Consider the following 53,583-nt stretch of genomic DNA (forward strand, 5'->3'; position numbering starts at 1 on the left):
GGTCGCGGCGCGGGCCACCTCGTCGACGTGGGCGTCGGGCAGCTCGCCGGCCACCAGCTCGAGCGCCTCGGGGCCGAGCCGGGTCGCGAACACCATCCGGTCGGGGTGGCGCTCGTGCAGGGTGCGCAGCAGCGCGACCACCTGCTCGGGGCGCTTGCCCTGGCCCAGCACCACCTCCGGGTCGCCGGTGCGGGCGGCGCGGTCGACGTCGACGCGCGCGAAGCCCAGGTCGTGGGTGCGAGGATCGGTCGGGTCCACGGCGACGAACCTACTCGTCGGGCGCCCCGTCGTGTTGATGCAGATTTCACGTACCCAGGTTTGCTTCGTGGGCCCGAGGGTAAGGACCTCGAGAGGAACGACACGAGGACATGGGGGTCCGCGACGTGGAGATCGATCTTGAGCACGAGGTGAGCCGGGTCTCGGCCAGCCTGCTCGCCTTCGACCGGCTGGCGCACACGCTGACCTTCCGGCCCCGGGGCGCGAAGCCCGTCGAGATCGGCGTCGACGAGCAGACCCTGCGCAACTGGCTGCAGGGCGCCCTGCTGGCCGCCGACCAGCCGGCCAGCCACGCCTTCCCGCACGAGCGGGCCATCGAGCTGCTGGTGCGCCGGCTCCAGGAGCTCCACGAGGGCGGGCAGGACCCCTTCACCCCGTTCCGCGACCGGCTGCGCGCCGCGCTGACGCCGTCGCTGGGCTTCTCGTCGCGTTCCCGGCCGGTCGAGCTGGTCTCCTAGCGCCGGTCCGGCTGCTGCGCCTCAGTCGGCCCGGAACGGGTCGGCGGGGTAGGTGCCGAGCACCTTCACCTCGGTGGTGAAGAACGCCAGCTCCTCCAGCGCGCGCCGCAGCGGCGGGTCGTCGGGGTGCCCGTCGACCTCGGCGAGGAACTGGGTGGCGGTGAAGTGCCCGTCGACCATGTAGCTCTCGAGCTTGGTCATGTTGACGCCGTTGGTCGCGAAGCCGCCGAGCGCCTTGTAGAGCGCGGCCGGCAGGTTGCGCACGTTGAAGACGAACGTCGTCACCAGCGGCCCCGAGCCCGCCTCGGCCGGCTGCGCGTCGCGGGAGAGGACCACGAAGCGGGTGGTGTTGTGCTCCTCGTCCTCGACGTCCTCGGCGAGCACCTGCAGCCCGTAGATCCCGGCCGCCAGCGGCGGGGAGATGGCCGCCTGGGTGGGGTCGCCGGCCTCGGCGACCTCGCGCGCCGCGCCCGCGGTGTCGCCGGAGATCTGCGGCGACAGGCCGTGCTCGCGGATGATCCGGCGGCACTGGCCCAGGGCGTGCACGTGGCTGTGCACGGTGCGGATGGTGCCCAGGTCGGCGCCGGGCACCGCCATCAGGTGGAAGCGGATGCGCAGGAAGTGCTCGCCGATGATGTGCAGCGGCGAGCCGGGCAGGAAGTGGTGGATGTCGGCGACCCGGCCGGCGATCGAGTTGTCGATCGGGATCATCGCCAGCTCGGCCTCACCACCCTCGACGGCCGCGAAGACGTCCTCGAAGGAGGCGCACGCCAGCGCCTCCCACTCGGGGTAGTGCTCCTGGCACACGATGTGGGAGTTCGCTCCGGGTTCGCCCTGGTAGGCGATGCGTCGCACGGTCGGCACGCGGTGAGTCTAGGGTCGGCCGCGTGCTCGCCCTCGCCGTCGTCTCCCTGGTGGTCGCCCTGGCCGCCCTCGCCCTCGCCGCCGCCGCGCTGCGCCGTACGCCGACCGGGGTCGCGGGCGGCCCCGACGCCCTGCCCGAGGACGTCGTCGGGCTGCGCCAGGAGGTCGCGGCCCTGCGCGCCGAGGCGGTCGACGCGCTGCGCCACCTCGCGGTGGTGCGCTACGACGCGTTCGGCGACATGGGCGGGCACCTGTCGTGGTCGGTGGCGCTGCTCGACGACGGCGGCAACGGGATCGTGCTGACCTCGATCCACGGCCGCAGCGAGGCCCGCACCTACGCCAAGTCGGTGGCCGGCTGGACCTGCGAGCAGCAGCTCTCCCCCGAGGAGGAGGAGGCGATCGGGGCGGCCCGCCCCTGAGGCAGCCAACGCAGGGAGCCGCCGGAGCGTCAACGAATCGTTGACACGGGGGCGACTGTCAACCTAGTGTTGACGCATGTTCTCTTCCGTGCGTCACCTCCGGGTCGTCTGGACCCTCGGTACCGTCGCGGCCGGGGCCCTGCTGCTGGTCCTCGGCCTGCAGGTCGACGGATTCGTCGGCGGCATGGGCCAGGGCGCGGGCGGTGCCCTCGTCGTGCTCGGCCTCGTCGTGCTGGTCCAGCGCCTGCGGCGGCCCGCGGACGACGCTGATACCTGGCTGCCCAGCCGCGATGGCTGACGCCGACGGTGGCCAGCCCACGATGTCGGACGACACGTTGGGCGACACGTTGGGCGCGGCGATCCTGGGCGACCTGGCCCCCGAGGCCGGCCAGCAGGACCACCTCGCCATCGTGCGCCGCACGGCCCAGGCCGAGCAGGAGGTCCGCTCGCTGCTGCGTCAGGCGGTCGCGTCGGCGCGCGGTGCGGGCCACAGCTGGGCCGTGCTCGGCGCCGAGCTGGGGATGAGCAGGCAGGCCGCCCAGCAGCGCTTCGGGGAGCCACGCGACCAGGACGATGCCGAGACGACGGACGGCGGGCCGGGGAACGCGGAGGAGCGCTGGCTCGGGCCGGTGACCGCCTTCGACGAGATGGGCGAGCTGGCGCTGGCCGGGAGGCTGGGCTGGCGCACCGTCGGTGCGGGCGTGCTGCGCCACCGGGTGCGGCGCACCCCCACCCAGTGGGAGCACCGGCGGGTCGTGTGGACCGGCAGCGCCGCGCGCTTCGAGCGGGACGGGTGGGTGGTCGGCGTGCGTGCCTTCCCGTGGCTCTACCTGGTGCGCGACACCGGGCTGCCGGCCGAGCAGGCCCCGAGCAGCCCCTGACCGGCCCCCGCCCAACCCTAGGTCAGCGCGGCACACGGACCAGCAGCCGGCCGTGGATGCACTCCATCCGCAGCTCGCGGCCCGGGCCGATGGAGTCGCCGTCGAGCTGGCGCGGGGTCTCGTCCTTGGTGCGCACCACCACCGAGGCGCCGGTCTTGCGGTCGACCAGCTCGTCGGTGTGCTTGCGCTTGAGCAGCACCCGCCAGGCCAGCGGGATCCAGGCCAGGAAGTTGCGCGGGTGCAGGATCACCACGTCGAGCTGGCCGTCGTCGATCGTGGCGTCGGGCAGCAGCGGCATCCCGGCCTGCAGGAAGCCGACGTTGCCGACGACCACGGTGCGGGCGCGGTGGGTGGTGAACTCGGCCCCGTCGACCGAGACCTCGACCTTCATCGCCGGGAACATCAGCGACTTCAGCCCGCTGAGCACGTAGGCCAGCCAGCCGACCCGCTTCTTGATGTCCTCGTTGACGCCCTCCATGATCGCGGCGTCGAAGCCCATCCCGGCCATCACCATGAAGTGGGTGCCCTCGATGCCGTCGCCCTCGACGGCGACCATGTCGATGGCGCGGTCCTGCCCGGTCAGCGCGACGTCGATCGCGGCGCGCAGGTAGAGCGGGATGCCGAGGTTGCGGGCCAGCAGGTTGCCGGTGCCGGCGGGCACGATCCCGACCGGGATGCCGGTGCCGGCCAGCTCGGCGCACACCTCGCGCACGGTGCCGTCGCCGCCGCAGACCAGCACCATGTCGGCGCCGGCCACGGCCGCCTCGGCGGCCATCCCGGTGCCCGGGTCCTCGATCGTGGTCAGGTGCCACGTCGGCTCCGACCAGCCGGCCTCGCGCGCCATCGTGGAGACGGTGTGGCGGAAGGCGCCCTCGTCCTCGACCTTGATCGGGTTCAGCACGACCGCCAGGCACCGCTGCGTCGGGATCGCCTCGGGCAGCGGCTCGGCCTTGACCGCGTGGCTGCGCGGCAGCGGCGAGTAGAGCGCCAGCACCAGCAGGCCCACACCCACGCCGAGGAGCACCCCGGCGACCACGTCGGTGGCGTAGTGGCGCCCCAGCAGCACCCGGTCGAGCCCGGCCACGACGACCAGCAGCGCCGCGGCGACGTACACCAGGCGGCGGGTGCCGAGGCGGCGCACCAGCATGATCGCCAGCACCACCCCGACGGTGGCGTAGGCCGCCGTCGAGGAGGCGTGGCCCGACGGGAAGGCGTTGCTGCTCAGCGAGCCGGCCTCGAGCTGCCAGTCGGGCCGGTCGCGGGCCACCAGCAGCTTGAGGCCGGTGGTTGCCAGCGCGGTCAGCGACATCACGGCCACGGCGTACGCCGCGGCGCGGCGGTGCCCGCGCACGAACATCGCGACGGCCAGCAGCACCGTCAGGACGGTCATCGCGATCGTGCCCAGCGCGGTCTCCACGACCCGCAGCGGTCCCTGCAGCCAGTCGGCGTCGACGGCGTCCGCGGCCAGCGGCTCCCCGCGGCCGTCGAGGCCCGAGAGCGGGCCCCAGCCACCGGAGACGGCGAGCGCGAGCAGGGCGAAGACCGCGAAGCAGGCAGCAGCCCAGCTCAGCAGCACGTATCGGGAGCGGTCCAGCACGCCGACCAGTATGGGCGACGCCCGGGAGGCGGCTGTCCACAACGGGGGTGAGGCGCCGCTCGGCCCGGCGATAGCCTCTCCCCATGATCGATCCCCGCATCCTGCGCGACGACCCCGACCGCGTCCGAGCCTCGCTCGCCAAGCGCGGCCTGTCCGCCGAGGTGGTCGACCGCGCCCTGGCCGCCGACACCGCGCGCCGCGCCGCCATCGCGTCGTACGAGACCAAGCGGGCCGAGCAGAAGCAGCTCGGCAAGCAGATCCCGCAGGCCCAGGGCGAGGAGAAGCAGGCGCTGCTGGCGCAGACCAAGACCCTGGCCGCCGACGTGAAGGCCGCCGAGGCCGCCCAGGTCGAGGCCGAGGCGACCTGGCAGGAGGCGCTGTCCTCGATGCCGAACCTGACCTCGGAGGAGACCCCGCCCGGCGGCGAGGACGACTTCGTGGTGCTCGAGACGGTCGGGACGCCCCGCGACTTCGCCGCCGAGGGCTTCGAGCCGCGCGACCACATCGAGCTCGGCCGGATGCTGGGCGCCATCGACATCGAGCGCGGCGCCAAGGTCTCCGGCAGCCGCTTCTACTTCCTCACCGGCGTCGGCGCCCAGCTCGAGCTGGCGCTGGTCAACCTGGCGATGGAGCAGGCCCGCGCCGAGGGCTTCACCCAGGTGGTGCCGCCCTCGCTGGTGCGCCCGCGCGCCATGGAGGGCACCGGCTTCCTGGGCCAGGCCGCCGACGACGTCTACCGCATCGAGGGCGAGGACCTCTACCTCGTCGGCACCTCCGAGGTGCCGATGGCCGCCTACCACTCCGACGAGATCCTCGACGGCGCCGACCTGCCGCTGCGCTACGCCGCGTTCAGCCCCTGCTTCCGCAAGGAGGCCGGCTCGCACGGCAAGGACACCAAGGGCATCATCCGGGTGCACTGGTTCGACAAGGTCGAGATGTTCGTCTACACCACCCTCGAGGACGCCGAGGCCGAGCACCGGCGGCTGCTGGGCTGGGAGAAGGCCTTCCTCGACAAGCTCGAGCTGGCCTACCAGGTCATCGACGTGGCCGCCGGCGACCTGGGCCTCTCGGCGATCCGCAAGTTCGACTGCGAGGCGTGGATCCCCACCCAGGGCAAGTACCGCGAGCTGACCTCCACCTCGAACTGCACCGACTTCCAGACCCGTCGCCTCGACACCCGCGGGCGCTTCGCCACCGAGTCCGGCAGCGAGATGCGCCCGGTCGCCACCCTCAACGGCACCCTGTGCGCGATGACCCGCACGATCGTGGCGATCCTCGAGACCCACCAGCAGGCCGACGGCTCGGTGCGGGTGCCCGAGGCGCTGCAGCCGCACATGGGCGGGCTGAAGGTCCTCGAGCCGGTCGCGCGATGAGCGGGGCCTGGACCCCGCGCCTGGTCGCGCTCGACATCGACGGCACCCTGCTGCGCTGGATCGACGGCACCGGCACCTCCCACGAGGAGATCACCCCCGCGGTCCACGACGCCGTACGCCGCGCGCGCGAGGCGGGCACGCACGTCGTGCTCGCCTCGGGCCGCTCGCCCGACGGGATGACCGGTGTCGCCGACCTGCTGGGCCTGGCCACCGAGGAGTCCCCGGTGTGGGTGGTGGCCTCCAACGGGGCCGTGGTCTTCCGCTACCCGCCGATGCAGGTGGTGCACGAGGAGACCTTCGACGCCCGGGCCGCGGTGGCGGCGGTGCTGGCCGAGCACCCGCGGGCGCTGGTCGCGGTCGAGGAGCGCGGGGTCGGCTACCGGGTCAACCGGCACTTCCCGATGGGCGAGCTGTCCGGCGAGATGATCCTCAGCGACGTCGACGACATGGTCGCCGAGCCGGTCAGCCGCGTGATCATCCGCGACCCCGACGCCACCGTCGACGACTTCGTCGCGCTCGCCGGGCGGCTCGGGCTGCACGGCACCGACTACGTCGTGGGCTGGACCGCCTGGCTCGACCTGGCCCCGGTGGGGGTCTCCAAGGCCTCCGGGCTGGCGGCGGTCTGCGACGACCTGGGCGTCGACGCCGCCGACGTGCTGGCCATCGGCGACGGCCGCAACGACCTCGAGATGCTCGCGTGGGCCGGGCGGGGCGTGGCGATGGGGCAGGCGATCGAGGAGGTCCGCTCCGCCGCCGACGCGGTGACCGCGACCGTCGACGAGGACGGCGCGGCCGTCGAGATGTCCCGGTACTGGCCGGCATGAGCGGCCCCGCCGCGCCCCCGCTGGAGATCCGCACCGAGCGGCTGCTGCTGCCGGTGTGGAGCCCCGGCGAGGCCGCCGACATCGCCGCGGGCCGGCGGCGTCCCGAGTGGCACGCCGACTACCCGCAGGCCGACGACCGCGACGCCGCCACCCTCTACGTGCCGCACAGCGCCTGGAGCCCGCGCCACGTCGTGCGCGGCACCACCGTGCTCGGCTCGATCGGCTGCTTCGGCCCGCCCGCGCCGGCCGCCGACGACGTGCCCGAGGTCGAGGTCGGCTTCGGGCTCGTGGCGCAGGCCCGCGGCTGGGGCTTCGCCAGCGAGGCGCTCGCCGGGCTGGTGGCCGCCCTCGACGACGTCGGCGTGCGGGTGCGCGCCGCCGTGCGGCCCGACAACCGCGCCAGTCTGCGGGTGCTGGCCCGCTGCGGCTTCACCGGGCTGCGCGGCTCCGACGAGGACGGGCGCCTGGTGATGGTGCGCCCGCTGCCGGCGCTGCCGGTGCCGCCGGTGCCGCCGGTGTTGTCCGCGGGGGACTCGTGAGCAGGCTGCCCCGGCTGCCCCGGCTGGTCGCCACCGACCTCGACGGCACGCTGGTGCGCAGCGACGGCACCGTGTCGGCGTACACCCGCGAGGTGCTGCTCGAGCTCGACCGGCGCGACGTGCCGGTCGTCTTCGTCACCGGCCGCCCGCTGCGCTGGGCCGCCGACGTCTTCGAGCACGTGGGAGCCCACGGGCTGGCGATCATCTCGAACGGCGCGCTGGTCTGGGACGTCACCGGCGACCGGGCCGTGCTCGAGCGGCCGATCCAGCCCGACCTGGGGCTCGAGGTCTGCGCGGCGCTGCGCGCGGCCGTGCCCGGCACGGCGTACGCCGTCGAGACGATGCGGGGCATCGAGCTCGAGCCGGGCTTCATGGAGCGCTACCAGGTGCCCGACGCGGCGCGCCGCGCCCCGGTCGAGGAGCTCTTCGACGCGCCGGCGCTCAAGCTGCTGGCGCGCCACGAGGAGCTGGAGCCGCAGGAGTTCTGGGACGTCGCCGAGGAGGTCACCGGCGGGCGGCTGGTGGTGACCTGGTCGTCCTCGACGACCCTGCTCGAGATCAGCGGGCCGGAGGTCACCAAGGCCTCCACCCTCGAGCTGCTGTGCGCCGAGCGCGGCATCGAGGCCGCCGACGTGATCGCCTTCGGGGACATGCCCAACGACCTGCCGATGCTGGGCTGGGCCGGCACGTCGTACGCCATGGCCGACGCGCACCACACCGTCACCGCGGTCGCCGACCACGTCGCGCCGGGCCACGACGAGGACGGCGTGGCGCGGGTCCTGGCTGGTGTGTTCGACCTGTGATCTGGTCTCATGTCACCGTGCCGAGCCTCCGCCCCGTGACCCCGCGCCCCTCCGGGCCGGTCGGCGTGCTCGCCACCCTGCTGGTCGCGGTGCTGCTGGGCTCGGCCCTGCTGCTGGGCCTCGGGGCGCTGCTGGCCCCCGCCGGGGCGACGGGCGAGAAGTGCGACAGCGACACCACGGTCAGCTCGCAGGCGCGCCAGGCCGCGGCGGTCTTCACCGGCTCGGTCGTCTCCAGCAGCGCCGAGCGCCGCTCCGGCGGGCAGCGCGGCGTCGACCTGACCCACCAGGTCGCGGTCGACCTGGTCTACAAGGGCACCAGCCGCATCACCGACATCGAGGTCGAGGTGATGACGACCCGCAGCTCGGGCGGCTGCGACCTGGGGCGGCTCCAGGACGGGACGACGTACGTCTTCTTCGTCAGCGCCGACCCCGACACCGAGGGCGTCTTCGTCGCCGCCGGCGACAGCGGCACGGCCGCCAGCGACGCGGCGCTGCTGCGCGAGGTCGAGGACATCTTCCCCAACCCCAAGCCCCCGGTGGCCGCCGAGCCGCCCTCGGCCGAGTTCGAGCGCCTCGAGCTCGACGAGCCCACCCCGCTGACCCGCGCCCTGGCCCCCGGCGCCGCGCTGGTGCTCATCGGCACCCTGGGCCTGGTCCTGGCCCGCCGCCTCGGCCGCCACTGACCACACCCCGCCGACCCGGCGCAGATCTCACCCTGACCCGGCGCATACTTCGCGCTGACCCGGCGCAGATCTCACCCTGACCCGGCGCATTCTTCGCGCTGACCCGGCGCAGATCTCCCTCTGACCCGGCGCATTCTTCGCGCTGACCCGGCGCAGATCTCCTCGCGGAACTTTGAGCCGGCTCGACGCGAGATCCAGGCCGGGTCAGTGAGAGATATGGGACGGGTCGGCGCGAGATATGCGCCGGGTCGGCGCGGTGGCCGCGACAGGTCAGAGGTACATGCCGCCGGAGTCGCCGGGCTGGACGCCGGGGTCCCCGCCCTGGCCGGGCTGACCGGGCTGACCGGGGTGGCCGTGGCCGCCGGGACCGGCGGGCAGGCTGCGGCGCATCTGCTCGAACTGCGCCTTCGCGGCCATCTGCTGGGCGTAGATCGCGGTCTGGATGCCGTGGAAGAGCCCCTCGAGCCAGCCCACCAGCTGGGCCTGGGCGATGCGCAGCTCGCCCTCGCTGGGGATGCCGTCCTCGGTGAAGGGCAGGGAGAGCCGGTCGAGCTCCTCGACGAGCTCGGGGGCCAGGCCGTCCTCGAGCTCGGCGATCGAGGCCTGGTGGATGCCCTTGAGCCGCTGGCGGCTGGCCTCGTCGAGAGGAGCGGCCTTCACCTCCTCGAGCAGCTGCTTGATCATGCTGCCGATGCGCATCACCTTGGCGGGCTGCTCGACCAGCTCGGTGATGGAGCGCTCCCCGGCCTCGTCGTCGTCATCGTCCTGCGCGGTGGCCAGGTTGAGCGCAGAGGCCGGCATGGTGGCCAGGGGCTGGCCGTCGGGCCCGACGATCACGACGTGCTGCTCCTGCTCCCCGGCGGGAGCGCCGGTGCGCTCGGTCGGGGGCTGGTCCTGGGGCTGGTCCTGGGCGTCGGGCTCCTGGGTCATGGGCCCCAGCCTAGGAGGCGGCACCCGGCGGCGGTGCGGCCCTACAGGGTGAGCAGGATCTTGCCGGTGTGCGACCCCGAGCCCATCAGCTCGTGCGCCTCCCGCACCTGCTCGAGCGGCATCGTGCCGTGCACGACCGGGCGCACCGACCCGTCGGCGACCAGCGGCCACACGTGCTCGACGACCGCGGCGCAGATCGCTGACTTGTCCTCGACCGGGCGCGAGCGCAGCGAGGTGGCGATGACCGCGCCCCGCTTGCGCAGCAGCACGCCGAGGTCGAGCTCGGCCTTGGTGCCGCCCTGCATGCCGATGACCACGAGGCGTCCCTCGAGGGCGAGGGCGTCGACGTTGCGGGCCAGGTACTTGGCCCCCATGTTGTCGAGGACCACGTCGACACCGCCGTCGGTGCTCTCGCGCACCACCTCGACGAAGTCCTGCTTGCGGTAGTCGATGGCCACGTCGGCGCCGAGCTCGCGGCAGAACGCCAGCTTCTCCGGGGTGCCGCCGGTGGTGAGGACCCGGGCGCCCATCGCGTGGGCGAGCTGGATGGCGAAGGTCCCGATGCCGCCGGCGCCGCCGTGCACCAGCAGCGACTCGTCGGGGCGCAGGCCGGCCACCATGAACACGTTGGACCACACCGTCGCCGCCACCTCGGGCAGCGCCGCGGCCGTGACCAGGTCGACGCCCGCGGGCACCGGCATCACCTGCCCGGCCGGCACCACGACGTACGACGCGTAGCCGCCGCCGGCGAGCAGGCAGCAGACCTCGTCGCCCACCGTCCAGCCCTCGACGCCGTCGCCGAGCGCTGCGACGGTGCCGGAGCACTCCATGCCGATCACCTCGGAGGCGCCGGGCGGCGGCGGGTAGAAGCCCTGGCGCTGCAGGAGGTCGGCGCGGTTGAGGCCGGCCGCGGCCACCTCCACCAGCACCTCGCCCGGCCCGGGGGTCGGGTCGGGGAGCTCGGCCACGGACAGGATCTCGGGTCCGCCGGACCCGTCGGCGACGACAGCACGCATGGCCCCACCCTAGGGGCCGCGGCTACTCCTCCTCGCCCGCTCCCGCGCCCGACCCCGTACCGGCGTCCGGCTCGGGGTCGCGGCCCAGGAGGTCGTCGAGGTCCTCGATCTCGGTCAGCGGGTCGGCCGCCCCGTCGAGCTCGTCCTCGGCGTCGTCGGTGCCGTCGGTGCCGTCGATATCGTCAGCGGCCGCGGTCGCGGGCTGGTCCCACCCGTCGGCCAGCGCGCGGACCCGCTCGGCCAGCTCCTCGACCACCGCGGGGTCACCGCCCTTGGCGCCGGCGGCCAGGCCGAGCAGGTACGCCGACAGCGGGGCCGCCGGTCGGGTCACGGCGTGGGCGACGTCGCGGGCCAGGTCGAGCAGCAGCGTCTCGTCGACCTCGGCGTCGAGGTCGAGCGCGTCGCAGAGCTCGTCGATCCAGTCGTGCAGGTTCACGCCCACAGCCTCCCGACCCGAACCGCCCGGCGCAAGACCTCCTGGGTCGTGGTCCGCGTCGTGGGTGGAGTCGTGGGTCGGGTCGTGTGGCTGAGGACGCGTCCGGGCGCGTCCAGGGGCCACGACCCGGGCCACGACCCGGGCCACGACCCGGGCCACGACCTGGGGGCGGGGCGGGGCGGTGTCAGCCGTCGGCGAGGTCGCGCAGGTCGGCCCAGGTGTCGACGTCGCGGTGCTCGCGCCCGACCGAGGCCACCTCGGCGAGGTCGAGGCGGCCCAGCAGGCGGCGCAGGGCCATGCCGTGCTGCTCCTCCAGCGAGGGTCGTACGTCGTCGAGCCGGTCGAGCTGCACCACCAGCGCCAGCGCGTGGCGGCCGTCCGGCGCGACCAGCACCGCCCCGTCGCGCCCCGTCGCGGCGTCCCGCAGCCGGTCGAAGGTCGAAGGGCCCACATGGGGCATGTCGACGGCGAGCACGCCCAGGGTGCGGGTCGGGCGCAGCAGCGCGTCGCGGCCGGTCAGCAGCGCGGCCACCGGCCCGCCGTGGCGCGGGTCCTCGCGGGTGAAGGTGACCGGGCGGTGCGTGGGCACCGGGTCCCCGACCACGACGACCTCGGCGGCGTCCAGGCACGCGTCGAGTGCATGGGTCAGCAGGGTGCGGCCGTGCAGCTCCACGGAGGCCTTGTCGGCGCCGTCGAGGCGCACCGCGGTGCCTCCCGCGAGCACGACGGCGCTGAACGCGGCGGTCTCGCTCATGCCCACCAGGATGGCAGCACCGGCCGACGGTGGCAGGCTGGGTCCATGACCACGCTGCGCGTCGCCCTGGTCCAGGAGGCCTCCGACACCGACCCCGGGGCCAACCGTGCCCGCCTCGAGCAGCTGGTGCCCGAGGGGCACGACCTGGTGGTGCTGCCCGAGGCCTTCGCCCGCGACTTCGGCCCGGCCGGCTCCGACGTCAGCGCCGACGCAGAACCTGTCGACGGGCCGTTCGGCTCCGAGGTGGCCCGGGTCGCGCGGGAGCGGCGTACGACGGTCGTGGCGGGCATGTTCGAGACCGGACCCGACCCCGAGCGGCCGTGGAACACCCTGCTGGTGCGCGGCGCGGCGCAGGCGGAGTACCGCAAGATCCACCTCTACGACTCCTTCGGCTACCGGGAGTCCGACCGGCTCAGCGCCGGCGAGCCGACCCCGGCCGTCGTCGAGGTCGGCGGGGTCAAGGTCGGGCTGATGACCTGCTACGACCTGCGCTTCCCCGAGCTCGCCCGCCTGCTGGTCGACGCGGGCGCCGAGCTGCTGGTGGTCCCGGCGGCCTGGGTGGCCGGCGAGCGCAAGGTCGAGCACTGGCGCACCCTGCTGCGCGCCCGCGCCATCGAGAACACCGTGTACGTCGCCGCCGCCGGCCAGCCCGCGCCGCGCTACAGCGGCCACTCGATGCTGGTCGACCCCCTGGGCGACGTGCTCGCGGAGGCCGGCGACGAGGCCGGCCTGGTCGCGGGTGTGGTGGACCTCGCTCGGCTGGCCGAGGCGCGGCGCACCAACCCGTCGCTGGCCAACCGTCGGTTGTAGCCTTCCTCGTCGTGTCCCCAGCCGTCTCCACCCGCATCGCGCAGGCCAGCGACGCGGTCGACCGGTTGGCGGCCTCGCGCTGGCCCCTGGTCGCCTGGGCGGTCGCCGTCGTCGCCGGGCTCGCGGCCCTCGTGACCGGCGTGGTCGGGGTCGGCCCCGCGTGGCTGCCCGGCGCCGGTTCGGTCGCCGTCTCCGGTGCCTTCACCTGGGCCCTGGTGGCCCGTGCCGGAGGTCGCCCCGTCGTCTTCGGCACGCTCGCGGTGGCCGTGGGCGTGGCGGTGCTGGTCCTCGACGAGGACCGGCTGCGCACCGGCGCCGCGGTCTGGACCTGCGTGGTCTCCGCGGTGCTGGCCGTGATGGGCACCGTGCCTGCCCGGCGGCTGCGCCACGCCGCCCGCGAGGCGGTGCTGGCCACGGGCGTGGCGGCCGTGGGCGCCCTCGCGGTGGTCGGCTTCGAGCCCGTCATCAGCGTCGTCAGCTTCGAGTACGCGACCCTCGGCCTGGCCCTGCTGGCCGTCTTCGCGCTGGTCTTCCGCCTCGGCGCCGGCTTCCACGGCCTGGGCCGCCGGGGGCTGCTGATCGTGCTGGTCGGCGGCGCGGTGCTGCTGCTGACCCTGGCGTACGCCGAGCTGCTGCGGCGCTACGGGCCCGGCGAGGTGGTCACCGACCTCCTCGACGGGGTGCGCTGGTCGCGCGAGAACCTGGGTGCCTTCCCGCGCCCGATCGCCACCGTGCTGGGCGTGCCCGCGCTGGTGTGGGGCTGCCACATGCGGGCCCGTCGCCGACAGGGCTGGTGGGTCAGCGCCTTCGGCGTCGCCGCCACCGCCTCGGTGGCCAGCTCGATGATGAACCCGTCGGTGGCCCTGCTCGAGGTCGGTCTCTCCATCGTCTACGGCCTGGTCATCGGGCTGCTGATCGGTGCCGCGCTGATCCGCCTCGACCTGCGCCTGACCGGCCCCCGGGGGCGCCGGGCCCGCCGCGCCGAGGAGCGGGCCGCCGGTCGTCCCGAGCCGGCCCGCGGCCAGGCCCTGCTCTGAGACCACGACCCGGCGCAGGGCCAGCGCCGGGTCCACGGATCCGGCGTACCTGCCGGTAACGGTTAGGTTCGAGGGGTGGCTCGCGAACAGGTGACGCAGATCGTGGCGGAGATGGTGGCCAACGTGCTCGAGGTGGCCGTGGCCGCGGGGGAGGACGTCGAGGTCGGCGACACCGTGGTGCTGCTGGAGTCGATGAAGATGGAGATCCCCGTCATCGCCGAGCTCGCCGGCACCGTCGTGGCGATCAAGGTCGCCCCGGGCGACGTCGTCCAGGAGGGCGACCTGCTGCTCACCCTGACCCGCTGAGGTCCTGGCAGAGGGGGCGGGATTCGAACCCGCGGTAGGTCTCCCTACGACCGCTTTCAAGGCGGTTCCGATAGGCCACTCCGGCACCCCTCCGTGCCCGCGCCGCTGGCGGCGCGTGCCAGGTCACTCTAGAAGACCGCCACCGACCGCCCGGGTGGCGCCCCGCGCGCGGGGTGGTGTGGAATCGAGTCATGCCCGACGCGCCGCTCCCGACCCCCTACGACTACCGCTTCGCGCAGTCCTTCACGGTCCGCCTGGTCGGCCTCAGCGTCGTCGGTCTCGGGCTGGTCATGTTCGTCGGAACCGCGCTGGTCGCGATGACCGGGGTCAACGCCGACGTCCTGGTCGTGCTGCTGGTCCTGGCGCTGCTGGGCGTCTTCTGGCTGGGCTGGTGGCTGCGCAACCGCGCCTACGTCCTGCGCGCCGAGGAGGACGGGTACGTCGTGGGGCCGGTGCGCGGCGCCGGGGTCAAGCGTGCGCGGTGGAGCGAGGTCGTCGAGGCCGGGACCGCCCGGCGCCACGACATCGACTGCCTGGTGCTGGAGCTGGGTGAGGGGCGCAGCACCACGATCCCGGTGCAGGCGCTGGCCCTCGACCGCGAGCAGTTCGTGCGCGAGATGCAGCGTCGGCTGCGCGCCGGCCAGGGTCACCGGCCCCTCGGCTGAGCCGTCGCCACCCGGCCGCCGCGGTGCCCGACGCCCCTGATTGGTGGCGGGCGGCCCCGGCCTTGTAGCCTGTCGGCGCTGCCGGGAGGCGTCGCCTAGTCCGGTCTATGGCGCCCGCCTGCTAAGCGGGTTTGGGGCTACAACCCCATCGAGGGTTCAAATCCCTCCGCCTCCGCCAGCGGGCTTTAGACGAAAGTCTTTGGCCTAGCAGAGGAAAATAGTGAGAAAGCCGCTTCGTGGCCCCGAGAGGGGCTGCGGGGCGGCTTTCTTGCATGTCAGACGTGATCGTGTGCGTCTGTACGGGCGCATGCTCGTCCAGGGAGCGCCTCAGGGGTCGTAAACGACGACAACCCGCCCGGTTCGGCGTAGGCCGAGTGTCCGGGCGGGTTGTTCGGTGTGGTGACCGGTGCTGGTCAGGCGGAGCGAGCCATCAGGCTGCTGGGGCTTTGTCGTAGTCGGGGTCGCCGCGTGTGCCCTTGGTGCCGGGCGGCAGGTGGGTGGGGGCGTGGTCTCCCTTGCGGCGGCGGCGCAGGATGTAGAGGTCGCCGTTGTCGTCTTCGAGGGCGTCTTCGAGGAAGCGGCGGACCTTCCTGACTCCGGCTGCTGCGAGGAGGATGGCGGCGAAGAGCGATTGGGCGGCGAGGCCTTTGACGCGGCGCTTGCCGGGTGAGCCGAGGGCTTCGTAGGCGTCGTCCTTGACGAAGCCGTGGAAGCCTTCTTGGGACTGCCGCAGGGCGTTGTAGGTGTCGGTGTGTTCGTCGGTGCCGAAGCGGATGTCTTGCTTGAAGCGCGCGATGGCGCGGCGCGCTTGTTGCTCGGGGGTCTCAGTGGTGGTGTCGTCGAGGGGTTGGTGCACGTGGATGTCCACGGTGACGCTTTCCTGTCGGCAGGGTTTGGGCCATTGGCCTGCCACTTGGGTTGCAGGATCGGGGACGATGGCTGGCTTCAACTTGGGGCTGGGCACGGTGAGTGGCCCGAGGAAGATCTGGTCTTCGGACTTGGGCTTGATGGGGCACACCACGGAGGGGTGTGAGCCGGAGGCAGGGCACCCCCAGCGTTGCTTGCCGGAGGTGTTGGTGTCCTTGTAGCGGGCTCGGTAGGTCTCACGGTTGGCGATGTCTTGTTGGTACTGGGCGCGCGCTGTGGCTCCGGCTGCGCTCCGCTGCTGCTTGTCGGTGGGCAGGTTCGCGAGAACCTCCCTGTAGGTGGCGGTGGCGTCGATGAGGTTCTGCGGCATGCTCGGGCAGTACAACTCGCCTTCGACCATGATCAGCCCGTCGAGGCTGGCTTGGATGCCGAGGGTGTCGTCGAGGACGGGCAGGACCAGTTTCCAGCCTGCTTGGCGGGCGGGGGTGTGGAACTTGGCTGGGTCGGCTTGTGCGTAGAGGCCGTCCCCGGCGAGGTAGCGCGGGACGTGTCCGGCAGTGATCAGTTGAGCGGCCATGCGTCGGAACGCTCCAGATGGGTCGACGCCTGGCCGGTCGAGGTGTGCGGCGAGGGGGAGTGCGGGCAGGTATTGCCGCTCTCCTAGGTAGTCGCAGACGGCGACGGTGAGGTTGATGTCGTAGGCGGAGTAGACCTTGGACCAGTCCTTCTCGGCGTCTTCGGTGTGGTCGCCCTGTCGGCTGTAGACACCGGAGTCGGGGTCGCTGGGGGCGATCTCCTTCTTGGCGGACCGCGTGGCGGTGTAGACCTTCATCGGGGTGGCGTCCACGCAGGCCGACCCTCGGTACTTGCGCCTGACTTTGGCTGGGAGCAGTTCGAAGGGCGTGCGCAGGATGCGGTTGCAGACGAGCACGAGGTTGCGTTGACGTTCGGCGATCTCTTCGTCGGTGAGTGGCCGGTCCAGGGCGCGCAGGGCGACGTAGGGCATCTCCTTGCCCTTGGGGTGAATCGAGGGGTCGATGGCCGAGAGGAAGCGGCGGAGCGCGTCCCTGGTCCGCTTCTCTGCTTGCCACTTCTGACGGCGTGCCGTGGTCCGGTTGAGCGCGGCGGGCATGGGTTCGATGCCGAGCAGACGCATCGAAGCAGGACGCAGACGGTGATAGAGAGTGCGCGCAATCTCGGTGCACAGGCATCCCTTGCCGTCGATCGCGGTCAGCAGCATGGCGACGACGAGCGCGCGGTAGTTGACCTTGGCTGGCCGTCCGGGCTTGATCTTCACCTCGTCGATGAGCCCTTCAATCATCTCGGGGACCTTCGAGTGACGGACGGCATCGAAGACCGCCCTCACGTGCTTGTCGTCGAACTTGGTGTCGTGCCTGCGGAAGAGCGCGTGCTCGGTGTCCTTGCCGGTCGCATCGGGGCCATTGAGGGCACTCACCTCGGCAATCGTGGCCGCGAGGAGGTTGTTCCAGTCGGGTGTCGGGAACGTCTGGCGCAGCGCTCGCCCCGTCTTGGACGGGTCGGCTGCTGTGGCCTTGCGTGTCTTGCGGGAGTTCGTGCCGGTGTTGCGCTTCTTGGTTGTACGGCCCTTCTTCGGCCGGTGCCCTGGTGATACCTCGCTCAACGTGCCGCGCCCCGTTCGGGCCCGCGTAGCGCCGCAGCCGCAGCCGCACTGTTCGGTGTCGGCAGCAACGTCAGCAACTTGTGCAGGTGGTTGGCCTCAGCGACCCCGGCTGCAGCCATGAGGATCTTGAGGGGCGTGCCGTCGGCGAGGTGCTCGCACAGCCACGTGTTGCGTAGCCGCACGTTGTTGAACTCCACCGGCGGGGCCCACTTGTGGGCACGCCGTAGTGACTCGTCGACTGCCGAGCCCGGCGGTGGGTCCAGGCGCCAGGGGGCGACGAGGTAGCCGCCGTGTTGAACGGTGGCGACGTAGCGCAGGAGGTGGTCCTCCCAGTCGCGGCGGCACGTCACGAACCGTATGAGGGCACCGTCCGGGTCGGTGACAGCGACGTGGACGCCGTCAGCGTCGGTGAAGACGTGGTCGGTGGTGATGCGGTACTTCTCGTTGCGGGTCAGGCCGAAACCCAGACCCAGCAGGATGTGGCCTTGGACGCGTTCGCGGCGAGTCCTCGGGCGTAGCCCACGAGCCCATGCCCACAGGTCGGCCTGTTCGGTCGGTGTCAGCGGCTCGACCGGGGCTTCGGTCGCCTTGGTGGCACGGGGGAGCCGCTTGATGCTCACGCCGTTGAGGTGGTCGGCGATGAGTTCGAGGCGGACTGCGTAGATGCTCGCGGACTCCGCCGTCAGGTGCCCCGCGCCGGAGATCCACCGGTACCGCGTGGCCTCACCGAGCGCGTGGTCGCGGGTGAGCGGTTGTCCGAGGCCGTGCACCCAACGGGCGAGCCCCCCAACGGCAGCCAGCGACCCCATCACCCACGACTCGGTGATAGGTGCAGGTGCGACCACCAGGGAGTCAAGGACAACCTGCTGGGCGAACAGCAGCGGCTCCGGCTGCAGCGGAGGGTGGCCCCGGTACCGGTTGACCCGACCAGCAGCGTGCTGCAACGCCGTGTCAGCGTCGGAGTCATAGGGGATCCCTCGGCTCACCATGTCGAGCCACCAGTTCGGGAAGACCGTGTGGTGACGACAACGACGCCCATCGGGGCAGTCGGCGTAGTGAGCCGTCCAGTTGACGCTCGGCCACACCACGGACCCCTCGTCGGTGTCGCGGGGTGGGTGGGGAAGAGGTCGATGGACCGGCCCGGTCGCCGGGCGCGGCTGGAACTGGGGCTGGTCGAAGGGACGTGCGAGGGCAGGCTCAGCGGAATCGACGAAGCGCAGACGAGTGCTGCGCTCGCGACTCGGCCGCCCGCCAGGACGGTCGGACACGGGAACTCCTGGGTGACATCGGAAACCCAGGGCCGCCTCGTGTTAGGGCACAGGCACCACTGGGTCGTGGTGGAGGGGTACGCCGGGAGACCCGGCGCACCTTCTGTGCCACGACCTGTTGTGCATAGGCCCGTCCTACCACTTCCAACACGTGCAAGTCGAACAAACGCTCGAACAAGTTCGCGGAGGCAGAGTCCGAGACGGATCGGCGCCATGACGGCGACGGGGGAGAAGTTGATCATGGGTAGGGCTTTCGACGGCCCGTCAGAACGTTGTAGGCCAACTTTCATGGAACACGTCCAAGAGCGCTTGTTTCGCCACCATCGCCTCGACGCGGGCTGAATAGGCGGTTCGCTGCCGTACGGCCGACCTAGCGTTCAGCGTGTGCCCAAGGGGACGCCACTGCCGCAACCCCGCGACTGGCTGCGCGATGACCCCGACCACAACTTGTTCGGACGCAACAAGCCCGTCCGCTGGAAGAGCGCCCGCTCGAAGAGTGACCGGGCGCTAGTTGCCGCCGCCCTCACCCAGCACGAGTTCGCCAATGCGCTACGCGCTCACCTTCGAAACCGGCGACCACCCATGACAACCAGCGCGCTCGCCCAGCACGCAGGGCTCACCATCGACCAACTCCGCCGCATTCTGCGGGGCGAAACCCACATGACGCTGGCCCACATGCAACTCCTCGCCGCCCACGCCGGGCTGCCGCTCGCCAGAAACGCGAGAACACGGGAATGACCGGACCCCACCGTGGGTGCCCTCGATGAGAGCAAGCGAAAGAGCGCTTGCGCTAATACATCGCCCGGTTCGTCCTGAAACGCCCGATATGTCCGATCCACTGCCTAGGGTGGCCTGACCGCGACAGGCTCAGGCGCTCCACCGCGAACTGCCGAACCTGCCGATAGCACTACCGAGCGAGAGGCAGGGGAGGCGACACCGTGGAGAACCGGGGGCTTCGGCTTGAACTGACATGGCCGAACAAGGACAGGTTCCTCCTCGTCCCCAAGGACGACGAGGGCAAGCCCGTCTGGGTCGACCCCGACCACCCCGCAGCCGCCGAAGTCCGCCTCAGCGACTTCACCGACGCCATTGGGGAAGTCGACACGACCAACCCGTACGCCGACAACGTGCTCTTCACCGGAGACAGCCTCGACGTACTCCGCATCCTCGCCGAGGTGCCCGAGTATGCCCGCGAGTACCGAGGCAAGGTGAACCTTGCCTACATCGACCCGCCCTTCAACACCGGACAGACCTTCACGCACTACGACGACTGGATGGAGCACTCCACCTGGCTGTCGTTCATGCGCGACCGACTCTTACTCATCAAGGAACTGCTGGCCCCCGACGGTTCTCTCTGGCTCCACCTCGACAACTTTGAGATCCACCGTATGCGCTGTCTGCTGGACGAGGTCTTCGGTGCGGACAACTACCTCAACACCGTGGTCTGGAAGCGCACGGGCGCAAAGGCTGCGGCCCGACGAGGCATGGGCACGATGTACGACAACATCCTTGTTTACGGCAGGTCCGAGGCGTCACGACTGAACGCTGTGCTGATCCCGTACACCGACGATTACATCAAGTCCAAGTACAACAACGAGGATGAACGAGGCCGGTACCAGACGGTCTCCCTGCTAGCCCCCGGAATCAGGTCCGGTGATAGTGGTCAGCCCTGGATGGGGATTGACCCTGGCAGTCGCCGGAGGCACTGGGCGGCCCCAAAGGTCGAAGGCTTCATGACCGAATCGTGGCCGTCCATGACTACCCGGCAGCGGCTCGACGCCCTACTGGAAGCGGGCTACATCCACGTCTCCACCAAGGAAGACTCTGTTCCCCGCCAAAAGCGCTACTTGAGCGAGGCCGGTGGAGTCTCTCTCGGCGACTTCTGGAACGACATCAACGTTCTCAACTCTCAAGGCCACGAGCGTGTCGGGTACGACACCCAGAAGCCCGAGGCCCTACTGCAACGCGTCATCGAGATGTCCACGAAAGAAGGCGACATCGTCCTCGACTGCTTCGGCGGCTCCGGGACAACGGCTTCTGCCGCGCACAAGATGAGTCGCCGTTGGGTCACATGCGACATCCTCCCCGCCACCGTCGAGGGCTACACGCGACCCCGCCTCGAAAAGGTCGTTGCCGGAGACAGCAGCGGGATCACCACCGACACTGGTTGGACGGGGGGAGGTGGGTTCCGTGCCGTTGACGTTTCTCCCTCCATGTACGAAGTCACCCCCTTCGGGGTACTCCTCGCCGACTGGGCCACGAACGGACGCTTCGCCCGCGCCGTCGCTGGGCAGTTGGGCTTCAATTGGCAGTCCGAAGGTCTCTTCTGCGGCGTCCGAGGACGGATGCGGCTAGCGGTCTTCGATGGCGCCATCGGGGCCGAAGAGGTCCGGCAGACAATCGCCGCCCTCGGCGACAAGGAGCGCGTCACCATCGTCGCCAAAGCGGTCCTGCCCGGTGCAGAGGAAACGCTGCGGGAACTGTCGACAGGATCGCGAATCCGCAAGGCCCCTCGCGACCTGCTCTCCGCCGGTGCCAAGCGAGCACGCCGACGCGTCGAGGCAGCCGAGCGGTCGGTCCAGGTCCAGATACCTGAAGGCAGTGACCAGTGACCGGGGTTGCCGCCTCTGGCGCGCGTCTCGAACTGACGTGGTCGGGCAAGGACCGGCACCTGGTGTCTCCTAGTGACGCCTCAGGGCGACCGGTGTGGGTGGACCGGGACCATCCCGCCGCCACGGAGGTAAGGCTCACCGAGTTCACCGGCACGCACGGTGACCTCGACGAGACCGCCAACCCTTACGCCGACAACCTGCTCTTCACCGGCGACAGCCTCGATGTGCTCCGCGTCCTGACCAACACCCCAGAGTTTCGACGCGTATACCGAGGCAAGGTCAAGGCCGTCTACATCGACCCGCCCTTCAACACCGGGCAGGCGTTCGAGCACTATGACGACTGGATGGACCACTCGACCTGGCTGTCCTTCATGCACGCACGGCTCCTCCTCATCGCAGAACTCCTCTCCGACGAAGGCTCCGTTTGGGTGCACCTCGACGACGCCGAGGCCCACCGCATGCGATGTCTCATGGATGAGGTGTTCGGCGCGCAGAACTTCATCGCCGACCTGACCGTCGAAATGAACCCCAAGGGTCGCCAACTCGACAAGTTCTTCGCCGGATCCAACGACCGGGTCCTTGTCTACGCCAAGAACAGGGCTCTGGTGACGCTGGAGTGCGGGTCCAAGGACGATGTAAACCACGCCGACTTCCCCAAGACCGACGAGAACGGACTCGCGTTCCGGCACCTGCCATTGCGGAACACGAACAAGAAGTTCAACCCGCAGACCGCCCGCACCATGCACTTCGCGATCCATGGCAACCCGCGCACCGGGAAGGTGGCGATGGAGCCGTTCGAAGGTTCACAGGCCATCTGGCCGGTCTTCGGCGACCTCACCCCGGCTGTGTGGCGCTGGTCGCCCCCGAAGGTCATCGCGCAGGCCGACGAACTCGAATGCCGCGAGGTGTCAGGGCGAGTCGGGATCCGCGCCGACATCTTCCAGCGCGACTACCTGGGTGAGAATCGCACCAAGAAGTTGAAGACCGTGTGGATGTCTGCAGACACCGGGTCGAGTGATGAAGGCAAGCGCGAGTTGAAGGCCCTCAACCTGAACGGCTTCGACACCCCCAAGCCCGAGCGGCTCCTCAAGCGCATCATCGAGATCGCCACCGCCCCTGGCGACATCGTGCTCGACGTGTTCGGTGGCTCCGGCGGCACCGCAGCAGTCGCTCAGAAACTGGGTCGCCGCTGGGCGACTGCCGAAATCAAGCAGGCCACCGTCGACGGGTTCACCCGCCCCCGACTACTCAAGGTCGTCAATGGGCTCGACGGCGGCGGCGTCACGAAGGTCGTTGGCTGGGACGGCGGAGGCGGGTTCCGCACCGTGCGCGTCGCGCCGTCCATGTACGAGGTCACGCCCTACGGGGTGATGCTCGCCGACTGGGCCACCAACGGAAAGTTCTCCCGAGCCGTCGCTGCCCAACTGGGCTTCGACTGGCACCCCGAGGGCCCCTTCTGCGGACGGTCGGGCCGGATGCGGCTGGCCGTGTTCGACGGAGCCGTCGGACCCGAAGAAGTCCACCACACCGTCGGCGCTCTTGCCGATACCGAACGCGTCACCCTCGTCGCCAAAGCGGTCCTGCCGGGCGCTGAACAAACCCTCAGCGAAGCATCGTCAGGCTCAGTGATCCGCAAGGCACCACGCGACCTACTGTCGGGCAGTGCCCAGCGCAGCACCCGACGACGCATGACCGCCAACGAACGCACCGCGCAGGCCCAGAAGGAGAACAACCAGTGAGCATCCCCTACGACGAGGCACTCGTCGAGCAGATTTCGCACACGCTCGACCTGCGTGCCCCGAACCAGGCGGCGCTCGACACGTTGGCCCAAACACTCGACACCGCCACGCCTGGACAAGAACTCGTCGCCGACCTGGCCACCGGTGTCGGCAAGACCTACATCGCCGGTGGCGCACTCGACTACCTCTACGAGTCCGGTGTGCGCAACGTCGTCATCGTGACACCTGGCTCGACGATCCAAAAGAAGACCATCAACAACCTCACGCCCGGCCACCGCAAGTATCTGCGCGGCCTGCAGTGCAACCCGCTGGTCATCACCCTGGACACCATCGAGCGCGGCGAGGTCGCTACCGCCCTAGAGGACGACAACCGCTTCAAGGTGTTCGTCTTCACCGTCCAGTCCCTGCTCGGCTCCGGCAAGGGCGGCAAAGACGCTCAGCGCCGCGCCCACCGACCGCACGAGACGCTCGGGCAGGCCGTCTACGACTACCTCACCGCCGCCGATGACCTCATCGTCATCGCCGACGAACACCACATCTACTACTCCGGGTCGGCCAAGAAGTTCCAGGCCGCCATCGACGACCTGAAGCCCGCCGCCATGATCGGGCTCACCGCCACACCGCATCCCTCTACGCCGGAAGAGAAGATTGTCTTCCGATACCGGCTCTCGGAGGCCATCGCCGACGGGTACGTGAAGATCCCCGTGCTCGTGTCACGGCAAGATGGCATTAAGGACGCTCGCACCCAGTTGGCGGACGGGCTCACCCTGCTCGACGCCAAGGCAGCCGCGATGCGCGCCTACTGCCAACAAACCAAGAAGCCTTACGTCGAACCCATCCTGTTCGTAGTCACCCAGACCATCGACGAAGCCAACGAGTACCGCGACCTGCTCGCCGGACCCGACATGCTCGGTAGCGCCGACAAGGTCCTGTCGGTGAACTCCGAAGAGACCGAAGAGACCCTCCGGCTGCTGGACACCCTCGAAGATCCCAACAGCCCGATCCGAGCCGTGGTGTCGGTGGACATGCTCAAGGAGGGCTGGGACGTCAAGAACATCTACGTCATCTCCTCCACCAAGGCCCTCGAATCAAGCCTCCTCACCGAGCAGATCCTCGGACGTGGCCTGCGGCTCCCTTTCGGGCAGCGCACCGGCAACCCCATGCTCGACACCGTCGAGGTTCTCTCACACAACTCGTTCTCCGCACTCCTCAAACGAGCCCGTGCGCTGCTGGAAGAGACCATCGGCGACCGTGCCGCCGTCGCCACCGTGGTGGTCAACCCGAAAACCGGACAGAACGTGCCCGGCGTCCCACTCACCGCCACCGGGGACCTTCCCGAGAGTGCCCAGCCCACCTCCGGCGAGGTCCAGATCCAACTCCCCGGCGCTGCCGCCACCGACACCAATCAGTTGGGCCTCTTCGAGGCCGACGAGGTACCCGCCGGTGACCCGGCCCAGACCCACGTCGGGCTCACACTGGCCACCCTCGACTCCCGCGTCGAAACCGCCGCCGAGGCAAACCAGATCCTGACCCGGACCCTGACCCCCCGCACGCCCGGCGGTGTCCGCATCCCGCTGTTCCTGCCACGGGTTACAACGAGGTGGGAGCGCGACCCGTTCAGCCTCGCCTCGATCAACCTCACCGATGTGGAAGTCCTCGGCCGCCAGTTCGCCAACGACGACGCCCCCACGCTGCTTCAGAAGGTCATTGACGCCGAACGTGACGAGGAAGGCCACGCCAAGGTCGTCATCCACGACGCCACCTACACCGTCGCCGCCTCACAAGTCGCCATCCCGTACGGCGATATCGAGACCGACCTCGTGCAGCGGCTACTGCGCACCAACGGCATCATCATGAACGCCGTCGAGCAGAACGCCGCCCTCGCCATCACTCGCGCCTTCATGTCCGGTGCCGACGTGACCGTCGAAACGCCCTGGCGCGCCGAACACGGCAGGCTGGCCGCCGCCCGCCTCGCGGAATGGATCAACACCAAGCAGACCTCCAGCCCCGCGCGCGAGGTCAAGGACGTGGACCATGTGAAATGGCCCGAACCGCCCACCGTCACCGAAACCCGCCCACCGGCCGACCGGCACATCATCACCACCAGCGCCGAGTTCACCCGCAACTACCCCTACGAAGGCTGGACCAAGTCGGTCTACGAGATCAACACCTTCGACGCCTACTCAACGGAGTTCCGGCTCGCGTCGCTCTTCGAAGGCACCAACGACGTACAGGCGTGGATCCGAATTAACGACACCGTTCCGCTACGCATCCCGTACCACGTCTCCGCCATTCAACGGCAGTACGAACCCGACTTCATCGTGATCGACAACCAGGGCACCTACTGGATCGTCGAGGGCAAGGCCGATAGCGAGATGACCTCCAATGCGGTCATCGCCAAGCGTGACGCCGCCCGCGAATGGGTGAACACCGTCAACGCCTCCGACACGGTCCACGACAAGTGGGCCTACCTCCTCGCCTCCGAATCCGTCATCGCCGCCGCCAGCACCTGGGGTGCACTCAAGAACGGCGGGCAGGCATACCAGTGACCACGACACCGCCCATCTCCGAAGCGCAGAACACCCTCGATCGGCGGCGACTGGTTCGGGCGTTCGCTCGCCTCTACAGCGACGCGAAACTCGTGTTCGCATTGCGAGTCCTCATCGTGTTCGTCTTGGCAGCGGCAAGCGCCGTTGTCTCGCTGGCCAACCCGAACCTCCGCACCGCCATCGGCGGCGTGGGCGGAGTGATCCTCCTCCTTGCCTCGTTCGTCGTGGGCAGTGTGGAGAAGTGGCTGCGTATGCGCGCAGCCGCCACGCAGGAGAAGTTCGACACGGAGGTATTCCGACTCCCGTGGAGCAGCATGCACGCGGACCGACCGCCGCAGTACGTGATCACGAGGGCCGCCAGCCGCTACAAGGGGTCGCGCGACGCGAACTGGTACGGGGACACCAAGAGCGTCCACCGGCCTTACGACGTGCTGATTTGCCAGGCATCGAACTTCGGGTGGGGCGCAACGATGCATCGCATCTGGGGGTGGACCCTCGTCGCTGGAGCAGTGCTCCTCGTTGTCTTCATCGGGGCAATCGCCCTCCTCGCCAACCTCGCTCCGGGCGACACCTTCCTTGCGCTCATTGTCCCCTCGCTCGCGCCATTCAAAGAGATCGGCGAACAGATCAAAGCCAACTTCGAAGCGGCCCGAACCAAGGAATCGGCCGAAGGCAAGGTGAACGACTTCTGGTCCAAGGGCATAGACGGTTCAAAGGAAGTTAGCGAGGGAGACCTTCGGGCTGTGCAGGACAAGATTCTGCTGCTCCGACAGAGCAACCCCTATGTGCCCGACTGGCTTGATCAAAGGTTCCACAAGAAGAACGAGGCCGTTATGCGTTCGACTGTGGAAGACAAGGTCGCACAGGCGCAGCGACAGGGGTGCGCTGATTGACACTCGGCTGTTGTCGGCGGGCCAACTTAGGGTGCGCACGACACGCGGACACCAACACTAGGGACAGCACCAGATGACTCAGACCACGACGCAATACCTCGACTCGCTCCTCTCCCTCTACACCCCTCCAAGCACCTACTTCGACAAAGCGCGAACCCACCGCTCGGGGATTGAGGTGCGGCTCGACACCTGGCTGGGCGTCAAGGAGATGTTCGAAACCGGATCGCTCAGGCACGGCACCGGCGTTCGCTTCTACAGCGACGTGGACTACATCGTCAGCCTCAAGGGAACACGTCCGACTTCGACGACTGCGCTGAACAACGTCCGCGATGCGCTTAAGGACAAGTATCCGAACACGACCGTCCGGGTAGCCCGCCCCGCCGTGGTCTGTGAGTTCGCAAAAGGCGACGAGACTGTCGAAGTCGTACCAGCGTTCGCTGCTGAGGGCGGCGGATATTGGATCCCCGACCCGAAGACCGGCGAATGGATGAAGACCCACCCCAAGGACCACAACGCCTACGTCAACGAGGTCAACAAGTCGCACTCCGGCGGAGCCAAGAAGTTGGCGCGCCTAACCAAGACGTGGAAGTACAAGCGCAGCGTCCCCGTCTCCTCCTGCTACCTCGAAATGCGGGCAGCGAAGTATGCCGATGGTGAGTCCTACTGGTCGCTGCCCCAGGACATCTACGGCTACTTCAAGCACCTCCAGAACATCTCGCTTGCCTCACTGAACGACCCAACCGGCCTCGGTTCGCGTTTCAACGCCTACTCGTCGGAGTCCAACAAGGCCGACGCGCTCTCCAAGTTGGACACAGCAGTGGGCCGAGCGAGGAAGGCGAAGGACTACTATTTGGCCGGAAACAATGCCGACGCCATCGCGCAGTACAAACTGCTCTTCGCCCATTAAGCCCTTAGGGCCGAGGCTGCGTCACCGGGGGCCGCCGCCGTCCCAGTACATGGCGCGCACCCAATCGGTTGATCGCTACAACCTGCCGGTCATCGAACCGATAATTCAAACATGACCGGCAGCAGACACGACCGTGGCCTCGTCGAGGCGTTCCTCGATGATGAGTTCCGGCAGGTGTGGGCCGCCGAGCGCAGCACCGGGGAACCTCGGTTCCTACCGGACGGGGAAGCAGCGGATCTCCGTGCCATCGCGAAGGCCGAATGGCGCTGCCCGGTGCCCGACTGCGAGGTCGAAATCACCACGGTCGGCGGGACCAGCCGCCGCCATCACTTCCGTCACAACCAGCCGTCGCCTCACGCGTCGGACGGTGAAAGCGAGTTCCACCTCGCGGCCAAAGCGATGATCGCTGCCTGGGCCGAGGCTCGCGTCCCCACCAACGCATCCGTCAAAGAAGAGCGCTGGACCACCAAGCACCCAGACACCAGCCGCTACCGCATCGCCGACGTCATGGTGACCTGGGAGACCGGCCACCAGACGGCCTTCGAAGTCGAATACAAGAACTACGCGCCCGAGGACTGGGAAACCAAACAGTCCGACTACGACAACCACGACCCCAACCCCATCGCGTGCGCCTGGCTGCTGGGCCATCTTCGACTCAAGCGCCCACCGCGAGGCAGCCACCTTGCCGATGACCCCTCGATAGTCCGCATCCCGCTCCTTGGCCAGGAGTGGAACAAGGCCGGGCGACCCCTGCTGGTCATCAACCCAGTGACCCGCCAGATCGGCACCATCACCAGCCAGCACGAGGGCCCCTACGGACCCGAGTCCCCGGAAGAGGAAGACACCTACGGACGACTTTACGTAGACGCCCTGGACGACTGCGAACTCGACACCGAGCGCGGCATCGTCACCCCCACCATGCGCCGCATCGACGTAGCCCTCGCCCGCCGCAGAACTGCAGAAGAGAAACGCCGCCGTGCCGACGAAACCGCACGACAGCAACGTCTCGCCCAAGAACAGGAAGCACAACGACGTCGCGACGAAAAGCAACAGCGCAACTCACTCTTCGCACAGCGCAACGCACAGCGATGGAACGCGTCCCCACTCAAAGACATCGCCGCCATGCGATGGGGCAGTCACGTGCCCGACATCCTCACCGACAGCAGCGGTGAATGGTGGTGGATCCACGCCGAACCACTGCACTGGCACCTCGCCCTCTACGAGAACTGCATTCACGACCGACCGATCGGAACCACCTTCACGATCAACGACTGCTGGTCGGCCCTGGCCGCGCACCAGATCCAGACGAACAACTCCCGGAGCAACCGCTTCAAAGCACTCGTCGCGTTCCTCGAAGCGTTGACACGAGTCAGCCTCATCTCGATCGAGCGGCAGCAGAGCGGCCTCATCTCACATCTCCAGATCGACGCAACCCTCGACGACCTGGAACGAATACGCCACGAACGCGCGGAGCGAGCCAAGAAGACACAGGCCGCGAGGGAGGCCGCAGACGCCGAGTCCCGCAGGGTCAAAGCAGTCTTACAACAGCAACGTCGAGAGCAGAAGAAGGAACGCACCGAGCGCCTCGAAGCAGACTCTGCACGCGACTGGCAGGCACAAAAGCAGCGCCTCGCTGATATCGACGCCCGCAAGGCTGAGCACGAGAAGCACTGGATCGACTCGGACATCCACCGGGACGTCGCTGCTGTCCACGGCGGCGAGATACCGCCCGCCATCAAGTGGCCAGGCGGGGAACACCTCGCCGCCATACACGCTACCCCCGCACACTGGCACGCCCACATCTACATGACCCACGTCCACGGCCAGCCCACCGGCAACCAGGTCACCCCAGAGACGGCACGCAAGACCCTCGAAGCCGCCGACATCAACCTGGACGAGAACACACAGAGCGTCCTCACCGCCATCGACGCGTACCTCTACAACCTGACGCAACGAGGCATCCTCCGGGTGCCAACGGACGGTCAGCGTTCCTACGTCCTCGCCTGACCCGCTCGAAGAGATTCAGCGACGTGGACTCACCGCCGACATGGACGGTATGGAGCGAACCCTCGCCGCCATCCTGGCCTTACCTCTCCTCTTCGGATGCGAAGCCAGCGAAGAGAACACGAGCGCTTACGGCACGCGCTACGAGGAGGCTGAGCGGAACGCGCCCGACGTGCAGGGCGACCCCGCAGTCTGGGCTGGCGCTATGTGCTCAGGTGAGAGCACCGAGTCCTCCTGACAGCGCATGAGTCACTCCCGGCAAGTCCATGCACGACATCCACACCGGCGCAGCCAGCAACACAGGAAGTGAGTAGCGGCGTGTGGAGGTCACGCTCGCCCGCCGATAAGGACGGCGAGTCGTTAGAACCTGTGCAACCCACCGAAGGACAACCCATGAACAACGAACCCACCCGCTCGCGGGGAAAGTTGCCCGACCGTGCGGGGCGAGCATCTAATCTCGCCCGCATCGCCGCAGGTTGGGGGCTTTCGTCTTGAGCCCGCCAGCGCACGACCCCCGCAGGTCCTCGACCAGCGGGGGTCGTGCCATGCCCGGGTCCCGCGGTGCGTCCCGGACCGACGAGGTCGTCCTGCAGGTTTGTGCATTGCAGGAACCTGGGGCAACGAGCACGGTGCCGACGCGCGTGGCCTGGGGCACACTCGGTCCTCACGGACCACGACCTGGTCCGACTTGAGCTGTGAGGAAGGTTCCCCATGAAGATCGTCCGCAAGGCCGGGCTCGTCGTCGCCACCACCGCTGTCACCGTCGGGCTGCTCGGTTTCGTGGCCCCCGCCCAGGCCATGGACACCAGCTGGGGCTGCGGCGGCTACTGCCGCAAGGCTCCGTGACCCGGCGTCCCCCGGTGCACCTGGGCTGAGCCACCCCGCTGCGGCGTTGCCGCGCACGAGAGGCCCCATCCGTCCCGGTGGGGCTTTTCGTGCGCCCGGACGTGCTTGGGCGGGCTGCGGTGGCCTCAGTCCTACGCGGGCCCGTCGTCGGCGCGCTCGGGGCCTGAGTCGGTGCCCGACAGCCCCAGGCGGCCCATCGTGTAGCCGAGCTGGAAGCGGGTCTCGGCCTCGTACTCGTCCTTGAGGTCGGCGACGTACCCGGCGTAGGTCCGCGGGCTGACCCCCAGCCGCTTCGCGCTGACCGGGTCGGCGTGGCCCTCGATCAGCATCCGGATCGTCATCTGCCGCTGCTCGACGGCGATGTCCTTGAGCAGCGAGGACTCCTTGTTGTTGAAGGCCCGGCCGCGCTCCCAGGCCCGCTCGAAGACGTCGACGAGGTAGGCGACCACCGACGGCTCGCGCACCGCGATCGCCACCCGGAGGTCCTCGGCGCCCGGGATGATCGCCACTCGTCGGTCGACCACGATCATCCGGTTGAAGAACTCGTCGAGGGTGCGCACCTGGGCGCCCCGCTCGGTCACCGAGGCCACGTAGCGGTGCGTGACGGTGCTGCGGCGCGCGCTGTGCTGGTAGAGCGTGCGGATCCGCACGCCGCGCTCCAGCGCCGAGATGTCGCGCTGCGCCGCTGCGGCCAGGGTGGCGGCGTCGCGCCCGGCCTGCGGCTGCGCGGTGAGGATCTCCTCCTCGACCTCGGCCACCAGGCCCTCGAGGTAGGTGCTGATCGCGTTGTCGCGCAGGTAGGTGAACGGGCCCCCGCGCTCGCTCTGGGGAGCCCGACGCCAGGTCTGGGCCAGCCCGCCGAAGGCGCGCGCCCACTGCGAGGACTCCTCGAGCAGCCGGCTGCCGTCCTGGCTGAGCGGCGAGACGACCCGTGACTGCACGCTGGCCGGGTCCTCGGGCAGGTACGACGCGCCCTCGGGGTCGAGGTGCAGGAGACCGAGCTCGAGCAGCAGGTCGAACGCGGGGCGGGTCTCGGCGCCGTCGGCGACGCGGGGGTCGTCGACGCGCAGCCCGCCCTCGGTGACGGCAGCCTCGTACAACGGGGCCGCCTGCGACTCCAGGAGTGCTCGCTGCTCGGGGCCGTAGCTCGACACCTGTTCCTCCTGGGGGCGTGGGGGGTCTGCCTGGGGCTGGGTCTCCGAGGCGCTCGATCCTGTCACACCTTGCACACCCCCGGGGGGCAGTCGACGCCGCGGGCGCTGACGCAGCGGACCCCGCCCCCGGAGCGGGGGCGGGGTCCGTCGTGACCTGCGGTAGTGCCGCGGGGGCTCAGACGCCCAGGCGGGCCTTGAGGCCGTCGAGCTCGCTCCACAGCACGCCGGGGAGGTCGTCGCCGAACTTCTCGAACCACTCCTGGATCTGCGGGATCTCGGCCTTCCACTCCTCGGCGTCGACCTCGAGCGCGGCGGCCAGGGCGGCCTCGCTCATGTCGAGGCCGTCGGTGTCGAGCGCCTCGGGGGTCGGCACGTGGCCGATCGGGGTCTCGACCGCGGCGGCCTGGCCGTCGATGCGCTCCACGACCCACTTCAGCACGCGGCTGTTCTCGCCGAAGCCGGGCCACAGGAAGCCGCCCTCGTCGTCGCGGCGGAACCAGTTGACGTAGAAGATCCGCGGCAGCTTGGAGGCGTCGTTGTCCTTGCCGACGTTGATCCAGTGGCTGAAGTAGTCACCGGCGTTGTAGCCGATGAAGGGCAGCATCGCCATCGGGTCGCGGCGCACCACGCCGACCGCGCCGGTCGCGGCGGCGGTGGTCTCCGACGACAGCGTCGCGCCGAGGAAGGTGCCGTGGGTCCAGTCGCGGGCCTCGAAGACCAGCGGGACGGTGGTCTTGCGGCGACCACCGAAGAGGATCGCGTCGATCGGGACGCCGCGCGGGTCGTCGTACTCGGCCGCGAGGATGTCGCACTGCTTGATCGGGGTGCAGTAGCGGCTGTTGGGGTGGCTGGAGAGCTCCTCGGAGTCGGGCGTCCAGGGCTCGCCCTTCCACGAGGTGGCCTTGGCCGGCGGGTTCTCCAGGCCCTCCCACCACACGTCGCCGTCCTCGGTGAGCGCGACGTTGGTGAAGACCGAGTTGCCCTTGTTGATGGTGCGCATGGCGTTGGGGTTGGTGTGCTCGTTGGTGCCCGGCGCCACGCCGAAGAAGCCGTACTCGGGGTTGACGGCCCACAGGCGGCCGTCCTCGCCGATGCGCATCCAGGCGATGTCGTCGCCGAGGGTCTCGACCTTCCAGCCCGGGATGGTGGGCTGCAGCATCGCGAGGTTGGTCTTGCCGCAGGCGCTCGGGAAGGCCGCGGCGACGTACTTGGTGACGCCCTGGGGGCTGGTGAGCTTGAGGATCAGCATGTGCTCGGCGAGCCAGCCCTCGTCGCGCGCCATGACCGAGGCGATGCGCAGCGCGTAGCACTTCTTGCCCAGCAGCGCGTTGCCGCCGTACCCGGAGCCGAAGGACCAGATCGCGCGCTCCTCGGGGAACTGCACGATGTACTTGGTGTCGTTGCAGGGCCACTTCACGTCGGCCTCGCCCTCGGCGAGGGGGTGGCCCACCGAGTGCACAGCCTGCACGAAGTCGGCGTCGAGCTCGGTCATGCGCTCGAGCACCTTGGAGCCCATCCGGGCCATGACGCGCATCGAGGCGGTGACGTAGGCGGAGTCGGTGAGCTCGATGCCGAACATCGGCTTCTCGGCGTCGAGGTGACCCATCACGAAGGGGATGACGTACATGGTGCGACCGGTCATGCAGCCGTCGTAGAGACCGCGCATGATCGACTTCATCTCGTCGGGCGCCATCCAGTTGTTGGTGGGCCCGCAGTCCTTCTCGTCGACCGAGCAGATGTAGGTGCGGTCCTCGACGCGCGCCACGTCGATGGGGTCGGAGGCCGCGTAGTAGGAGTTCGGCTTGATGCTCGGGTTGAGCTGGGTGAACGTGCCGGTGCCGACGAGCGCGTCGGTCAGCATGGTCCACTCGTCGTCGGAGCCGGTGCACCAGTAGATGGCGTCGGGCTTGGTCATCGCCGCGACCTCCGCGACGAAGTCCAGGATGCCCTGGTGGGTCGTGGGGGCGTCGTTCAGTGCCTGGTCGGCGGTCATCTGCCTTACCTCTCGCGCATTCGCGGGGACCTGGCCTCGCGGAGCGGGGTCGGCAGGCGCCCCGGCCGTCGAGCGTATCGACGGTGTGTCGTGGAGCTGGTGTGGATCGCGTGGCGTCGTTGCCGGCGACTTTTGTAGGGTCCTGGTGCGGTGCCGATGAGGGTCTCCGCCTGGGACTTCGGCGAATGTACCGCCGCGCTTTAACCCCGCATATTGGATCGTTCAACGCCGTGTGCCGCGGGTCACAGCCCGGCCGGCGTACGTCGTGGGGCTCGGCCCGATTTCAACTCGCCGGGCGACTCGGCTACTCTTCTCAGGTCGCTCGGCACGCCGGGCGACGGGCGCCTGTAGCTCAACGGATAGAGCATCTGACTACGGATCAGAAGGTTTGGGGTTCGAATCCCTACAGGCGCGCAAGACACGAAGCCCGGTCCGACTCGGACCGGGCTTCTTCTGCGTCCGGGGGTCGCTGCCGTCAGACCACGGCCTTGACCACCTGCCCGGTCGCCACCAGCTTGTCGCCGACCCGCAGCTCGCCGGAGAGGAACGCGTGGGTGCGGCCGAGCCGGTCGACCCGGGCGGTGCAGCGCACGACCTCGCCGTCGCGCGCGGCCGCGATGACCGAGGCCGTCGAGCTGACGGTCACGGCGTGCGACTCGTCGGGCAGGGTCTCGAGGAGCCGGAGGAAGCAGGTCACGTCGAGGAGCAGCGGCACGAGACCGCCGTGCAGGACCGCCGAGGGGTTGGTCGTCGCCTCCGTCACCGTCATCTCGACGCCGGCCGCGGGATCGGCCTCGACCGCCAGGCGCAGCCCGAGCGAGCGGTGCAGGGGCAGGTCGAGGACGGTCTGGACGATGGCTGCTCGGCGGTCAGGCGTCACGTGTTCCTCGGAGGTGCTGGGGCGGCCCGGCTGTTCGAGCCGGCTGGGGGTGCCATCATGACGCAGTCGTTTCGCCCCCCTTCTCCGTGCCCTTGGGGTACGCGGGTCCCGTCCACCGGCACCCGGCTCCAAGCGCACGCGAGGCCCCGGCTCTGGCGAGCCGGGGCCTCCTGCTGCTGCCGGGTCGCTAGCGACCCGAGGGGCTCACCGCACCGTCCTCGTCAGCGTGCTGTTGACGGAGGTGTCGGCGTACCCGGGACGGGACCCGGCGACCTTGACCTTGATCCGCTTGCCACGCAGGGCTGCCCCGAGCTCCAGGCGCTTGCCGGTCTCCCGTGACAGGATCTTGCCGTCGGCGAACCAGCGGTAGGTGAGGGTCACCTCGTCCTCCCACTGCCCGGCGCGGACCACCAGGGTGCGTCCGACCCGGGCCTGGCCCTTGATCTTGGGCCGGCGCGGTGCCTCGAGACGAGCGGCGGACACGGGAGCGGTGGCCTCGCTGGTACGCGTGGCCGGCTCGTATCCGGTCCTCGCCCCCGTCACCGCGACCGTGACGACCCCGCCGACGTCGCCTGCCCGGGGGCTGAACTCGGTGGCGGTCTCGTCACCGACAGGCTCCCCGTCGACGAGCCACTGGTAGGACAGGTGGACCCCGTCGTCCCAGGTGCCGGCCTCGGCGCTGAGCACCTCCCCGAAGCGGGGCGTCCCAGCGATGGTGGGGGTCGGCGTGAGCGTCATGCCGGCGGCAGCCACGGCGTCGGACTCGGCACTGGTACGCGTGGTCGTGGCGTACCCGGCCTTGGTGGCCGTCACGCGCACGGTCAGCGTGCTGCCCAGGTCGTCGGCGGTCGGCGAGTAGCCGGCCCCGGTGGCGCCATCGACCGCCTCGCCGCCCGAGAACCACTGGTAGGCCAGCGCGGTGCCGTCGTCCCAGCTGCCGGCCTCGGCGGTCACGGTGCCGCCGAAGACGGGGGTGCCGGCGATCGTCGGGGTGGGGGACGAAGCGAACGTCCCGAGCGCCACCGGCGCGGTCGGGGCGCTGGTGCGCGTCACGCTGTCGTAGCCCGGACGCGAACCGGTGATCTGCACGGTCACTGTCTTGTCGACGTCGGCGGGCACCGGCGTGTACGACGCGGTCGTGGCGGCCGGCACCGCCTGGCCGCCGACGGACCACAGGTAGGACAGGGTGGCTCCGCCGTCCCAGGTGCCGGTGTCGGCGCTGAGTGCTGCACCGACGGCCGGGTCGCCGACCACGGTCGGGACGGGCGTGCCGGTGAGGGAGCCCCGCGCGACGGGCGCGCTGGGGGCGCTGCTGCGCGTCACGGGCAGGTAGCCGGCCCGGTCACCGGTCACCTCCACGCTCACGGTGCTGCCCACGTCGGAGGGACGCGGCGAGAACGTCGCGCCGGTGGCTCCGGCGACGACCTCGCCGCCGACCGACCAGACGTACTGGAACGTGCTGCCGGTCCTCCACCCGGCCGTCGCGGCGGTGAGGGTGCCGTCGACCACCGGCGTGCCGGTGACCTCGGGGTCGGCGGTGGGCGTCAGCGGCTGGGCGTCGACCGTGTGGCTGCTGGTGCAGGACTCGGCGCACAGGCCGCCGAGCGAGGTCGCGGCCGGGGCCGCGGTCGCGCTCAGCGCGTCGCTGGAGGCGTCGTCCGCCACGACGACGGAGAAGGAGGTGGTGGCGGTGCTGGCCCCGGCCGTCGTCGGGGTCGTCGGCACGGTCCAGACGAGGTCGGTGCCGTCACGGACGAGCCCGTCGGGCAGCTCGTCCAGCTCGGCGTCGTCGAGGACGTCACCGAGGTCGACCTCGACGACCGCCCCGTCGAGAGCCACGCGTCCGACGTTGGTCACGTCGAGGGTGTAGGCGATCTCGTCGCCAGGCTCGACGACCCCGTCGCTCGGCTCCGCGGTGAGGGCGAGGTCGTACTTGCCGGGCCAGGCCGGCTTGTCGGCGTCGTAGATCCAGTCCTGCCAGAAGGCGTCGAGGTCACGCCCGGAGACCTCCTCGGCGAGGTCCTTGAGCTCGTCCCCGCGCGGACTGGTGCCGGCGTGCCGGTCCTGCCACCGTCGCACCACGGTGAGGAAGTCGTCCCGGCGCAGCGCGGTGTGCAGCGCCTCCCAGAACTGCGCGCCGCGGGTGTAGGTCTGGTAGCCGTACAGATCGGCCGAGCTCGTCTGCGCACCCGGCGGCGTGGCCCAGCTCGAGCTGGACGCGGCGCGGCCGTTCCAGCTGTTGTAGTAGGTCGTCTCGACCGCGGCCCAGCTGGGCGAGGCCGCCGCCACGACGTTGTTGTAGTAGGTCGGGGCCCACGAGGCCATCCCCTCGTTGATCCAGATGTCGGTCCACAGGCCGGGCGAGACGTTGTCGCCGTACCACTGGTGCGCGATCTCGTGCGTGAGGGTGTTGCCGTTGAAGGAGCTCACGCTCGGGAAGAAGGAGCGGTCCTGGGTCTCCAGCGCGTAGCTGATGCCGCTGGGCACCGAGTCGACGATGACTCCGGTGGCATCGCCCGGGTAGGGCCCGTAGATGCCCTCGAGGCCACGGGTGATCGGCCCGATGGCGGCGCGGCGGTTGGTGAACGTCGTCTTGTTGGCGGTGGACTGCGCGGAGTCGATGAAGGACAGCTCGGGGATCTCGCGCCCGCTGGCCAGCGTCACGGTGCTCTCGTGGACGTCGTACTTGCCGACCGAGACCACGATCAGCTCGCTCGCCATCTGCTGCGCCATCGTCCAGCGCCAGGTCGTGCGGGTGCCGTCGTCGGTGGGCACCTTGGCGCTCAGCACGCCGTTGCTGGCCGCGGCCGCCGCGCCGGTGCCGGCGAGGTTCGTCAGCTCGTTCGGCACGTTGACGTCGATCGTGTACGACGCCTTGTCGCCGGGGGTGTTGTTGTGCGGGTAGACGGTCATCGCGCCGACCGGTTGGGCGAGGAAGGTGGCGCCGTCGGAGGTGCCCACCCAACCCTCCCACGAGCCGTCCGCGTCGGTGTGCCGCTCAGGGACGCCGTGGTAGGCGACGTCGACGGTGAAGGCGCCCTCGACCGGGGTCGCGGGAGTGATCACCAGCTTGTACTTGTGGGAGGGGTCGTAGGCGACCCCGGTGACCACCTCGCGCGTGAAGGCGGCCGGCTCGCCGTCGACCTCGACGCTGTCGATCGTCAGCCCGCGGAAGTCCATCGAGAAGGAGCGCAGCGCGTCGTCGGTCGTCCTGGCGTCCATGTGCAGGCTGGCCTGGTCGAGGACGCCGCCCATGATGCCGCTGACCACGCCGGTGGGGCTCCAGCGCAGGTCGAGGTCGTAGTGCAGCGCGTCGTAGCCGCCGTTGCCGATGTGCGGGAACTGGGCGTCCCCGACGCTCTGTGCGCCGTCGACCGGTTCGTGGGCCGCGCCGGTGGCCGGCGGAGCAGCCGCTCCGAGGGCGAGGGCCGCCACCAGGGTCGCGACGGCCGGGAACCGGCGGTGACGACGGCCGGGGCCGTCCTGTCGTGTCGGGTGCGTCATCGGGCGCGTACCTCTTCCAGATCCTCGTCGCCGGCAGATCGGCGAGCTGGACGCAATCTAAAGAGGACTCTTTCGGCGAAGGGGAGAAGGTGCCGAAATTTGTCCGGCGAAACCTGCTCGACACACACCGGGCCAGACCACCGCCGCCGTCCTCCGGCCGTACCCCGCCGGGTGTCGCGGTGCTGGGCTCGTTGGGTGGGCGTGTGCGTCGGGACAGGTGGCCGATCGTTACGATCGAGGGGTGAACACGTCCCAGGCACTCAAGACCCTGTCCGTGGCTACGGCCCTCGCCCTGAGCCTGTCGGCCTGCGGCTCCGACGAGCCCGAGGCCGCCGAGGGCGAGCCCGAGGTGATCTCGGCCGGCCAGCTCACCGTGTGCACCGACGCGCCGTACAAGCCGTTCGAGTACCCCGACGCCTCCTCGCCGACCGGCTACACCGGCTTCGACATGGAGATCGTCGACGCGATCGCCGCCGGGATGGACCTCGAGGTCGTCGTCAAGGACGCCGGCTTCGACGGCCTGCAGAGCGGCGCGTCGCTGGCCGCCGGGCAGTGCGACCTGGTCGCCAGCGCGATGACGATCACCGACGAGCGCGAGGAGAACCTCGACTTCTCCGACCCCTACTACGACTCCAAGCAGTCGCTGCTGGCCGAGGCCGGCGGCGACATCGCCTCGATCGACGACCTCGACGGCCAGAAGGTGGGCGTCCAGCAGGGCACCACCGGCGCGCAGTACGCCAAGGACAACGTGCCCGACGGCGCCGAGCTGGTCTCCTTCCCCAGCGACGCCGAGCTCTACGCCGCGCTCAACTCCGGTGGTGTCGCGGCGGTGCTGCAGGACCTGCCGGTCAACCTCGACCACACCGAGGACGGCGCCTACGAGATCGTCGAGGAGTACGACACCGACGAGTCCTACGGCTTCGCGGTCAAGGAGGAGGGCAGCGAGGACCTCCTCGAGGCCATCAACGAGAACCTCCAGGCGATCCGCGACAGCGGCGAGTACGACACCATCTACGAGAAGTACTTCTCCGACTCCTGACGCTGCTGCGTCCTCGTCCGTAGCCGACCACCGTTGAGGAGTCCCTCGTGAAGAGGACCACGAAGACCCGTCTCACCCGCGGGTCGCTGTACGCGATCTTCGTGGCCGCCGTCGCCGCGCTGGTCCTGGCCGCGGACTGGCCGGCCATCCAGGAGGCGTTCTTCGACGTCGAGATCGCCAAGGACCTCTTCCCAGACGTGGTCGTGGTCGCGGCGAAGAACACGATCATCTACACCGCGATCGCCTTCGCGGGGGGCATGGTCTTCGGCCTGGTCCTCGCGTTGATGAAGCTCTCGCCGGTGGCGCCCTACCGGTGGGTCGCGACGGCCTACATCGAGTTCTTCCGAGGCCTGCCGGCCCTGCTGGTGATCTTCACCTTCGCCTTCGCGGTGCCGATCGCCTTCCAGTGGCGCCCGCCCGGTGGCAACGCGGGAGCAGGCCTGATCGCGCTCATCGTCGTCTCGGCGGCCTACATCGCCGAGACGATCCGCGCCGGCATCCAGGCGGTCCCCAAGGGCCAGGTCGAGGCGGCCCACTCGCTGGGCATGCCGGCGGGCTGGACGATGATCTCGGTGGTGCTGCCGCAGGCCTTCCGGATCGTGATCCCTCCGCTGACGAACGAGCTGGTGATCCTCATCAAGGACACCTCGCTGCTGTTCATCGTCGGCATGACCCTGTCGCAGCAGGAGCTCACCACGTTCGCCCGCGACGGGGTCTCCTCGGTGGCGAACTCGACGCCGCTGACCATCGCAGCCCTGATGTACCTGGCCGTCACCCTGCCGCTGACCCGGCTGGTGGCCTTCATGGAGCGCCGCGGCGCGAGAGGACGTTGACCACGTGACGAGCAACCCCGCCTACGAGCACGCGATCGACGTCCAGCAGCTGCACAAGTCGTTCGGCGACAACGAGGTCCTCAAGGGCATCGACTTCCACGTCGACGACGGCCAGGTGGTCTGCGTCATCGGGCCCTCGGGCTCGGGCAAGTCGACGCTGCTGCGCTGCGTCAACCGGTTGGAGGTGCCGACCAAGGGCCGGGTCCTCGTCGAGGGCGTCGACATCACCGACCCGGAGACCGACCTCAACGAGGTGCGCTCGCGGATCGGGATGGTCTTCCAGTCCTTCAACCTCTTCCCGCACCTGACCGTCACCGCCAACCTGACCCTGGCCCAGCGCCGGGTCAAGAAGCGGAGCAAGGACGAGGCGCGTGAGTGCGCGCTGAGGAACCTCGAGCGGGTGGGTCTCTCGGACAAGGCCGACGCCTACCCCGCGCACCTCTCCGGCGGCCAGCAGCAGCGGGTGGCGATCGCCCGGGCGCTGTCGATGGACCCCGACCTGATGCTCTTCGACGAGCCGACCAGCGCGCTGGACCCCGAGCTCGTCGGCGACGTGCTCGCGGTGATGAAGTCGCTGGCCTCCGAGGGCATGACGATGATGGTCGTGACCCACGAGATGGGCTTCGCCCGCGAGGTCGGCGACAAGCTGGTCTTCATGGACGAGGGCGTCATCATGGAGGAGGGCGACCCCGCCGAGGTGCTCTCCGACCCGCAGCACGAGCGCACCCAGGAGTTCCTCTCCAAGGTGCTGTGACGGCCCTGCCCGGGCGGCGTACGGTCGGGGCATGACGCCCGGTGAGCTGCTGGCCGACTCCCTCGACCGCACCGCACAGAACGTCGAGTCCGTCCTCGACGGCCTCGGCGCCGACGACCTGGCGCACCGCCCGGCGCCCGGGGCGAACTCGATCGCCTGGTTGGTCTGGCACCTGACCCGCATCTACGACGACCACGTCGCCGCGGCCGCCGGGCGCGAGCAGGTGCACGTCGCGTCCGGGTACGCCGAGCGGCTCGGGCTGCCGTTCGACGCCGCCGACACCGGCTACGGGCACGGCGACGACGAGGTGGCCGCGGTCCGGGTGCCGGGCGACCTGCTCGGCGCCTACCTCCGTGCGGTGCACGAGGCGATGCGCCCCTGGGTGCGGGCGCTGGACGACTCCGACCTCGACCGGGTCGTCGACGAGCGCTGGGACCCGCCGGTCAACCTCGGGGTGCGGCTGGTCTCCGTGGCCGACGACTGCGCCCAGCACGCCGGGCAGGCGGCGTACGTGCGGGGGCTGCTGGGCCGCTGAGCCCCCGACCCGCCCGCCGGGTGCTGGACGGGGTGGTTGACGCCCGGCCCGCTCCTGAGATGGGGTGAGCCAGGCCACAGCCGTCTCGGGCGTGGCGCCTCGGGAGGACGCATGCTGCGCAAGATCGCCGGTCCGGCGAGCCGTTTCGTCGAACGCTGGATGCCGGGGGCCTTCGTGTTCGCGGTCGCCCTGACCCTGCTGGTGGCGGTGCTGTCGCTGACGCTGACCGACACCGGTCCGCGCGAGCTCACGCTGGCCTGGGGCGACGGGCTGACCGGGCTGCTGGCGTTCATGACCCAGGTCGCGCTGGTGCTGCTGCTGGGCTACACGCTCGCGAACCTGCCGCCGGTGCACCGGCTGCTGACCGCGGTGGCGGGGGTGCCGCGCACCCCGCGGGCGGCGTACGCGTTCGTCACCGTGGTGGCCGGCCTGGCCTCGCTGCTCAGCTTCGGCCTCGGCCTCATCGTCGGCGGGGTGGTGGCCGTCGAGGTGGCGCGCCGCTTCCGCGACCGGGGCACGCCCCTGCACTACCCGCTGCTGGTGGCCTCGGGGTACACCGGCTTCGTGGTCTGGCACATGGGCTACTCGGGCTCGGGGCCGCTCAACGCCGCCACCGAGACCGGGGTCTACGCCACCACGCTCGGGATGGGCGTGGTGCCCGTCTCCGAGACCATCTTCGCCTGGTGGAACCTCGTCGCCGTCGCGGTGACGCTGCTGGTGATCGCGGTGGCGATGCCGCTGATGGCGCCCGGCGAGGGGGAACCGGTGCGGCCCGCCCCCGACGCCGTCTTCGAGGACTCCCAGGAACCCGCCGGCGCCGCCGCGGGTGCCCCGCAGGAGCAGGGCTCGCCCGCCGACCGGCTCGAGACCTCACGCCTGGTCACCTCGGTGATGGGCGTGGCGCTGGGCCTCTACCTGGTCCTGCACTTCCTCGACAACGGCTTCGACCTGACCCTCGACATCGTCAACTGGACGTTCCTGTGCCTGGTGCTGCTGGTCGTCGCCAACGCCCGCCAGCTCGCGGCGCTCGTGGCCCGCGGCGGCCGCACCGTCGTCGAGGTGCTGCTGCAGTACCCCCTGTACGCCGGCATCGCGGCGATGATGGCCGCCAGCGGGCTGGCCGAGATGCTGAGCAGCTGGGTCGTCGACGCCGCCACCCCCGGCACCCTGGGGGTCTTCGCGTTCCTCTCCGCCGGGCTGCTCAACCTCTTCGTGCCCTCGGGTGGCGGCCAGTTTGCGCTCCAGGCGCCGATCTTCGCCTCCGCGGCGGAGTCCCTCGACGTCACCCAGCCGGTGGTCATCATGGCGATCGCCTATGGCGACCAGTGGACCAACATGATCCAGCCGTTCTGGGCGGTGCCCCTGCTGGCCGTGGCGGGTCTGCGGGTGCGCGACATCATGGGCTACACCAGCGTGGTGCTGGTGGTCACCGGCGTCGTCTTCGTCTCCACGCTGCTGCTCGTCGGCGCGGGCTGAGCGCGGCCCAGCTCAGCCCGGCTCAGCCCAGCAGCCGGCGGGCCAGGGCCTCGTGGAACTCGACGCTGTGGAGCAGGTCGTCGACGTGGATGCGCTCGTCGGCGTTGTGGAAGCCCTCCGCGACCACCTCCGCCGAGGTCGCCCGGTAGGGGTTGAAGCCGTACGCCGTCGTGCCGGCGCCGGCGCGCAGGTAGACCGAGTCGGTGAAGCCGGTGCCCAGCAGCGGCAGCAGGCTGCCGGTCTCGCCCTGCTGGGCGAGCACCGCGCCGATCGCGTCGATGAGCGGTGACTCCTCGGGGCTGCTGCTGCCGGCCACCAGGTGCTCGGGCCAGGTCAGCTCGTAGCGCAGGTCGTCGCCCAGCCGGGCCCGGACCGCGCGCTCGACGTCGGCTTCGGTGGTGCCCGGGAGGATCCGGCAGTCCAGCTCGACCCAGGCCCGGGCCGGCATCACGTTGCGCTTGGACGAGCCGCCGACCAGGGTCGGCGCCATCGTGGTGCCCACCAGCGCCGGGAGCACGTCGAGCAGCAGCGGCTGCAGCCGCCCGGCGCGGGCCAGCGCCTCGTCGAGGTCGCCCGGCGGCTCCCCGAGCAGGATCTCCAGGGTGCGCTCGAGCAGCGGCGAGCGCTGCGGCTCGGCGGTGCCGAGCCCGATCCGGCGCAGCACCTCGCCCAGGTGCGGCACCGCGTTGTCGCCGATCGTGGGCGTCGAGGCGTGGCCGGCCTCGCCGACGGCGGTGACGCGCACCGGGTAGGTGCCCTTCTCGCCGACCCCCACCGGTAGCACGACGCGCCCGTCGCTGAGCACCATCCGCTCGCCGCCGCCCTCGTTGAGCGCCAGGTCGGGACGGATGTCGGGGCGTGCCTCGAGCAGCCAGCGCATCCCCACGTCGTACATGCCGTCCTCCTCGTCGGCGACGGCCAGCAGCCACAGGTCGCCGCGCGGGCGGAAGCCGGAGCGGGCCAGGGCGGCCATCGCGACCGCGCGCCCGGCGACCTCCCCCTTCATGTCGATCGCGCCGCGCCCCCACAGCCAGCCCGCGTCGTCGACGACGGCCTCGAACGGCGGGTGGGTCCAGTCGCGCGGGTCGGCCGGCACCACGTCGGTGTGCCCGACGAAGGCCAGCGACGGCGCCCCGCCGGTGCCGGGGATGCGGGCGACCAGGTTGGCGCGCCGCTCGTCGCGCGCGACCAGCTCGCACTCGACGCCGTGGCCGCTGAGGTAGTCGTGGAGGTACTCCGCGGCCTGCGTCTCCTCGCCGGGTGCGCGCCCCAGCGCCTCGGCGGGCGCGTTGCTGGTGTCCATCCGGATCAGGTCGCGGGCGACCCGCAGCACCTCGTCGTGCACGCCGGCGGTCATCGCGCGCCGTCCTTCCTGCTGTCCTGGTCGGTGTCCTGGCCGGTCTCCTGGTCGGTGATCTTGTCGAGGACCCACGCGTAGACCTCGGCCTCGTAGTGCAGGTGGCCCAGGCGCCCCGAGGGCCCGGAGTGGGCGCCGGCGCCCACCTCGCAGCGGAACAGGCAGCGCGGCCCCCACCCGGGGTCGCTGTGCCGCAGCGCGGCCACCCACTTGGCGGGCTCGTGCACCAGCACCCGCGGGTCGTGCAGCGCGCCGGTGACCAGCAGGTCCGGGCGCGAGCCCGCCGGCGGCAGGTTGTCGTACGGCGAGTAGGCCAGCATCCACGCGTGCTCGTCGGGCCGGCGCGGGTCGCCCCACTCCTCCCACTCGTTGACCGTCAGCGGAATGCTGGCGTCGAGCATCGTGGTGACCACGTCGACGAACGGCACCTCGGCGACCACCGCCCGCCAGCGCTCCGGCCGCTGGCTGAGCACCGCACCCTGGAGGAGGCCGCCCGCGCTCAGGCCCCGGGTGGCCAGGCGGCGCCCGTCGACGAGGCCGTCGAGCGCGTCGGCGACGGCGAGGTGGTCGGTGAAGGAGTGCTGCTTGGCCGCCAGCCGGCCGTCGAGCCACCAGCGCCGGCCGCCCTCGCCGCCGCCGCGCACGTGCACGTGGGCGAAGACCACGCCCCGGTCGAGCAGGCTGGGCAGGGCCGGGTCGAAGTCGGGCTCGAAGACGTACTCGTAGGCGCCGTAGGCGTAGAGCAGCGCCGGGGCGGTGCCGTCGAGCGGGGTGTCGCGGTGCCGCACGAGCGTCACCGGCACCGGGGTGGCGTCGGTGGAGGGGAACCAGCGGCGCTCGGTCACGTAGCGCGCGGGGTCGTGGCCCGGGGCCTCCTGCCGCCCCAGCTCGCGCTGGCCGCCGCTGGCCAGGTCGACCTCGAGCCACCTGGTGGGCTCGACGTGCGCGCGGTCGTGGACCGTCACGGCCGTGGCGTCGTAGTCGGTGCAGCGACCCAGGTGCACGGCGCCGCCGGGGAAGCCGCTGGCGACCACCAGCCCCGGGCCGGCCAGGTCGTCGTGCGGCAGCAGGCGCAACCGGTGCTCGGCCTGCGTGCGCAGGCCGAGCACCACGTGGCCGGCGAAGGCGTCGACCCGCTCGAGGCGCTCGGCGGGGTCCTCGGGGCGGACCTCCACCCAGGAGGTCTCGTCCTGGCCCTCCGCGGTCGCGGGCACGGGCGCGCGGACCAGCCGCATCTCCTCGGCACCGTCGTCGGTGACGAGCAGGAGGTGGCCGCCGCCGGGCCCGCGCACGTGCTCGGCGCGGTAGACCACGCCGGGGCGCCGGCCCCCGACCGAGCGGGGGGCCGCGGTCGGGTCGGCCGTCGCGACCACCCAGGTCTCGCCGGTGGTGCGGCTCTCGCTGGTGATGATGACCAGCTCGCCGCTGCGGCTGGCGCGCAGGTGCAGCTCGTGGGCCTCGTCGGGCTCGCTGAGCACCAGCACGTCGTCGGCCACGTCGCTGCCCAGCCGGTGCCGCCAGACCTGGTGGGGGCGGTAGGCGTCGTCGTGGACGATGTAGAAGAACTCGCGGGAGTCCGCGCTCCAGGCCCCGCCGTAGTAGCAGCGTGCGACCTCGTCGGGCAGGTCGGCGCCGGTGCGCAGGTCGCGGAAGCGCAGCCGGTAGACCTCGTCGCCGGTGGTGTCGACGGCGTGGGCCAGCACCTGCTCGTCGGGGCTCACCAGGGCCAGCCCGAGCTCGAGGTGGCCGCTGCCGGTGTCGAGCTCGCCGACGTCCAGGACGACCTCGTCGCGGGTCTTGTCGGCACCCTCGGAGCGGCCACGGAAAACATCGGTAAAATCTTGATCCGCAACGGATTCCGTCTCAGAATGTGACTTATTACCACGGATTCTTCGGCGAATAACCGCGTACTCACTACCGGCCGGGTGCTCGGTGTAGTAGGAGTACCTCGAGCGGTCCCACGAGGGTGACCGCTCGTCGTTCGGCACCCGGGACGCCATCTCGGAGGCCAGCCCCACCACCTGGGAGTGCAGATGCGCAGAGGCAGCGTCGTAGTAGGACCGCTCGGCGGCGAGGTGCGCCAGCACCTCCGGCGAGGACACGTCGTGCAGCCAGGCGAAGGGGTCGGGTCGCTCGACCCCGTGCTCGCGGTGGGCGTGGGTGCGCGGAGCGGCGACCGGGGGCGCGGGTGGCTTCACGGGCGTCAAGGTACGACGAAGCGGCGCGCCGCGGCAGGGGTCCGGCCGACCGGTGCGCGGGCCCGCGCACTCGTGGGGGTGCTGGCTGCCTGCCTGCTGCCGCTCGGCCTGCTGGCCGGCCCGGGCGGCGCGGCCGCGTCGACGAGCCAGGGCGAGGACCCGGTGCGGTTCACCGTCGCGCTGCTCAACGAGGTCGACAGCTTCAACCCCTTCCTCGGCATCGAGGTCGAGTCCTACGAGATGTGGGCGCTGACCTACGACTACCTGGTGGACTTCTCCACCGACGACCTGTCCCTGCAGCCCTCGCTGGCCACCGACTGGGAGAGCAGCGACGACGGGCTGGAGTGGCGCTTCACCATCCGCGACGACGTCACCTGGTCCGACGGCGAGCCGCTGACCGCCGACGACCTGGCCTTCACCTACGGCCGGGTGCTGGGCAAGGGACCCGAGGCCGCCACCTGGAAGTCGTGGCTGGCCGGCGTCACCGACGTCGAGGCCACCGACGACACGACGCTGGTGATGACGCTGTCGCGGCCCAACAGCGTGCTGCCGATGGTGCCGATCCCGATCGTGCCCCAGCACGTGTGGTCGGACGTGACGGGCGAGCAGATGAAGTCCTACGCCGCCGAGCCCACCGACGGTGCGCCGGTGGTCGGCTCCGGGCCGTTCCGGCTCGTCGAGGGCACCGCGGGCGGCTCGACGTACCGCTTCGAGGCCAACCCCGACTACTGGAACGGCGCCCCGCACGTCGACGAGGTCGTCTTCCGGGTCTTCAAGAGCGAGGACCCCGCCGTGCAGGCGCTGGTCAAGGGCGAGGTCGACTTCGTCGAGGGCATCTCTGCGCTCCAGGTCGCCTCGCTGGAGGGCCGCGACGGGGTGCTGGCCCAGAACGCCGACACCCCGGGCTTCGACGAGATCTCCTTCAACGCGGGCTCGGTCGACCTCGAGACCGGGGAGCCGATCGGCGACCCCAACCCGGCCGTGCTCGACCCCGACTTCCGCTTCGCGCTGGGCCTCGCGCTCGACCGCCAGCAGCTGGTCGACACCGTCTACCAGGGGGCCGGGCGGCCCGGCTCGACCATCGTCCCGCCGGGCTACGCGACCTTCCACTGGGAGCCGCCGGCCGAGGACCTGAGCCACGACCCCGAGCGCGCCGCGGCGCTGCTCGACGAGGCGGGCTACACGACGGGCCCCGACGGGATGCGCACCCTGCCCGACGGCTCGCCGATCGGCACCCTGCGCCTCTTCGCCCGCTCCGACTCCGCGACCTCGACCGACGTGATGGCCTACTTCAAGGAGTGGCTCGCCGACCTGGGCATCGACTCCGAGGTGACCACCGTGGAGTCCTCCAAGCTCACCGACATCATCCTGGCCGGCGAGTTCGACGCCTTCGAGTGGGGCTGGTTCGTCGACGCCGACCCGACCTCGATGCTCAGCTACATGACCTGCGACCAGCGGGGCAACTGGTCGGACTCCTGGTACTGCGACGAGGACTACGACGCCCTCTTCGAGCAGCAGGGCTCCGAGCTCGACCCCGAGGCCCGCGCCGAGCAGATCCACTCGATGCAGGAGATGCTCTTCCGCGACGCGCCCTACCTGGTCACGGCCTACAACACCACCGGCCAGGCCGTGCGCAGCGACCGCTTCGCCTGCCTGCTGCAGCAGCCGGCCGGGACCGGGCAGTGGATCTTCCAGCAGGGCACCCACACCTACCGCTCCATCCGGCCCGCCGACGAGGCCGGTGACTGCGACGGCAGCACCGGCGCCACCGAGGCCTCCGAGGCCGGGGCCGACGAGGGCGTCGGCACCGGGGTGCTGGTGGGCATGGGCGGGCTGGCCGTGCTGCTCGCGGCCGGCGCGGCGGTGCTCGTCGTACGCCGGCGTGCGAGCGCGGAGGACCGCGAGTGACCCTCGCGGCCAGTGCCGAGGGGGTGCTCGCGGCCCCGTCGGGCGGGCGCCGGGCGCGCGGCGGCTACGGACGCTACGCCGGGGGCAAGGTGCTGGGCTCGCTCGGCAGCCTGGCGTTCGTGCTCGTGGTCAACTTCTTCCTCTTCCGGGTGCTGCCCGGCGACCCGGCGCGCACGCTGGGCCGGGGCCGGTTCAGCTCGCCGGAGCAGCTCGAGGCCTTCAGCGCGACGTACGGGCTCGAGGAGCCGCTGCCCCGGCAGTTCCTGACCTACCTGGGCAACACGCTCACCGGCGACCTCGGCGTCTCGCTGCGCTACCGGGTGCCGGTCGCCGACCTGCTGCTCGACCGGATCGGGCCGACCCTGCTGCTGGTCGGCACCTCGACGCTGCTGGCCGCGATGATCGGGATGTGGCTGGGCACCCGCGCGGCCTGGGCCCACGGGCAGCGCTTCGACCGGCTCTCGACCGGCGCCTCGCTGACCCTCTACTCGATGCCCGAGTGGTGGCTGGGGCTGCTGCTCATCGCCACCCTGGCCGTCGGGTTCGGGCCGGTGCCCGGGCTGTTCCCCACCGGCGGGCTGCACTCCGTCGACGTCGACCCCTGGTCGCCGGGCGGGGTGCTCGACGTGGCGCGCCACCTCACGCTGCCGGTGCTGACCCTGACCCTGGCCTACCTGGCCGACTACGCGCTCATCATGCGCAGCTCGCTGCTCGACGAGCTGGGCTCGGACTACCTGACCACCGCCCGGGCCAAGGGCCTGCGCGACGTCGCGGTGCGCAACCGTCACGCCGTGCCCAACGCCCTCCTGCCCGCCACCACGGTGCTCGCGCTCAACTTCGGGTTCGTGGTCGCCGGCGCGATCACCGTCGAGACCGTCTTCTCCATCCCCGGGCTCGGCCTGCTGGCCACCGAGGCGCTGGAGATCCCCGACTACTGGGTGCTCCAGGGCGCGTTCCTGGTGGCCTCGGTCGGCGTCATCCTGGCCAACCTCCTCGCCAACCTGCTGTACGGCGTCCTCGACCCGCGGGTGCGCACGTGAGCGCGGGGGCCGGGGTGGAGGCGGGCGCCAGCGCCGCGCAGCTGGCCCGCCGCCGACGCGCCGAGAGCCGTCGCCGCGGGTGGCGCGAGTTCCGCCGGCACCGCTCGGGCGTGGCCGGGCTCGTCGTCCTCGGCGCGTTCGTGCTGCTGGCCCTGCTGGCGCCCGTGATCGCCGACGCCGAGGGGCTCTCGGTGACCCGCGCCCAGGGCGGGGTCCTGCAGCCGCCCTCGACGACGTACCTGCTCGGCACCGACGACAACGGCCGCTCGGTGCTGACCCTGCTGATCTGGGGAGCCCGCGTCAGCCTGCTGGTGGGGCTGCTCGCGACCGTCATCTCGATGGTGATCGGCACCCTCGTGGGCCTGCTCTCCGGCTACTTCGGCGGCTGGCCCGGGGCCCTGCTCTTCCGGCTCACCGAGTGGTTCCTGGTGATCCCGTTCCTGCCGCTGGCGATCGTGCTGGCCAGCGTGCTGGGCCGCTCGCTGCTCAACATCGCGCTGGTCATCGGGGTGACGTCGTGGACCAGCACCGCGCTGCTGATCCGCAGCCAGACCCTCTCCATCAAGGAGCGCGCCTACCTGGAGCGGGCCCGCGGACTCGGTGCCGGCCACCTGCACCTGCTGCGCCGCCACGTGCTGCCCAACGTGGCGCCGCTCGTCTTCGCCAACACCACCCTGACCGTGGCCGTGGCGATCCTGGCCGAGACCACGCTCAGCTTCCTCGGCCTCGGCGACCCCACGCGGGTCTCGTGGGGCTCGATGCTCGAGGACGCCTTCCGGGTCGGGGCGATCACGACCGGCTCGTGGTGGTTCATCGTGCCGCCCGGGCTGTGCGTGGTGCTGGTGGTGCTCTCCTTCACGCTGATCGGCCAGGCGCTGGAGTCCGTGCTCGACCCCCGGCTCAGGGAGCGACGATGACCGACCTGCTGCAGGTCAGCGACCTGCGTGTCACCTACCGCACCGAGGAGGGACCGCTGGCGGCCGTGCGCGGCATCGACCTGCACGTGGCGCGCGGGGAGGTGCTGGGCATCGCCGGCGAGTCGGGCTGCGGCAAGTCGACCCTGGCCAGCACGGTGCTGCGGCTCCAGCCGGCCTCCGCGGAGGTGAGCGGGACCGTGTCCTTCCAGGGCGACGACGTGCTGACGATGCGCTGGGGCGCGCTGCGCGCGGTGCGCTGGGCGGGCGCCTCGATCGTCTTCCAGGGGGCCCTGCACTCCCTCAACCCGGTGCGCCGCGTCGGCGTGCAGGTGGCCGAGCCGATCCGGGTGCACGAGCCGGAGGTCGCCGACGCCGAGGTCGAGGCCCGCGTCGCGGCGCTGCTCGAGCAGGTCGGGCTGCCGGCCGCGCGGGCGGCGGCGTACCCGCACCAGCTATCGGGCGGTCAGCGCCAGCGGGTGATGATCGCGATGGCCCTGGCCTGCCGCCCCGACCTGGTGGTGGCCGACGAGCCGACCACCGCCCTCGACGTGATGGTCCAGGCGCAGGTGCTCGACCTGCTCTCGGGGCTGGTGCGCGAGCTGGGGGTCGGCATGGTGGTGATCAGCCACGACCTCTCCGTGCTCGCCGAGCTCTGCGACCGCATCGCGGTGATGTACGCCGGCCGCGTGGTCGAGCAGGGGCCGGCCGCCGAGGTCTTCACGCGGGCGCTGCACCCCTACGCCGGCGCGCTGTCGGCGGCCTTCCCCCGCATCGGCGACCCGGCCTCGCGCTACGCCCCCGCGGGCCTGCCCGGCGACCCGCCCGACCCGCGCGCCGAGCTGGTCGGCTGCGCCTTCGCACCGCGCTGCCCGCGGGCCGTGGAGCGCTGCACCACCCAGGAGCCACCGCTGGAGGAGCACCAGCCCGGCCGCACCGCGGCCTGCTGGAGGATCGGGGAGCCATGAGCGCCAGCAGCACCGAGCACACCGGGCACACCGGGCCGATCGGGGCGGCACCCGCGACCGGCACCCACAGCCTCGAGGCGCGCGGGGTGCGCGTCGAGTTCGCCGGCCGCGGGGGAGCCGTGGCCACCGCGCTCGACGGGGCCGACCTGACCGTGCGCTCGGGCGACATCGTCGCCCTGGTGGGCGAGTCGGGCTCGGGCAAGACCACCCTGGCCCGCACCCTCGTCGGCCTCCAGGCGCCCACCTCGGGGGAGGTGCGCCTCGACGGGGCGCCCCTGGGCCGGGGGGCTCGGGCCCTGAAGGCGGTGCGCCGCCAGGTGCAGATGGTCCTCCAGGACCCCGCCGGTGCCCTCAACCCGCGCCACACCGTCTACGAGTCGGTCGCGGAGGGGCTGCGCCTGCACGGCCTGTCGAGCGGTCGCGGTGGCGGCCCGGGCGAGGAGCAGCAGGTCGGTGCCGCGCTGGCCGCCGCCGGGCTGCGACCACCCGAGCGGTTCTACCTGCGCTACCCCCACGAGCTCTCCGGCGGCCAGCGTCAACGGGTCCTGATCGCCGGGGCGCTGGCCCTCGAGCCGCGGCTGCTGGTGGCCGACGAGCCCGTCTCCTCCCTCGACGCCTCGGTGCGCGGCGAGCTGCTCGCGCTGCTGCTGCGGCTGCGCGAGGAGCGCGGCCTCGGGGTGCTCGTGGTCACCCACGACCTGGGGCTGGCCTGGAACATCGCCGACCGGACCGCGGTGATGTACCTGGGCCGGGTCATCGAGTCGGGCCCCACCGAGCAGGTGCTCGGCGACCCCCAGCACCCCTACACGCGGGCGCTGCTCTCGGTGGTGCCCGAGTCGCGGCGGGTCGAGCCCGTGGTGCTGGCGGGCGAGATCCCCGACCCGACCCGCATCCCCGGCGGGTGCCGCTTCCACCCGCGCTGCCCGGCGCTGGCCGACGGCACCGCGGCCGCGGCCGGGGTCGACGCGGCGTGCCGCGGCACCGCGCTCCCGGTGCTCCCCGCGGTCGACGACCACGTCGCGGCGTGCCACCTGCTCGCCGTGCGCGACTGAGCGGCGTACGGCTCAGAAGGTGTCGCGCTGCCCGCCGAGCCAGCGCTTCGCGTCGGGCACGTCGAACCACAGCGAGACCGCGTCGACGACCAGCAGCACCACGAGGTACGCCGCGTACGCACCGCCGACGTCGTCGCGCCCGAGCAGGGCGTAGCCGATGACGCCGAGCAGCGGCACCCACAGCACCACGTGCGGCAGCGCCATCGCCAGCGAGAAGCCGCGGTCGAGGACCATCACGACGCCGTTGACGGCCAGGGCGCCGACCGCGAGCGCGGCGACGAGGGGGCCCAGCGGCTGACCTACGACCACCAGGGCGGCCAGGTTGACCGGCATCAGCACCAGGAAGACCCAGGCCTGCACCGCCAGCGGCAGGCGCTGGGCGCTGCCCAGGACGTCTCGGACCAGACTCATGCGATGCCTCCGGCGGCTCGGTGGTGGGTCGTGCCAGCATGACCCACGCGCCGACCGACCGGTCGCCGACGTACGGGTGCGAGAGGTGGAGCCATGATCGACGTCCTGTGGGGAGCCGGCGGGATGCTGGTGCTGCTGGCCATCGCGGTGGCGGTCTCGAGCGACCGCCGCGCCATCCGCCCGCGCACGGTGCTGGGTGCCCTGGGCCTGCAGATCGTCTTCGGCGTCGTCGTCCTCTACTGGTCGGTGGGCCAGCGGGCCCTCGAGGCGGCCTCGCGGGCCGTGCAGGCCGTCATCGACTCCTCCCGCGAGGGCATCGGCTTCCTCTTCGGCCCGGTCCTGCCCGAGGAGGGCCAGGTCTTCGCCTTCCAGGTGCTGCCGGTCATCGTCTTCTTCGCCTCGCTGACCGCGGTGCTCTACCACCTCGGCATCCTGCAGCGAGTCGTACGCGTGCTCGGCGGCGGCCTGGGCTGGCTGCTCGGCACCGAGAAGGCCGAGTCGACCAACGCCGCCGCCAACATCTTCGTCGGCCAGACCGAGGCGCCGCTGGTGATCCGGCCGTACGTCGCCGGGCTGTCGCGCTCCGGTCTCTTCGCGGTGATGGTCGGTGGGCTCTCGACCGTCGCCGGGTCGGTGCTGGTGGGCTACTCGCTGCTCGGCGCGCGCCTCGACTACCTGATCGCCGCCAGCTTCATGGCGGCGCCGGGAGCGCTGCTGATGGCCAAGATCATCCTGCCCGAGGAGCGGGTGGACGACGAGGCCGAGCAGGGTGGGCAGGACCGGTCGCCCAGCGCGGTCCCGAGCGGAGCGGCGTCCGGCAGCGCCGAGGACGACGGCGCGGACTCCGAGGACAGGGACTGGTCCAGCGCCGACGAGGTCCTGCGCGCCGAGAAGGAGGCGGCCGAGAGCAAGGGGCCGGCCGACGACGGGATGCGGGCGCGCAACGTCATCGACGCCGCCGCCAACGGTGCCGCCGACGGGCTCAAGCTGGCCGCGACGATCGGCGCGATGCTGCTGGCGTTCATCTCGCTGATCGCGCTGCTCAACCTGCTGGTCGGCGGTGTCGGTGGCTGGTTCGGCGCCGGGGACCTGACCATCGAGGAGATCCTCGGCTATGTCTTCGCGCCGCTGATGTCGGCGATCGGTGTGCCGTGGGGCGAGGCGGTCGAGGCGGGAAGCTTCGTGGGCCAGAAGGTCGTGGTCAACGAGTTCGTCGCCTTCGCCAACCTCGGCGAGGTGATCGGCGGCTTCAGCGACAAGACCGCCGCCATCGTCACCTTCGCGCTGACCGGCTTCGCCAACCTCGGCTCGCTCGGCATCCTGCTCGGCGGGCTCGGCGGCATCGCCCCCGAGCGTCGTCCCGACATCGCCTCGCTCGGGCTGCGTGCGATCCTCGCCGCCACCCTGGCCAACCTGATGAGCGCGGCGATCGCCGGCATCCTGATCGGCTGACGCCGCCGGCGCCCCGACCGACCGGTCGATGGTGCGAAAGTGACGGCGAAATCAGGGGGCGGACGCAACACCTTTGGTGTGGTCTTCTTCGAGCAACTTAGCGAAGACCTCGGCGGG

Annotated in this window: 48 protein-coding genes and 3 tRNA genes (1 of these 51 only partly in view); 34 read left to right on the plus strand and 17 right to left on the minus strand. The window is 70.9% G+C overall.

Annotated elements, in window-relative coordinates:
• Positions 1–258: the 5' end (the start) of a nickel pincer cofactor biosynthesis protein LarB gene (gene larB / locus OCU29_RS16840; RefSeq protein ID WP_261820824.1), read on the minus strand. 447 nt of this gene lie to the left of the window's left edge; 258 of the gene's 705 nt are visible here — the first part of the coding sequence; the start codon lies at positions 256–258; its stop codon lies off the left edge, out of view.
• A gap of 125 nt (positions 259–383) precedes the next feature.
• Here larB and OCU29_RS16845 point away from each other — a divergent pair, with 125 nt between their 5' ends.
• Positions 384–734, plus strand: coding sequence for a hypothetical protein (locus tag OCU29_RS16845; RefSeq protein ID WP_261820825.1), 351 nt, complete (start codon positions 384–386; stop codon positions 732–734).
• Between the two features lie 21 nt (positions 735–755).
• Here the strand turns inward: OCU29_RS16845 and OCU29_RS16850 are convergent, their stop codons facing one another.
• Positions 756–1,598 (minus strand): prephenate dehydratase, encoded by an 843-nt coding sequence (locus tag OCU29_RS16850; protein WP_179614938.1) that lies wholly within the window; start codon positions 1,596–1,598, stop codon positions 756–758.
• 23 nt (positions 1,599–1,621) lie between these two features.
• Here OCU29_RS16850 and OCU29_RS16855 point away from each other — a divergent pair, with 23 nt between their 5' ends.
• From OCU29_RS16855 to OCU29_RS16865, 3 genes are all read left to right on the plus strand, one after another.
• Positions 1,622–2,017, plus strand: coding sequence for a DUF4446 family protein (locus tag OCU29_RS16855; RefSeq protein WP_261820826.1), 396 nt, complete (start codon positions 1,622–1,624; stop codon positions 2,015–2,017).
• Positions 2,018–2,093: 76 nt separating this feature from the next.
• A complete protein-coding gene (locus tag OCU29_RS16860) occupies positions 2,094–2,315 on the plus strand; it encodes a hypothetical protein (protein WP_261820827.1) in 222 nt (73 codons plus the stop codon).
• The gene (locus OCU29_RS16865; RefSeq protein WP_261820828.1) at positions 2,308–2,898 is read left to right on the plus strand and encodes a hypothetical protein; all 591 of its coding nucleotides are present in this window, start codon (positions 2,308–2,310) and stop codon (positions 2,896–2,898) included. The genes OCU29_RS16860 and OCU29_RS16865 overlap by 8 nt, the downstream gene beginning before the upstream one ends.
• Before the next feature lie 22 nt (positions 2,899–2,920).
• Here OCU29_RS16865 and OCU29_RS16870 read toward each other — a convergent pair whose 3' ends face one another.
• Positions 2,921–4,495: a YegS/Rv2252/BmrU family lipid kinase gene (locus OCU29_RS16870; RefSeq protein ID WP_261820829.1), complete on the minus strand. Its 1,575-nt coding sequence runs from the start codon at positions 4,493–4,495 to the stop codon at positions 2,921–2,923.
• A gap of 83 nt (positions 4,496–4,578) precedes the next feature.
• Here OCU29_RS16870 and serS point away from each other — a divergent pair, with 83 nt between their 5' ends.
• Genes serS through OCU29_RS16895 form a run of 5 tightly spaced genes read left to right on the plus strand, consistent with a single transcriptional unit; the run spans position 4,579 to position 8,717 of the window.
• Positions 4,579–5,868, plus strand: coding sequence for a serine--tRNA ligase (gene serS, locus OCU29_RS16875; RefSeq protein WP_261820830.1), 1,290 nt, complete (start codon positions 4,579–4,581; stop codon positions 5,866–5,868).
• Positions 5,869–5,888: 20 nt separating this feature from the next.
• A complete protein-coding gene (locus OCU29_RS16880) occupies positions 5,889–6,692 on the plus strand; it encodes an HAD family hydrolase (protein WP_261820876.1) in 804 nt (267 codons plus the stop codon).
• Positions 6,689–7,231 (plus strand): GNAT family N-acetyltransferase, encoded by a 543-nt coding sequence (locus OCU29_RS16885; protein ID WP_261820831.1) that lies wholly within the window; start codon positions 6,689–6,691, stop codon positions 7,229–7,231. The genes OCU29_RS16880 and OCU29_RS16885 overlap by 4 nt, the downstream gene beginning before the upstream one ends.
• Positions 7,228–8,034: an HAD family hydrolase gene (locus OCU29_RS16890; protein WP_258017163.1), complete on the plus strand. Its 807-nt coding sequence runs from the start codon at positions 7,228–7,230 to the stop codon at positions 8,032–8,034. Before OCU29_RS16885 ends, OCU29_RS16890 begins: the two co-directional genes overlap by 4 nt.
• A gap of 35 nt (positions 8,035–8,069) precedes the next feature.
• The gene (locus tag OCU29_RS16895) at positions 8,070–8,717 is read left to right on the plus strand and encodes a hypothetical protein (protein WP_261820832.1); all 648 of its coding nucleotides are present in this window, start codon (positions 8,070–8,072) and stop codon (positions 8,715–8,717) included.
• Between the two features lie 270 nt (positions 8,718–8,987).
• Here the strand turns inward: OCU29_RS16895 and OCU29_RS16900 are convergent, their stop codons facing one another.
• From OCU29_RS16900 to OCU29_RS16915, 4 genes are all read right to left on the minus strand, one after another.
• Positions 8,988–9,518, minus strand: coding sequence for a bacterial proteasome activator family protein (locus OCU29_RS16900; protein ID WP_179617266.1), 531 nt, complete (start codon positions 9,516–9,518; stop codon positions 8,988–8,990).
• A 170-nt stretch (positions 9,519–9,688) separates the two neighbouring features.
• A complete protein-coding gene (locus OCU29_RS16905) occupies positions 9,689–10,663 on the minus strand; it encodes an NAD(P)H-quinone oxidoreductase (protein WP_261820833.1) in 975 nt (324 codons plus the stop codon).
• 22 nt (positions 10,664–10,685) lie between these two features.
• Positions 10,686–11,099 (minus strand): DUF6457 domain-containing protein, encoded by a 414-nt coding sequence (locus OCU29_RS16910; protein ID WP_261820834.1) that lies wholly within the window; start codon positions 11,097–11,099, stop codon positions 10,686–10,688.
• Between the two features lie 184 nt (positions 11,100–11,283).
• Positions 11,284–11,853 carry a molybdenum cofactor guanylyltransferase gene (locus OCU29_RS16915; RefSeq protein ID WP_261820835.1) on the minus strand — a complete coding sequence of 190 codons (570 nt, stop codon included), beginning with the start codon at positions 11,851–11,853 and terminating at the stop codon, positions 11,284–11,286.
• A gap of 45 nt (positions 11,854–11,898) precedes the next feature.
• Between OCU29_RS16915 and OCU29_RS16920 the strand changes: the two genes are divergently transcribed.
• From OCU29_RS16920 to OCU29_RS16930, 3 genes are all read left to right on the plus strand, one after another.
• Entirely contained in the window at positions 11,899–12,663 is a 765-nt protein-coding gene (locus OCU29_RS16920; RefSeq protein ID WP_261820836.1) for a carbon-nitrogen hydrolase family protein, read from the plus strand.
• A gap of 11 nt (positions 12,664–12,674) precedes the next feature.
• Positions 12,675–13,700 (plus strand): hypothetical protein, encoded by a 1,026-nt coding sequence (locus tag OCU29_RS16925; RefSeq protein ID WP_261820837.1) that lies wholly within the window; start codon positions 12,675–12,677, stop codon positions 13,698–13,700.
• 75 nt (positions 13,701–13,775) lie between these two features.
• Complete coding sequence (locus OCU29_RS16930) at positions 13,776–14,006, plus strand: biotin/lipoyl-binding carrier protein (protein ID WP_261820838.1); 231 nt, start codon at positions 13,776–13,778, stop codon at positions 14,004–14,006.
• 5 nt (positions 14,007–14,011) lie between these two features.
• On the opposite strand, the gene OCU29_RS16935 is transcribed toward OCU29_RS16930, so the two are convergent.
• Positions 14,012–14,099: transfer RNA gene (locus OCU29_RS16935), tRNA-Ser, on the minus strand.
• A 98-nt stretch (positions 14,100–14,197) separates the two neighbouring features.
• Between OCU29_RS16935 and OCU29_RS16940 the strand changes: the two genes are divergently transcribed.
• Positions 14,198–14,671: a hypothetical protein gene (locus tag OCU29_RS16940; RefSeq protein ID WP_261820839.1), complete on the plus strand. Its 474-nt coding sequence runs from the start codon at positions 14,198–14,200 to the stop codon at positions 14,669–14,671.
• 84 nt (positions 14,672–14,755) lie between these two features.
• Positions 14,756–14,849, plus strand: a tRNA-Ser gene (locus OCU29_RS16945).
• A gap of 252 nt (positions 14,850–15,101) precedes the next feature.
• Here OCU29_RS16945 and OCU29_RS16950 read toward each other — a convergent pair.
• Positions 15,102–17,180: a hypothetical protein gene (locus tag OCU29_RS16950; RefSeq protein WP_261820840.1), complete on the minus strand. Its 2,079-nt coding sequence runs from the start codon at positions 17,178–17,180 to the stop codon at positions 15,102–15,104.
• Positions 17,177–18,268: a hypothetical protein gene (locus OCU29_RS16955; RefSeq protein ID WP_261820841.1), complete on the minus strand. Its 1,092-nt coding sequence runs from the start codon at positions 18,266–18,268 to the stop codon at positions 17,177–17,179. Before OCU29_RS16955 ends, OCU29_RS16950 begins: the two co-directional genes overlap by 4 nt.
• A 564-nt stretch (positions 18,269–18,832) precedes the next feature.
• Between OCU29_RS16955 and OCU29_RS16960 the strand changes: the two genes are divergently transcribed.
• The 8 genes from OCU29_RS16960 (at position 18,833) to OCU29_RS16995 (ending at position 29,998) form a co-directional block, all read left to right on the plus strand.
• Complete coding sequence (locus OCU29_RS16960) at positions 18,833–19,186, plus strand: hypothetical protein (protein WP_261820842.1); 354 nt, start codon at positions 18,833–18,835, stop codon at positions 19,184–19,186.
• Between the two features lie 200 nt (positions 19,187–19,386).
• Entirely contained in the window at positions 19,387–21,060 is a 1,674-nt protein-coding gene (locus OCU29_RS16965) for a site-specific DNA-methyltransferase (RefSeq protein ID WP_261820843.1), read from the plus strand.
• Positions 21,057–22,799 carry a site-specific DNA-methyltransferase gene (locus tag OCU29_RS16970; protein ID WP_261820844.1) on the plus strand — a complete coding sequence of 581 codons (1,743 nt, stop codon included), beginning with the start codon at positions 21,057–21,059 and terminating at the stop codon, positions 22,797–22,799. Before OCU29_RS16965 ends, OCU29_RS16970 begins: the two co-directional genes overlap by 4 nt.
• Complete coding sequence (locus OCU29_RS16975) at positions 22,796–25,348, plus strand: DEAD/DEAH box helicase (protein WP_261820845.1); 2,553 nt, start codon at positions 22,796–22,798, stop codon at positions 25,346–25,348. Before OCU29_RS16970 ends, OCU29_RS16975 begins: the two co-directional genes overlap by 4 nt.
• Positions 25,345–26,241 carry an S-4TM family putative pore-forming effector gene (locus tag OCU29_RS16980; protein ID WP_261820846.1) on the plus strand — a complete coding sequence of 299 codons (897 nt, stop codon included), beginning with the start codon at positions 25,345–25,347 and terminating at the stop codon, positions 26,239–26,241. Before OCU29_RS16975 ends, OCU29_RS16980 begins: the two co-directional genes overlap by 4 nt.
• A 73-nt stretch (positions 26,242–26,314) precedes the next feature.
• A complete protein-coding gene (locus OCU29_RS16985; RefSeq protein ID WP_261820847.1) occupies positions 26,315–27,148 on the plus strand; it encodes a hypothetical protein in 834 nt (277 codons plus the stop codon).
• Between the two features lie 111 nt (positions 27,149–27,259).
• Positions 27,260–29,155 (plus strand): competence protein CoiA family protein, encoded by a 1,896-nt coding sequence (locus tag OCU29_RS16990; protein ID WP_261820848.1) that lies wholly within the window; start codon positions 27,260–27,262, stop codon positions 29,153–29,155.
• Between the two features lie 708 nt (positions 29,156–29,863).
• Positions 29,864–29,998, plus strand: a complete 135-nt coding sequence (locus OCU29_RS16995) for a hypothetical protein (protein WP_261820849.1) — start codon at positions 29,864–29,866, stop codon at positions 29,996–29,998.
• A 131-nt stretch (positions 29,999–30,129) separates the two neighbouring features.
• On the opposite strand, the gene OCU29_RS17000 is transcribed toward OCU29_RS16995, so the two are convergent.
• Together OCU29_RS17000 and OCU29_RS17005 are read right to left on the minus strand one after the other, a co-directional pair.
• Positions 30,130–31,152 carry a LuxR family transcriptional regulator gene (locus OCU29_RS17000; protein ID WP_261820850.1) on the minus strand — a complete coding sequence of 341 codons (1,023 nt, stop codon included), beginning with the start codon at positions 31,150–31,152 and terminating at the stop codon, positions 30,130–30,132.
• A gap of 175 nt (positions 31,153–31,327) precedes the next feature.
• Entirely contained in the window at positions 31,328–33,145 is a 1,818-nt protein-coding gene (locus OCU29_RS17005) for a phosphoenolpyruvate carboxykinase (GTP) (RefSeq protein ID WP_261820851.1), read from the minus strand.
• 341 nt (positions 33,146–33,486) lie between these two features.
• On the opposite strand from OCU29_RS17005, the gene OCU29_RS17010 reads away from it, so the two are divergent.
• Positions 33,487–33,559 (plus strand) — tRNA-Arg (locus OCU29_RS17010).
• Positions 33,560–33,620: 61 nt separating this feature from the next.
• Here OCU29_RS17010 and OCU29_RS17015 read toward each other — a convergent pair.
• Both OCU29_RS17015 and OCU29_RS17020 read right to left on the minus strand, forming a co-directional pair.
• The gene (locus tag OCU29_RS17015; RefSeq protein ID WP_261820852.1) at positions 33,621–34,025 is read right to left on the minus strand and encodes a PaaI family thioesterase; all 405 of its coding nucleotides are present in this window, start codon (positions 34,023–34,025) and stop codon (positions 33,621–33,623) included.
• A 204-nt stretch (positions 34,026–34,229) separates the two neighbouring features.
• On the minus strand, positions 34,230–37,529 hold the full coding sequence (locus OCU29_RS17020) for a M1 family aminopeptidase (protein WP_261820853.1): 3,300 nt from the start codon (positions 37,527–37,529) through the stop codon (positions 34,230–34,232).
• 241 nt (positions 37,530–37,770) lie between these two features.
• Here OCU29_RS17020 and OCU29_RS17025 point away from each other — a divergent pair, with 241 nt between their 5' ends.
• The 5 genes from OCU29_RS17025 (at position 37,771) to OCU29_RS17045 (ending at position 42,166) form a co-directional block, all read left to right on the plus strand.
• Positions 37,771–38,568 carry a transporter substrate-binding domain-containing protein gene (locus OCU29_RS17025; protein ID WP_261820854.1) on the plus strand — a complete coding sequence of 266 codons (798 nt, stop codon included), beginning with the start codon at positions 37,771–37,773 and terminating at the stop codon, positions 38,566–38,568.
• Between the two features lie 47 nt (positions 38,569–38,615).
• Complete coding sequence (locus OCU29_RS17030; protein WP_261820855.1) at positions 38,616–39,401, plus strand: amino acid ABC transporter permease; 786 nt, start codon at positions 38,616–38,618, stop codon at positions 39,399–39,401.
• Positions 39,402–39,405: 4 nt separating this feature from the next.
• Positions 39,406–40,155, plus strand: coding sequence for an amino acid ABC transporter ATP-binding protein (locus OCU29_RS17035; RefSeq protein WP_258017168.1), 750 nt, complete (start codon positions 39,406–39,408; stop codon positions 40,153–40,155).
• A 31-nt stretch (positions 40,156–40,186) separates the two neighbouring features.
• Positions 40,187–40,690 carry a DinB family protein gene (locus OCU29_RS17040; RefSeq protein WP_261820856.1) on the plus strand — a complete coding sequence of 168 codons (504 nt, stop codon included), beginning with the start codon at positions 40,187–40,189 and terminating at the stop codon, positions 40,688–40,690.
• Between the two features lie 111 nt (positions 40,691–40,801).
• Positions 40,802–42,166: a short-chain fatty acid transporter gene (locus OCU29_RS17045; protein ID WP_261820857.1), complete on the plus strand. Its 1,365-nt coding sequence runs from the start codon at positions 40,802–40,804 to the stop codon at positions 42,164–42,166.
• 22 nt (positions 42,167–42,188) lie between these two features.
• Here the strand turns inward: OCU29_RS17045 and OCU29_RS17050 are convergent, their stop codons facing one another.
• Both OCU29_RS17050 and OCU29_RS17055 read right to left on the minus strand, forming a co-directional pair.
• A complete protein-coding gene (locus OCU29_RS17050) occupies positions 42,189–43,523 on the minus strand; it encodes a M20/M25/M40 family metallo-hydrolase (RefSeq protein ID WP_261820858.1) in 1,335 nt (444 codons plus the stop codon).
• Positions 43,520–45,721: a prolyl oligopeptidase family serine peptidase gene (locus tag OCU29_RS17055; RefSeq protein WP_261820859.1), complete on the minus strand. Its 2,202-nt coding sequence runs from the start codon at positions 45,719–45,721 to the stop codon at positions 43,520–43,522. Before OCU29_RS17055 ends, OCU29_RS17050 begins: the two co-directional genes overlap by 4 nt.
• A gap of 78 nt (positions 45,722–45,799) precedes the next feature.
• On the opposite strand from OCU29_RS17055, the gene OCU29_RS17060 reads away from it, so the two are divergent.
• The 5 genes from OCU29_RS17060 to OCU29_RS17080 are packed head-to-tail and all read left to right on the plus strand — an operon-like array spanning position 45,800 to position 51,603.
• Complete coding sequence (locus OCU29_RS17060) at positions 45,800–47,629, plus strand: ABC transporter substrate-binding protein (RefSeq protein ID WP_261820860.1); 1,830 nt, start codon at positions 45,800–45,802, stop codon at positions 47,627–47,629.
• On the plus strand, positions 47,626–48,669 hold the full coding sequence (locus OCU29_RS17065; RefSeq protein ID WP_261820861.1) for an ABC transporter permease: 1,044 nt from the start codon (positions 47,626–47,628) through the stop codon (positions 48,667–48,669). Before OCU29_RS17060 ends, OCU29_RS17065 begins: the two co-directional genes overlap by 4 nt.
• Positions 48,666–49,586 carry an ABC transporter permease gene (locus OCU29_RS17070; RefSeq protein WP_258017169.1) on the plus strand — a complete coding sequence of 307 codons (921 nt, stop codon included), beginning with the start codon at positions 48,666–48,668 and terminating at the stop codon, positions 49,584–49,586. The genes OCU29_RS17065 and OCU29_RS17070 overlap by 4 nt, the downstream gene beginning before the upstream one ends.
• Entirely contained in the window at positions 49,583–50,551 is a 969-nt protein-coding gene (locus OCU29_RS17075; protein WP_261820862.1) for an ABC transporter ATP-binding protein, read from the plus strand. Before OCU29_RS17070 ends, OCU29_RS17075 begins: the two co-directional genes overlap by 4 nt.
• Positions 50,548–51,603 (plus strand): ABC transporter ATP-binding protein, encoded by a 1,056-nt coding sequence (locus OCU29_RS17080; protein WP_261820863.1) that lies wholly within the window; start codon positions 50,548–50,550, stop codon positions 51,601–51,603. The genes OCU29_RS17075 and OCU29_RS17080 overlap by 4 nt, the downstream gene beginning before the upstream one ends.
• A 12-nt stretch (positions 51,604–51,615) precedes the next feature.
• On the opposite strand, the gene OCU29_RS17085 is transcribed toward OCU29_RS17080, so the two are convergent.
• On the minus strand, positions 51,616–52,014 hold the full coding sequence (locus tag OCU29_RS17085) for a hypothetical protein (protein ID WP_261820864.1): 399 nt from the start codon (positions 52,012–52,014) through the stop codon (positions 51,616–51,618).
• A 93-nt stretch (positions 52,015–52,107) separates the two neighbouring features.
• On the opposite strand from OCU29_RS17085, the gene OCU29_RS17090 reads away from it, so the two are divergent.
• Positions 52,108–53,466 carry a NupC/NupG family nucleoside CNT transporter gene (locus OCU29_RS17090; protein ID WP_261820865.1) on the plus strand — a complete coding sequence of 453 codons (1,359 nt, stop codon included), beginning with the start codon at positions 52,108–52,110 and terminating at the stop codon, positions 53,464–53,466.
• Positions 53,467–53,583: the final 117 nt, after the last annotated feature.

Source organism: Nocardioides sp. OK12 (assembly GCF_024341885.1).
GTDB classification, from domain to species: Bacteria; Actinomycetota; Actinomycetes; order Propionibacteriales; family Nocardioidaceae; genus Nocardioides; species Nocardioides marinisabuli.

Excerpts from the sequence above, each read along its gene's own strand:
- OCU29_RS16915 (WP_261820835.1), bottom strand. The coding sequence starts at position 11,853 with ATGAGCGAGACCGCCGCGTTCAGCGCCGTCGTGCTCGCGGGAGGCACC.
- OCU29_RS16920 (WP_261820836.1), top strand. The coding sequence starts at position 11,899 with ATGACCACGCTGCGCGTCGCCCTGGTCCAGGAGGCCTCCGACACCGAC.
- OCU29_RS17050 (WP_261820858.1), bottom strand. The coding sequence starts at position 43,523 with ATGACCGCCGGCGTGCACGACGAGGTGCTGCGGGTCGCCCGCGACCTG.
- OCU29_RS16985 (WP_261820847.1), top strand. The coding sequence starts at position 26,315 with ATGACTCAGACCACGACGCAATACCTCGACTCGCTCCTCTCCCTCTAC.
- serS (WP_261820830.1), top strand. The coding sequence starts at position 4,579 with ATGATCGATCCCCGCATCCTGCGCGACGACCCCGACCGCGTCCGAGCC.
- OCU29_RS17020 (WP_261820853.1), bottom strand. The coding sequence starts at position 37,529 with ATGACGCACCCGACACGACAGGACGGCCCCGGCCGTCGTCACCGCCGG.
- OCU29_RS16995 (WP_261820849.1), top strand. The coding sequence starts at position 29,864 with ATGAAGATCGTCCGCAAGGCCGGGCTCGTCGTCGCCACCACCGCTGTC.
- OCU29_RS17075 (WP_261820862.1), top strand. The coding sequence starts at position 49,583 with ATGACCGACCTGCTGCAGGTCAGCGACCTGCGTGTCACCTACCGCACC.
- OCU29_RS16865 (WP_261820828.1), top strand. The coding sequence starts at position 2,308 with ATGGCTGACGCCGACGGTGGCCAGCCCACGATGTCGGACGACACGTTG.
- OCU29_RS16900 (WP_179617266.1), bottom strand. The coding sequence starts at position 9,518 with ATGCCGGCCTCTGCGCTCAACCTGGCCACCGCGCAGGACGATGACGAC.
- OCU29_RS16940 (WP_261820839.1), top strand. The coding sequence starts at position 14,198 with ATGCCCGACGCGCCGCTCCCGACCCCCTACGACTACCGCTTCGCGCAG.
- OCU29_RS17045 (WP_261820857.1), top strand. The coding sequence starts at position 40,802 with ATGCTGCGCAAGATCGCCGGTCCGGCGAGCCGTTTCGTCGAACGCTGG.
- OCU29_RS16990 (WP_261820848.1), top strand. The coding sequence starts at position 27,260 with ATGACCGGCAGCAGACACGACCGTGGCCTCGTCGAGGCGTTCCTCGAT.
- OCU29_RS17080 (WP_261820863.1), top strand. The coding sequence starts at position 50,548 with ATGAGCGCCAGCAGCACCGAGCACACCGGGCACACCGGGCCGATCGGG.
- OCU29_RS17005 (WP_261820851.1), bottom strand. The coding sequence starts at position 33,145 with ATGACCGCCGACCAGGCACTGAACGACGCCCCCACGACCCACCAGGGC.
- OCU29_RS17040 (WP_261820856.1), top strand. The coding sequence starts at position 40,187 with ATGACGCCCGGTGAGCTGCTGGCCGACTCCCTCGACCGCACCGCACAG.
- OCU29_RS17085 (WP_261820864.1), bottom strand. The coding sequence starts at position 52,014 with ATGAGTCTGGTCCGAGACGTCCTGGGCAGCGCCCAGCGCCTGCCGCTG.
- OCU29_RS16860 (WP_261820827.1), top strand. The coding sequence starts at position 2,094 with ATGTTCTCTTCCGTGCGTCACCTCCGGGTCGTCTGGACCCTCGGTACC.
- OCU29_RS17090 (WP_261820865.1), top strand. The coding sequence starts at position 52,108 with ATGATCGACGTCCTGTGGGGAGCCGGCGGGATGCTGGTGCTGCTGGCC.
- OCU29_RS16885 (WP_261820831.1), top strand. The coding sequence starts at position 6,689 with ATGAGCGGCCCCGCCGCGCCCCCGCTGGAGATCCGCACCGAGCGGCTG.
- OCU29_RS16905 (WP_261820833.1), bottom strand. The coding sequence starts at position 10,663 with ATGCGTGCTGTCGTCGCCGACGGGTCCGGCGGACCCGAGATCCTGTCC.